Source organism: Mycobacteroides sp. H001, assembly GCF_001440005.1.
Lineage (GTDB): Bacteria > Actinomycetota > Actinomycetes > Mycobacteriales > Mycobacteriaceae > Mycobacterium > Mycobacterium gwanakae.
The window spans coordinates 173,014-230,684 of sequence record NZ_LJYH01000035.1 but is presented as its reverse complement, the minus strand read 5'-3'; the positions used below and the strand labels follow the sequence as shown (position 1 = coordinate 230,684).

Genomic DNA, 57,671 nt, shown 5'->3' with positions numbered 1-57,671 from the left:
GGTTCACCAGGACGGCCGACGCCTCCTCGGATTCGTGGTCGCTACTTGCGGGTTCGGTTCTGCCCCTTTCTGATTCGGTGCACACCGTGCAGCTGATCTCCTCCGCGTCCACCCCGACGCGGGTCGCCATCACTCCCGGCATCGGATACCTGGTGCAGCCCGGCGGTGGCGGTGGGTACCAGTGGATATCCGATACCGGTGTGCGTTACGGCATCGATACCGAGGCCGAGGGCGACAAGACCCTCGAGGCACTCGGCCTGCACAAGCCCGCACTCACCATCCCCTCGTCGATTCTGGATCTGTTCGCCTCCGGGCCATCGCTCTCACGTGCCGATGCCCTGCTCGCGCACGACAGCCTGGCCCCGACCGATCGGCCGGCCACGCGCATCCAGACCGACAACCCATCTGCTCAGGCACAGGAGTCCCGTTGAGCCGTCTCATTTTCGAACCCCATCGGCGTGTAGCGCCTCCCGCGATACCCGATGCCACGGTGACCGTAGAGGCACCACCACAACTGCCTCGGGTGATTCCTCCATCGTTCCTGCGCCGCGCCATGCCGGTTGTGATCGTGATCCTGATCGTCGGCATGGTGGTCGCACTGGTCGCCTCCGGGATCCGGCTCATCTCCCCGCAGACGCTGTTCTTCCCGTTCGTGCTCCTGCTGGCCGCGACCGCGTTGTACCGCGGAGGCGGTGACAAGGTCCGCACCGAGGAGGTCGACGCCGAGCGCGCCGACTACCTGCGGTACTTGTCGGTGATTCGTGAAAATCTGCGCACCCACGCCACACAGCAGCGCAAGGCGCTGGAATGGTCGCACCCGGATCCCGAAGAGCTCACCACTGTTCCCGGCACCCGGCGTCAGTGGGAACGCGACCCCGGCGATGACGACTACCTGGTAGTGCGCGCCGGACGTCATGATCTCCCCCTGGCCAGTCCGGTACGCGTCAAGGACATCGCCGACGAGATCGATCTGGAGCCGGTGAGCCACAGCGCGTTACGCGGACTGCTGGATACCCAGCGCACGGTGCGCAGCGCACCGCTGGGCATCGACCTGAACAAGGTTTCGCGCATCACGGTGCTCGGCGATGACGACATCGTCCGCGCCTCGATCCGATCATGGGTGACCCAGGCAGCCACTTTCCATGATCCGACGCTGCTGACCGTGGCGATGGCCGGCCCGGGTGTGGAGGACAGCGACTGGTCGTGGCTCAAATGGCTTCCCCACGTGGACATCAGCGGTGAGGTCGACGGCGTTGGCCCGGCACGCTACCTGCGCCGCACAGGTGCCGAGCTGTTCGAGGCACTGAAGCCGGTGCTGTCCGAGCGCGCGCTGTTCGGGGCCGAATCCGGCGCCCACAAGCATCTCCTGATCATCCTCGACGACCCGACCTACGATCTGAACGGCGTGAACTCGCCGATCCCGGCAACCGGACTGGACGGCGTCACCGTCATCCAGCGGGCGGACGGAAGTGACGGCGCCACCAAGCTTCCGGAGTACCTCAACCCGGAACGTCCTGTGCTGCAGGTCAATCGGAACGGCGTGAGCGCACGAATCACCCGGTGGAACGGCAACGACTGGCAGCCGTACATCGACGAGGCCGATCAGCTCACGCTCGGAACCGCATCGCACGTGTCCCGGCGGCTCTCCCGTTGGGATTCCAATCCGACGCATCCGGGCCTGCGATCGGCCGCCACCGGTGGTGCGACCTTTACGTCGCTGCTCGGTATCGAAGACGCGTCCCAGCTGGATGTGCCTGCCCTGTGGTCGCCGCGTACGCGTGACGAAGAGCTTCGCGTGCCGATCGGTGTGACCGCCTCCGGCGAGCCGCTGATGTTCGACCTGAAGGACGAGGCCGAGGGCGGCATGGGACCGCACGGACTGATGATCGGCATGACAGGCTCCGGTAAGTCCCAGAGCCTGATGTCGATTCTGTTGTCGCTGCTGACAACGCATTCGGCCGACCGCCTCATCGTGATCTACGCGGACTTCAAGGGTGAAGCGGGAGCCGACATCTTCCGCGACTTCCCACAAGTCGTCGCCGTGATCTCGAACATGGCCGAGAAGCGCTCTCTGGCGGATCGTTTCGCCGACACGTTGCGTGGCGAGGTTGCCCGGCGCGAGAACCTGCTCAAGCAGGCCGGCCGCGATGTACAGGGCAGTGCCTTCAACTCGGTCCGCGAATACGAGGATGCGATCGCGGCCGGTCACGACCTGCCACCCATTCCCACGCTGTTCGTGGTCGCCGACGAATTCACCCTGATGCTCCAGGATCATCCGGAGTACGCCGAACTGTTCGACTACGTCGCACGCAAGGGGCGCTCGTTCCGGATTCACATCCTGTTCGCGTCACAGACCCTCGACGTCGGCAAGATCAAGGACATCGACAAGAACACCTCGTACCGCATTGGTCTGAAGGTGGCCAGCCCCAGCGCATCTCGGCAGATCATCGGAACCGAGGACGCGTATCACATCGAATCGGGCAAGGACCACAAGGGCGTTGGTTTCCTGGTGCCCGCCCCCGGGGCGGTGCCCATCAAGTTCCGCAGCACCTATGTCGACGGCGTTTACGAGCCGCCGTCCAGGACCACGACCATCGAGATCCACGCCACTCCGCAGCCCAAGCCGTTCACGGCGCTGCCGGTGGCCACCGATCCGACCACAGTGATCGTCAAGGGTGGATCCGACCAGCCACAACAACCGGCACGCAAGCTGATCTCCACCGTCGGCGCCCAGCTGGCCAAGGTGGGTCCGCGTGCACCCGAGCTGTGGCTGCCGCCGCTGGACACCGCGATCCCGTTGGCAAGTGTGTTGAGCCAGAACGGCATCCCGGCACGCCAGCTGCGCTGGCCGCTCGGCGAGATCGACAAGCCGTTCCAGATGCGTCGCGATCCGCTGATCTTCGACGCGACCTCGGCGGCCGGAAACGTGATCATTCACGGTGGCCCGAAGTCCGGGAAATCGACCGCCCTGCAGACGTTCATGCTGTCGGCGGCCGCGTCGCACTCCCCCCGCGATGTCACGTTCTACTGCATCGACTACGGCGGCGGGCAATTGCACGCGCTCGAAGGACTGGCACATGTCGGCAGCGTCGCCAGCGCCCTGGAGCCCGAGCGCATCCGGCGCACCTTCGGTGAGCTGGAGCAGCTTCTGGCCTATCGCCAGCGTCTGTTCCGCGACCGCGGCATCGCCTCGGTGAGTCAGCTGCGCACACTGCGTGACAGCGATCGCACACTGGACGACGGGTACGGCGAGACGTTCCTGATCGTGGACAACCTGTACGCGTTCAGCCGCGACAACACCGATCAGTTCAACACCCGGAATCCGCTGCTGGCCCGCCTTACCGAGCTGGCCAACGCCGGGCTGTCATACGGCATCCACGTCGTGATCACGACACCGAACTGGATCGAAGTGCCGCTCGCGATGCGCGATGCTCTCGGGCTACGTCTGGAACTCAAGCTGCACGACTCGGCAGACAGCAACGTGCGGGTACCCGGTGCGCTGCGCCGCCCCGCCGAGAGCGTGCCGCACGATCAGCCGGGACGCGGCCTGACCATGCAGGCTGAGCATTTCCTGTTCGCGGCGTCCGACGCCAAGGACGTGGAATCGGTCAACGCCAACTACCCCGGCGCCAAGGCTCCTGCAGTCCGCCTGCTGCCGGCAGACCTGGCACCGGACGCCATCGGTCCGCTGTACCCGGGGCGCGAGCAGGTGGTCATCGGTCAGCGCGAGCAGGATCTGGCGCCAGTGGCTCTCGACTTCGCCCACAACCCGCTCCTGATGGTGCTGGGCGATACCGGATCGGGCAAGACGACGCTGTTGCGGCACATCATCCGTACGGTCCGCGAGCACTCGACACCCGACGAGGTGGCATTCACCGTCCTGGACCGGCGTCTGCATCTCGTCGATGAGCCGCTGTTCCCCGACAACGAGTACACCCCCAACATCGACCGGATCACCCCCGCGATGATGGGCCTGGGTGCCCTCCTGGAGAAGCGCCGGCCACCGGCCGGACTGTCCCCCGAGGAACTGCACAACTGGGTGTCACGCGGAGTGACCGCACAGCGGCACTACCTCATCATCGATGACGTCGACCAGATTCCCGATGCGCCCGCCGTCAGCGGTCCCTACATCGGGCAGCGTCCCTGGAACCCGATCACGGGCCTGCTCGCCGAGGCTCGCGAGCTCGGCCTGCGAGTGATCATCACCGCGCGTGCCACCGGTTCCGGGCACATACTGATGACCAACCCCATGTTGCGCCGTTTCCACGAACTGCAGGCCAACACCCTGATGTTCAGCGGTAGCCCGCAAGACGGTGGCCGTATCCGTGGACATCGCTTCGAGCGTCTGCCTGCGGGCCGCGGCGTTCTGTTGTCAGATAACGATGTCCCGACATATGTACAGACCGTTAATCCATTCGTCAGTGAGCACGCTGCTCAAGGAAGGGAGTACCCACGATGAATCTGAATGTCATTCCGGAAGGTCTGCTTGCCACCAGTGCTGCGGTGGAGGCGCTGACCGCGCGTCTGGCCGCCGCACATGCTGCTGCCGCGCCGGTGATCGGTGCGGTGGTACCGCCGGCGGCCGATCCGGTGTCGTTGGAGACCGCGGCCGGTTTCAGTGCCCGCGGTGTCGAACACACCGGGGTGGCCGCGCTGGCTGTTGAGGAGCTGGGCCGGGCCGGACTGGGTGTTTCGGAGTCCGCGGCCAGCTACACCACCGGGGATATGCAGGCCGCGGCAACGTACATGATCGCGCGGGGCTAGATTCCGTGTCCGCCCCCATCTGGATGGCTTTCCCGCCCGAGGTCCACTCGGCGCTACTGAGCGCTGGACCCGGGCCGGGAGCTCTGTTGGCGGCAGCCGCGCAATGGCAAGCACTCTCGGTGCAATACACCACTGCCGCAACGGAGTTGACGCAGCTGCTCGCTGCCACCAACGCCGGTCCCTGGCAGGGGCCCAGCGCCACCCAGTACGTCGTCAGCCACGCACCGTATCTGGCTTGGCTGACGCAGCAGAGCGCGCTGAGCGCCACCAATGCCGTGCTGCACGAAACCAGTGCCGCCGCATACACGACGGCTCTGGCCGCGATGCCGACGCTGGCCGAGCTGGCGGCCAATCACATGATTCATGGCGTGCTATTGGCCACCAATTTCCTTGGTATCAACACCATTCCGATCGCGCTCAATGAGGCAGACTACATCCGGATGTGGGTTCAGGCCGCCACCACCATGGGCGTCTACCAAGGGGTTTCCACGGCCGCTGTGGCTTCGGTCGCGCCGACGACACCCGCGCCGATGATCATGGCTCCGGGCGGCGAGGTGACGTCACGGATGGCCGACATGTCGGGCCTGGCCGCGCAGGCGCAGGCTGCCGAATCCGGCACCGCGCTGGACGACAGCGAGAGCTTCTTCGAGAAGCTGATGCGGCAGATTCAGGAGTTCTTCACCGACCCGCTCGGCACCTTGCAGAGGATCTTGCAGGACTTCCTGCGCAACCCACTCGAAGCGCTCGTGGCGTGGGGTCCGCTGTTGTTCTTCATCGCGTACGAGGCGTTCTTCATCCCCTTCGGGTTCACCTTCTGGGGCGTCATGCTCTCGGCTCCGCTGTGGCTTCCCCTGCTCCTGATCGGACTGGCGCAGTTGATCAACCCGGTTCCGGTCGACGCCGACGTACCCGGGGAGGAACCCGCGCCGCAACCAGCCCAGGTCGCGCGCAACTCACCTCAGCAGCAGCCGTTTGCGATGGGCGGGATGCCCGGAAGCGGCGGCACGGCAATTACCAGCGGTACGGGTGCACCGTCCGCCCCCGCGACACCGGCTTCGCCCGCTGTCGCGGCGGTGACTCCTGCCTACATGGTGTACGCGGCACAGGAGGATCCGCCGGCGGCGCGGTTTGGGCCGACATTGAATGAAGGTGCAGGTGCCAAGGCGCCGGCAGCGGGAATCTCCGCGGCGGCCGCCGCGGCCGCGTCGGCGCGTTCACGTGCCCGCCGCAAGCGCGGTGCGCGTATCAAGGATCCGGCCCCGCAGTTCATGGACATGAATTCCACCGTGGACCCGGACTTTTCGGAACCGGCAGCGCGGCAGCCCGCTGGTGTCGGGGCTTCTTCTCGCGGCACGGGCCAGCTCGGCTTTTCCGGGACGGTATCCAGGAGTACCTCGAGCACCAGCGCGGCCGGTCTGATCGAACGCGAAACATCGGCCGAGGCCATCGACGGTTCGCGTACCGCCCCAATGCTGCCCACCACCTGGGGCACCGACGCGAACGTGGATCCCCAGGACAGCGCCGAAGGGGGGCCTCACAGCTGAGCGGCCACGAACAACCAGAAATCACCGACAACACAACACGATTGAGGAGATGAATATGAGTTTGCTTGATGCACACATTCCGGCGCTGATCGCCGCGGAGGGCACTTTCGGGGCCAAGACCGCTTTGATGCGTTCGACGATCTCGCAGGCCGAGCAGGCCGCGATGTCGGCCCAGGCCTTCCACGTCGGAGAGTCTTCGGTGGCCTTCCAGGCCGCACACGCCCGGTTCGTGGAAGTCGCCGCAAAGGTCAACGCCCTGCTCGATATCGCCCAGCTCAACCTCGGCGATGCCGCAGCCACCTACGTGGCCGAGGACGCCGCCGCCGCCAGCCGCTACATCGGCGTCTAACCCACACACGCACAAGGAAGGGAACACAGCAGATGTCGCAGATCACTTTCAACTACCCCGCCATGCTGGCCCACGCCGGCGAGATGAACACCTACTCCGGTGTACTGACCGCCCTGGGAGCAGACCTGGCCGCCCAGCAGGCCTCCCTGCAGGCAGCCTGGCACGGTGATACCTCCATGAGCCAGGCCGCCTGGCAGGCTCAGTGGAACACCGCCATGGAAGAACTCATCCGCGCCTACCGCGCCATGGGCACCACCCACGAAACCAACACCCTGTCCATGAACGCCCGCGACATGGCAGAAGGAGCCAAATGGGGCGCATAAACGCCCTTGGTGCTCCAGCACCTGATCGTGCGATGAACCAGGCCACCCGGTCGCCGGACGCCGTCGAGCTGACGGTCGACCAGGCCTGGTTCCTCGCAGACACCTTGAGCGCCGGCACCTTTCCCTGGGTGCTGGCGATCACGGTCCCCTTCCGGGATGAGGCACAGCGCGCCGGCTTCAATGCTCAGCGCGTCCAGGAACTCACCCGTGCCGGTGTGCTCAGCGCCGACGGTGCGGTGGATCCTGCCGTGGCGGGATGGATCCGCACCGTGTGCCGCCCCGACCGTTGGCTCGAACTGCGTTATGTCGCGGCAGGTTCGGAGAATCCGGACGTGATGCGCGGCATCATCGCGCACAAACAATCACAGGGTCGTGCGCAGACCGTGGTGTCACTGCGCAATGCCCACCTGATCACCTTCACGGCGGTCGACGCCGACGACCCTTCGGCGCTTGTCCCCAGTGTGGTCGCCGGACTGCGCTGGCGCGCACCCGCGCGGTTCCCCGAATTCACACTGCCCACCCACGTGGGCGCCAAGGCCGATGAGCAGCTGCGTTCCGGCGCCTCACTGGCCGATGTCATGGGATACCTGGGCGTCCCTCCCACCGCACAGGCTGTGGTGGAATCAGCGTTCATCGGAAACCGCAACTATGTTGAAGTAGTTGCTGGACAACGTGATAACGCAACCCAGCAGACTTCCGAGGTGGGTATCAGCGTGGTCGACACCAGCGCTGGACGCATCCTCGTCAGCCCGCACCGCGCGGGCGACGGCACCTGGCTGTCGACCTTCGCACCCGGAACCCCATTCGCGATCGCGGTAGCCGTCGAGCAATTGATGGCCACGCTCCCGGACGGGCATTGGTTCCCGGACGCGAGATTGACCCGAGACTTCGACTGATGCTTTCCCTCTATTAGTTCCCTAGTGTGCTCCACCCCCCTATCGAGAGAGTCAAACGAAACACCATGTCTGACAACGCCGTGATGCCCATCGTCCGGGTAGCCGTGCTCGGTGAAGAAAAGCTGACCGAGGTCGCCTTGCCGACCCAGCTGCCGATGCGCGACATCATTCCCGCAGTTCACCGGTTGGTGGCCCCAGACGCCACCGAGGCCACCCCTCAGCAGCTGAGCCTGGCCCCGGTGAATGGCGCGCCGTTCAGTGCCGACGCGACCCTGGACACCGTGGGAGTCGTCGACGGTGACCTGCTGACGCTGCGTCCGACTCCCGTGGGACCCGCTGCACCCGGCATTGTCGAGGACATCGCGGATGCGGCCGTCATCTTCTCCGAATCGCGTAAGCGCCCGTGGGGTGCCGAGCACATTGCCCGTGTCACCCGCGTGGGCGTCCTCGGATTAATCGTCGCGGCAACGGTTCTGGCGATCGTTCACAACATTCGCACCGGTTCCACGTTGAGCCTTGCCGGCCTGGCGGTGGTGGCGGTCGCCACCGCGATCGGGGCGCTGGTGGCACACATCCGATCGCCTCGCCTGGGCGCGGAGCTGGCCATCACCGCCCTGGCTCCCATCGCCGGTGCGCTCGCCCTTGCCATCCCCGGAGATGCCCTGGCGCCGCGCGCCCTCCTGGGCGCCGCCGGGGTCGCCGCGTGGTCGCTGATCTACCTGATCGTGGCGCGCCAGCAGATCGCCTTCTTCACCGCCACCACGGTGCTGTCCATCGGTATCGCCGGTGCCGCTGGCGCCCAAATCCTGTGGCACCCGTCGCTTCTCACGGTGGGCTGCGGTCTGATCGTGGTGGGGCTGCTGGTCACCGTGCGTGCCGCACAGCTGTCGGCCTTCGCCGCCCGCTTCCCCCTGCCCACCATTCCCGCACCCGGTGACCCGACTCCCTCCGCTCCGGCGATGGCGGTACTCAAGGACCTCCCGCGACGCGTTCAGCTGAGTGACTCACATCAGAGCGGATTCATCGCGGGCGCTTCACTTCTGGCCATCCTGGGATCACTGGCTCTGGTCGGCGGTTCGGCGCAGGCGAGCCCGTGGACCTGGTACCTGGTGGTCGCGGTGAGCGCCGGGGCAGCACTGCGCGCACGCGTCTGGGATTCGGCGGTGTGCAAGGCCTGGCTGCTGGCGGTGCCCTTCGTGGTGACCTCCGCACTACTGGTGATCTTCGCCCTGGCGGGCCGTTATACCGGCGCACTGGCTGCGCTTGGGGTGCTGGCGTTCTTGGTCGCCGCGCTCACTGTCGTGGTGTTCAACCCGAAGATCGCTGAGGCAGAAAGCTACTCGCTGCCCAGCCGGCGGCTCCTGGGATTCCTCGCCTCGGGCATCGATGCCTCACTGCTGCCGGTCATCGCATACCTCACCGGACTGTTCAGCTGGATCCTCAACCGATGATCCGTTTCATGTCTGTGGGCGCCGTCGCCGCGATGCTGCTGGCGCTGTCTCCTATGACAGCACCGGCCGCGTACGCGGTGACACGTCCGGAGGCGGATCCCGCCGCCCTACCTCGAGATTCGGCCCCCAGCGCAACAGCCGGTATGCAGTCCGCCGCGTGCACCACCACCGTGTTGACGCCGGGTACGGGCACCAGCGGAAAACCGTCCCCGGAATTCGAGGAGGCGTGGCGCTTCTCTCGCGGTGAGGGCCAGAGCGTCGCCATCATTGACACCGGCGTACAACCCAGCGCGCGGCTGCGTGTCGAAGGTGGAGGCGACTACGTTCAGTCGACCAACGGGCTGACCGACTGCGACGGACACGGAACCATGGTCGCGGGAATCATCGGCGGCCAGCCCGGCCCAGATGGATTCTCGGGCATCGCGCCGGCATCCAAGCTGATCTCGATTCGCCAGGATTCCTCCAAGTTCTCTCCGCGAATCACCGGCGGCGATCCCAGCACGAACGGCGCCACCCACTTTGTCAGCACTCTGGCGCGGTCCATCGTGCATGCCGCGAACCTCGGCGCACGCATCATCAACATTTCCTCGGTCGTCTGCGTTCCGGCCGCCAAGCCCATCGACCAGGCCGCACTCGGCGCGGCGTTGCGTTACGCCGTCGAGGAGAAGGACGCTGTCGTGATCGCAGCGGCCGGTAACACCAGCGGCGGGGGCGCCAACTGCCAGCCGAATCCACTCAGCGGTTCGGGTACCGATCCGAGGAATTGGACTGGGGTGGAATCTGTCTCGGTTCCCTCCTGGTGGCAGCCATATGTACTGTCCGTCGGGTCGGTGTCCGCCGACGGCGCACCCTCGAAGTTCACGATGCCCGGCCCCTGGGTCGGCATCGCGGCAAATGGCGAGAACGTGACGTCGCTGTCCAACGACGAGGAAGGCGGTTTGGCCAACGGAATGGTCGGCCAGGACGGCAAGGCGCACCCCCTCTTCGGAACCAGTTATGCGACGGCCTATGTCTCGGGTGTCGCGGCGCTGGTGCGCAGCCGGTTCCCGGAACTCACCGCGAACCAGGTTGTCTCGCGGCTGCAACGGACCGCTCGTGACGCGGGCCGTTCTCCCTCCAACCTTGTGGGAGCGGGAACCGTCGATCCGGTAGCCGCGCTCACCTGGGACGTACCCGCAGACGGAACTGCTCCCGCAGGCCCCAGCGTCCGCGCCGTCGTTCCGCCGCCCCCACCCACCCCGGAAAATCCCCTTCCCCGGCAGCTCGCCTTCCTGGGCGCCGGTGTATGTCTGATCGCGGTGATCGTCGTCGCCGGGCTCAGTGCACGTCGCAGACAGGAGAGCACGAGTGAGTAAGAACGTGAAGCTATATCGCCCCCCGGTGCCGTGCACGCTGCGGTTGACCCTGGTGGCGACGCTGGTCGCAGCGGGTGCGTTCGCCCTCTACCGCCGGGACCCCGCCGACCGCTGGATCGCCATCACCGCCGGAGTGCTGGCACTGGTGCTGCTGGTGTGGTGGCGTGGCACCTTCCTCACCGACATTCTCGGACGATTCACGAAGCTGCTGACCCGCAGAATCTCTGGGAGGCCCTCCGCGAACACCCCTCAGATTGTCGCAGCGGGCGTCGATGCGCGCACCACGGTGGCACTCGAGCTCTCAGCACCCGCATCGGATGAGGAGGTCCCGCTCGGGCTCCTGTCCGGATACCTGGATCGCTACGGCGTACGGTGCTCATCAATCCGGGTCACGACCGCCGGGATAGCCGGCACCGAGAACAAGACCTGGGTGAGCCTGACCCTGAGCGCGGCAGACAACCTTGCGGCATTGCAGGCACGTTCTTCCCGAATCCCCTTGCGTGAGACCGCCGATATCGTGGGACGCCGACTCTCCGATCACCTACGCGAACTGGGGTGGCAGATCAATGCCGCAGAGAACCCCGGCACGCCGCTGCCGGAGGAAGTCAAGGAGGGCTCCCGCGCCGTCACTGACGATCACGGATACCTGGCCGCCTACCGCGCCACGGTGAACGACGATCTGCCGAACACTCTCGGAAGCATCTGGAGTGCCCCACTACCGGAGCGCTGGACGGTCCTCGAGCTCACCGGCACCACCGATGCTCCGCTGCTGACCGTGGTGTGCGCCTTGCGCACAGACGAGAAGCCAGAGTCACGCGCGCCATGGGGCGGGCTGACGCTGTGCTGGGGCGAGCACCTGCCTGTCCTGCAGGCGATGAACCCGCTGTCGCCCAACTCCTTCGGCGTAGCCGGGACCCCGGTCACCGTAGAGTTCCTCGACAACCTCGCGCCGCATAACGAGGCACAGGCACTGGTCTGAGAGCATGTGGGCTAACGCGCTCCTGGGTGCGTTAGCCCACTGCGGCGTTGGCAGATGCCGGGAAGAACGACCCGGCCTCGGTACCCTTTCGGGGTGATCGCAGGTTCGGCCAGACGTCTGGGAATGCTCGCCGCCACGCTGAGTCTCGTTCTCACAGGCTGCGGCCACGAGAACCCCGGCTCTGCATCCTGGCCACCTGCTGGTGGGCGAGGCCCCTGCGCGGTGGCAAAAAAAGTCGATGTACCGGCCACCATGCGCGACGGCACCGTACTGCGTGCCGATGTCTACCGCCCTAAGCTCAAGGACCCCGTGCCGGTCATCCTGATGCGCACCCAATACGGCAAAGGCAGCGCGCAGATCAAACCGTCGCGGTTCCAGACACCCGACTGGTTCGCCTCACACTGCTACCTCGTGGTGGTGCAAGACGTTCGGGGGCAGGGCGCATCGGATGGGATATTCACCGAATTCGGCAATGACGGTAGCGACGGATACGACACCGTCGAATGGGCGGCCGGATTACCCGGCTCCACCGGCAAGGTCGGAATGTACGGGTCCTCCTATGTCGGCGCGACGCAATGGCTCGCCGCCACGACAACTCCCCCGCACCTGACAACCATCGTCCCGTCCAACACCGCATCCGACTACTACGACGGCTGGACCTACGAGGGCGGCGCGTTCCGGCTCGGCTTCGTATTGCCATGGGCGATCGAGACAATCGCCACCACCGCGGCGAAGAACCGCGGCGACGACGCGACCGCCCGAGAGCTGGAAGCCGCCGCCACGGAGCCGGAGCGCTGGCTCAAGTTTCTTCCGTACCAGGATGTTCCACCGATGCAGCCGGGCAATCCACACGTTGCGCCCTGGTACTTCGACTGGATCCGCCATTCGACCCGCGACGACTACTGGAAGCGGTGGAGCATCCGGGATCGGTACGAGAACGTGAAGGTCCCCGTCCTGCATTTCGAAGGCTGGTACGACGCGTTCCTGCGCGGAGGCCTGGAGAACTTCGCCGGCATGTCCTCGCGCGGCGGCTCAGCGGAGGCGCGCCAGCATCAGCGCATCGTCATCGGCCCGTGGGATCACCTCGCCTGGGGCCGCGAAACATCGAGTCCCTCGCCACTGCTGAAAGGCCTGGGGACCGGAGCCAGTAGCCCCGTGAACGAGCTGCAATTGGCGTGGTTCGATCACTTTCTCAAGGGGACCGACAACGGTGTCTCCGCCGACTCACCCCGCGTCGACTACTACCTGATGGGCGCCAACCGATGGAAGAGCGCCACTGCCTGGCCGCTGCCACAGACGCAATGGACCGTCTACCACCTCGGCGGTCCCGGCGCGAAACACCATGGAACGCTGGGTAACTCGACCACACCTGAGGATCCACCCGACAGCTACCGCTACGACCCTGCCAATCCGGTGCCGAGCGCCGGCGGGCACTCGTGCTGTGCCGCGGATTCCGCGCCGGAAGGCCGATACGACCAGAACACCATCGAAGAGCGCCCCGACGTGCTGACGTACACCGGCGAGCCACTCACCGCCGATACCGAAGTCACCGGGCCGATCACCGTCGACCTGTGGGCTTCGTCCTCGGCGCCGGACACCGATTTCACCGCGAAACTCGTTGTCGTGCAATCCGATGGCACCGCCGTCAACCTCAACAACGGAATTGTCCGAACCTCGCTGGCACAATCCTTATCCGAGCGCCGGCCCATCCCCGCCGGCCAGCCACACAGATACCGCATCGACATATGGCCGGTGAGCTACCAGTTCCGTGCCGGCGAGCGCATCCGGCTGGAAATCTCCAGCAGCGACTTCCCGCAGTACGCGCCCAACCCAAATACGAGTGCGGCGTTCGGGCAGAACGATGAACTCCGCTCCGCCACACAGACAATCCTGCACGATGCCGCGCACCCGTCAGTGCTGACGCTTCCCGTCATACCCGCAGGCAGCCCGGGAACAGAGCAGTTCCCGCTACCCAGGTAGTCAACGGGGAACGCTAACCCCAGTTCTCCGGGCCGCCCAGGTCCGCCGAGAGCCAGTGCTCCGGGGAGACATAGACCGCGATCTGCTCGCCATACCCCTCCGAGTATTTGAGATACCCGTCGAGCAACTCCTCCGGGATATACCGGGCGGCCACCTGCCGGTGCTGGTCATGTTCGAGCGGCACGATCTTGGTCACCGGCCCCTCCACGCTCACATACCGGACCGTCGGCTGCTCACGATCGACCATGAGCGTGAGCCGACCTGCCGCCTCGATCAGCTGATGCTTGCGCGAACCCTTGCCCGTCGGAATCCAGAGATCGCCACCCGGGGTGTAGAAGTACCAGATCGGCACGGTAAGCGGAGCGCGGTCCGCACCGGCACTCACCGAGATTGCAGCCACGTGGGGCTCGGCCAGAAATGCCTGTCGTTCTTCCAAACTCAATCCCATGGCATCACCCTACGAGCCCGCACCGACAAGCGCACCGGACTCGGGTCATGGTTCACTGAACCCAACACTGCGGAAACGAAAGGGCGTGGTGCCATAAGCAAAACGCGTGTCATGCATCGTCGCCCTGCGCCGCTCACGGACAAACAGACATTTGAGACAAATGTCGAGGTGCTCGAGCAATTCGGTCTGCGCCGCGCGCTTTCCATCCTGACAGCGATTTGTACCGTGGCCATCGGCGCCGCCGCGATGACCTTGGCGTTCGAGGGCTTTTCGACCATTCCTGCGTTGTGCGTCGTCATCGCATTACCCACCCTCGGATGGGGCATTCGGTATGCGCGGCGCAAACCCATTACTTACGCCGAGTCGTTGGCTTGGCTCATCTATTGCGATATCGCCATCATGGTGGGTGTTTGTGTGGCGACAAGCTCCGGAATCGCCTTCGTCAAGTTGGCGTGGCTCGTCGCCGTCAACGCCTACGCGTGTGTCATCCACGGCCGTTCGGTACTGCTCATCCAGACCGCGGTAGCCGCCGTTGGGACCCTGGTCGCCATCATCGGTTCCCTACTTCGCGCTGACCTGGCGATACCCATCGTGACCATCCTGCTCGTCACGATCACGCTCGCGCATGTCATCGCCGCATGGGTGGTCCACGTGACACGAGAGCAGATCACGCGCTACCTCGCCAGCTGGGAACACGTGGTGCATCACGACCATCTGACCGGGCTGCTCAATCGGCACGGCCTGGAGATGGCGTGCAACAGCTGGCCCAGCCCCACCGCGGACAAGGTGATCGTGGTCGCCACGATCGATATCAACAATTTCAAATCTGTCAACGACACCCACGGCCATCACGTGGGCGATGAGGTGCTCAGACGTACCGCACGGCGACTACAGCAAATCGCCGGCCTCGATACGCTACTGGCCCGACTAGGTGGGGATGAATTCGCGCTGGTCTCCATCGTGTACCCGCCGCTGCATCTCGGATATCCGCGCCTCATCGAGCAGGCACTCGCCCCATTGCCCAGTGACTTTCCCGAGGCAACGGCCAGCATGGGAGGCGTGCACGCGAATCTGACGGATCTGGTCACACATTCCGGTGAATCACTGGCCAAGACGGTCACGAAATTGCTGGTGCAGGCCGATGCCGAAATGTATATGGCGAGAAGACAAGCCGCGAAGAAGGCCGCGCGCGTTTCCCATTGATGCCACGGTATCGCGTGATTCACTTGAGCGATGGCACGACCCATCGATCTCGCCCGTCGCTTCTACGACCGGTTTGAACCCATCCACGGCATCACCTACTTCTCACCCGAGGCGCGCGCCGCGGCCGACGAGCTCGGCTACCGCGGATTCTGGCGCGGATACTTTGCCACCCGTTCGGCACCCCTGGGCATGGTGTGCCCCCGGCTCGTCGAGGCCGTGTTCTACAACTTCGCCTCCTTCCGTGTCGTCAAGTCACTCGAAGGCGCCTGGGAAACCGTCAGCCCGCAACAGGCACTGTCCGCCCGGCAGGCCGGTGCTGTCGCGGCGTTACGGCGCTATGGCCTGACCGATGACGAAAATCTTCGCGCCGCAGCGGAACTGCTGGGTAGGGCGGCCCGCAACGCCTCGCCCGCGGGGCGTCCCCTCTACGCCGCGTTGACCGCCGTGCCCTGGCCCGACGAACCCCTGGCGACGCTGTGGCACGCCGCCACCCTGCTACGCGAACAGCGTGGCGATGCCCACGTCGCGGCACTGGTCGCGGCGGGCATCGATGGCCGTGAATCGAACGTGTTTCATGTTGCGGCGGGCCGGGCCACCAAAGCCGACATCATGCGCAGCCGCGACTACGACGAGTCAGAATGGACCGCACTCGAAGAGGGCTTGACTCGGCGCGGCCTACTCGACGACGGTGCCCAGCTGACGTCGGAGGGACACGCGCTCAAGACCGATATCGAGAACCGGACCGACCGGGTATCGCTGCCGGTATTCGACATTCTCAGCGATACCGAGGTGGAGGCGCTCTTTCACGCGCTCACCCCCATCACCCGGCAGGTCATCGCGGGCGGCGACCTACCGGCGTCGACACCAATGGGGTTGCGGCGCAACGATCTCGATAACGAAAGTGCGAATCTGACCTAGGCCGCCAGCGCTCCCCGCTTCTTGAGCAGAGGGAGCACACCCTCGGCGAACCAGTAGGCCTCCTCAAGGTGCGGGTATCCGGACAAGATGAACTCGTCGAACCCGAGCGCGTGGTACTCGGAGATCAGATTCGCGACCTCTTCATGACTGCCCACCAGCGCCGTACCCGCACCACCGCGCACCAACCCGACACCGGCCCACAGGTTCGGGTAGATCTCCAACTTGTCGAGCCGACCGCCGTGCAGCGCCGTCATGCGCCGCTGGCCTTCGGATTCGGACTTCGAATGCAACGCGGTGGCCGTCGCCACCTGCTCCGGGGTCAACTCCGCCACGAGCGAATCGGCGACGGCCCAGGCCGCCTCTGAGGTATCCCGCGTGATCGTGTGCAGCCGGATGCCGAATCGAAGGCTGCGCCCGCGTTCCTTCGCCAGGGCACGCACCGTCTCGATCTTCGCCGCGGCCGCGGCGGGCGGCTCGCCCCATGTCAGGTACACGTCCACATGATCGGCCGCGATGGGCAACGCGGCCGGAGACGAGCCTCCGAAATACAGCTGCGGCAACGGTGTTGGCGGCTCCGAGACCCGCGCATCGGTCACGGTGTAGTGCTTGCCCGAATAGTCGACGGGATCACCCTTCCAGATCTCCCGCACGATCTGCAGGAACTCCCCGGTCCGCTCATAACGCTCGTCGTGGGTGAGCCAATCGCCGAAGCGGCGCTGTTCGGTGTCGTCGCCGCCGCTGACGACGTTCAGCAGCAGGCGCCCTTCGGAGAACCGCTGGAAGGTGGCAGCCTGCTGTGCGGCGAGTGTGGGTGGCACCAGACCGGGCCGGAAGGCGACCAGGAACTTCAGACGTTCGGTCTGCTCCAGAAGCGCCGATGCCGTCAGCCACGCATCCTCGCACCAGGTGCCGGTCGGCGTCAGCACACCCTCGAAGCCCAAACGGTCCGCAGCGCGGGCTATCTCGCCGAGATAGCGCAGGCTCGGCTCGCGGTAACCCACCGGGATGGTGTGATGCGAGGACGCGTGCGAGGCGCCCACAATGGAACGGCTGTCGCCATTGGTGGGCAGGAACCAGAAGAACTTGGCGGCCACGGGAATTGGTCTCCTTGTGGGTTATTGGGACTTGGTGAAGTACTGCTTGAGTGCATCGTTGTACCGGTTATCAACGAAATCAGAGAACGTCGGCTTGCCCTGAATCTGGCCCGACTGCGCGAACAGGTCGGTCAGCGTCTGCTCCGAGGCCGTCACCTCGTCGGTCAGCGGTATTGGTTGTCGCAGGCTGCGTGACTGTGCCAGCTCAGCTGCGGCGGGGTCGATTCCGATTGCGGCGGCATACTTTCCATACCACTCCTGTGGATGGGCTTGGGCCCATGCGCTGGCACGCGCGATGCGCTGCACCAGGTCCGACAGTGCGGTATTGCGTTGAGCATCACGCAGTGCCACCTGCGAAGCGACGCCGAATCCGTATCCGTTCGCGACGCCGGTAGCGGTCACCAGGGTACGAACCTTCAGCTGTTTGTCGGCCAGTGCCGTGTAAGGGTCCCAGATCGCCCAGGCGTCGGCCTGCCCCTGACTCAGTGCGGTAAACGCGTCGGCGGGCTGCAGAAACACCGGCTGGATGTCCTTGATGGTGAGATTGGCCTTCTGCAGCTGAAGTAGCAGATGACCGTTCGCCGAACTCCCCTTCCCGACAGCGACTTTCTTCCCCCGCAGATCTGCCACGGATCGGATTGGGGATGTGTCGGAAACCAGGATCTGGTCACCGGAGGCGTCATTCGTGTAACCAGACACCACTTTGATTCTCGCCTTGGACGCAGCCCCGAAGATCGGGGGTGTGTTGCCGGTGACGGCAAAGTCGATCTTGCCCGCGGTCAGCGCCTCGATCTGAGGCGGGCCAAAAGTGAAGGTGGAGAATTCGACCTTGTACGGCGCGTTTTCCAGTTCCCCTGCCGCCCGTAGCAGCGATTCGGTGCCGCCCTTCTGATCGCCCACGCGCAGCGTGAGATTCGACAGCTCCGAGAGCGGGACGAACTTGGGCACCGCGGAATCGCCCTTATCGTCGCGGCCGGAGGTGCAGGCCGTCAATGACAGCAGGATCGCGGTCGCACTGACGATGGACTTAAACACCAAGCTGCGCAAGAAGCTCTCCTCGATAGTTCTCGGTTTCGGTGTCGTGCTTGCCCTGCGGTTTACGCGGATTGCGAATGCGCAATGTGTGCACCAACCGCCCCTCGTCCAGCACCAGGATGGTGTCGGCCAGTGATATCGCCTCGTCCACATCGTGGGTTACCAGCAGCACCCCGAACTCGTGCTCTCGCCATAGGTTCAGCAACAGTCGGTGCATCGAGAGTCGTGTCAGCGCATCGAGTGCCCCGAAGGGCTCGTCGAGCAACAGCAGCTGCGGCTCCGCGACGAGTGCACGCGCCAGCGAAACGCGTTGTGCCTGACCACCCGAGAGCGTCAGCGGCCAGGCCTGCGCCTTGTCGGCAAGCCCCACCTCATCAAGGGCCCGGTCAACGCGAGAGAGCGCCTCCGCCTTGGACAACTTGGTGCGGGTGAGTCCGTACAGTACGTTATCGCGCACCGAGCGCCACGGGAAAAGTCGCGGCTCCTGGAAGGCCACGGCGGGAGCGCCCAACACCACGCGCTCACCGTCGTGGTCACCGGCCAGCCCGGACAGCACCCTGAGCACCGTCGACTTACCCGAGCCGCTGCGGCCCACCAGGGCGACGATCTCGCCACGGTCGACCCGCAGCGAGATGTCGTCGAGAACGCGATTACGCCCGTACCACTTGGTGACCGACGTCAACTCCGCCGCCGGCGTGGCGGACTGGCGCGACAAGTCTGCGAGCTCGAAAACCGCTGTCATGATTTGCCTTTCATGATCGGTACCGCAGTGCGCGCCGTTCCAGCACTCGCACAATGGCATCCGTGACTATGCCCAGCAGCGCGTAGACCACCAGCCCGAAGATGATGACGTCGATGCGCAGGAAATCGCGCGCATTGTTGATGAGGAATCCCACCCCGGCGTCGGCGTTGATCTGTTCGGCGACGATGAGCGTCAGCCAGGACAGCGCCAGAGACTGCCGTAACCCGACAAGCACCTGCGGTGTCGCACTGGGGACGACGATGACACGCAAACGCTGCCAGAACGAAAACCCAAGCACCTGTGCGGTTTCGAAAAGTTTGGGGTCTACCTGCCGGATCGCGGAGGTGGTGTTGAGGTACAGCGGGAAAGCCGCTCCGAGAGCCACCATCAGCACCTTGGGCAGCTCGCCGATGCCGAACCACAGGATGAACAACGGGATGAGACCGAGGTGTGGCAGCGCCCGGATCATCTGCATGGTCGGGTCCACCACGGCGTCGGCAAGGCGCGACAAGCCCACCGCCGCCCCCAGTACCACGCCGACCAGACCGCCTAGCAGCAGTCCTTCGGCGGCGCGGAGGCCGGATACCCGCAGTGCGGCGGCAAGCTGTCCGTTGCCGATCAATTCGATTCCGGCGTGGGCGATTGTCGACGGGGCAGGCAATATCTCCGGGTCGATCAGCCCCCAGGCGCTGGCCGCCTGCCAGATGAGCAGTACCGCGAACGGTGAGAGAAATCGAACGATCTCCCACCGCCGATTGAGTACCCACTCCCGCCGGGACCGGGTGGCAAAGGGGGCATCTGTGTCAGTCGCCGCAGTGGCCACCAACGTATTACGGGTGGTCATGAAAAGCTCAGGAATCCTCACGGGTCGGCGGCTGCGTATCGACAGTGTTGACACACTATGGGCGCGTTCGGATTCGGTGAAGAATTAATATCGCGCTGATTCGACGGGTATCCGTATCCCGGGAAAACAAAAGAAATCAGCGCCAGCCGTCTGCCGCCTTGGCGGCGCGCAGCAGTTCCTCGCACAGCTCACGCAGCTCATCGTGGGTCGCACCTTCTTCGACCGCGGTGGCAACATCCTCGGCCGCGCACCGCGCCTGATACACCCGGTCGGCCAGGTCCGTCGCCTCATCGGCCGTAAGCACCACGGCATCGGCGGGCACCGAGGTGCCCTTGACGGCGGCACGCTGCTCATAAGCGCGCTGACGGCAGGATTGTCGGCAGTACTGGCGTCGCCGGCCCAGTTCCGCGTCGTCGACTTCACGCCCGCACCATTTGCAGGGTTGAGCGTGTTTGCGACGTGCCACGTCTTGGAAGCGTAGCGGTGGCTCGCGACGCCAGGCGCGCAAGGTCCGCTCGGTACCAGCGAACCGCCTGACCGTTGGCGGATGTGAGAAATCGGCATCACCAAAACGGACTACATGACTGGTGAGAGCTGGTGCGACACGACTGACGCCACGTCGCGCAAAGCGATCGAGCGCAATTAGCACAATTGCAAGGAAAACGGATAATTGTGCGCTAATCTTGCCCAATCACAGCGGCATCCAACGTCGGAGGTTGTGCGATGAACAAGATCATCAAGCTTGGGCAGGCCGTGCTAGCAGCGGGTGTTATCGCCGCTCCGGTCGCTGTCATCAACGCGGGCCTGGCGTCGGCACAGCCGAGCCCCGCCCCCGCGGATGTGTGCTTCAACGGACCGTATCCCTCACCCCCGCCCCCTTGGGGACCGGGAACCATGGAGGGCTGTGTCAACCCCGACAGCTGGTTCAGCCAGTGGGGTTGGCGGTATGCAGGACCCAACTGGCGCGGCGAAGGCGGACAACTGCCGCCTCCGGCCCCGAACTGGAAGTACGTAGGCCCGGGCTGCGAGTACTCGAGCAACCCGAACTGGCAGTACACCGGCCCGGACTGCCAACGCGAAACCCCGTAGTACGACGGCGGCCCCGGCGGCTAGTAGGAGTACGAGCCGCCGAGGGCCAGCTCGGCCTCGTGCGTCAAAATGGTCGCCAAGGCTTGTGGGTTCGACCAATAGAAGTAGTGCCCGCCGGTCACGAGGATGCTTGTGAACTCCCCCTTCGTGTACGGGGCCCATCGGCGCGGTGGCGCAAACTTCGGGATCACCTCGTCATCCTTTGCGCTCACCTCGGTGATCGCCGTCTTGATACGGCGGCGCGAGATCGATTGCAGGCCAAGACTGAAATCGATCACCGCATGCAGCCGCGCCTGCTCCAGCAATGACTCGTCCGCTATCTTCTTCGGCGGCCACGCCCCGCGCTGCTCGTCATTGGTGAGCCTCCAGAGCGCGTGCTGTTTCGGGTTGTGGCCCCGGGTCTTGGCGTAGAGAGCATCCATTCGCCACAAGGACGGATGCCCACTCACCACCGGGACAAACCGGCCCACGGCGAAGTCCCGCGACTCCAATGCCTGACAGACCGTATAACCGAACAGGCCGCCGAAACTCTTTCCCGCGAGAACCGGCCGACGGCAACCGAGCCCGACGATCGCCGCCGCACAGTCCTCCGACAGTGCACGCAGGTTCTCCGGGGAGGGCTCGGTGGACCGGGTGCTGCGCCCCGGCATCCGCCACACCCCGAAGTTCACCCCTGCCAGATGCGGGACCAGGTGCTGCTCGCCGGCGTGATTGGCCCCGGCGCCCGGGAAAAACAGCACGGTGGGCAGGGACGGCTGATATGCCCTTGGCCACCACCAACATTCGAGCGGAGTCGCAACAGTCACGCCGATCCTCTATATCGCGTCATGCTCGGGATCGCCGACCCCTTGCGCAATGAGTAGTGCGACGCGGGCACCGACGGCCTCAAGGGTGAGATCCGGGGTGAACTGGAACGCACTGATCTGGATGTTCAACTGCTTACCGGCCCGTGCGGCGAACTCCACCGCCATCAGGGAATCGATACCCAGATCGGCGATAGGCCCGGTGGGATCGATGCTGTCCACGTCAACCTTGAGGACATTGGCGAGTTCCTTGGCCAGTTCCTTGGTGACCATCGGGCCGCGTTCCTCCTCGGGCAGGGCCAGCACCGCCGCACGGAAGGCGGCCTGTTCGTTCGACACCGCAGCAGCTTCCGCGGAGAGATGAGCAAAACGTGTGCTCTTGGCTGTCGAGGGCAACGGAGTGCGCAAGACTCCCCAGTCAACGCCCGCGATAGCGACATGCGGAAGCTGGAATCGGGAGCACTCGTGCATGAGCGTCGCCCCGAGATCCATGTTGAGGCGGCGTAACCCGACGGAGTCGAGGAACTTCACGATGGCCTCCACCTCCGCCATCCCACCCCCACTCATCGCGCCCCAGCTCACCGACAGGGCGGGCAGCCCGGCCGCGTGCCGTGCCTGAGCGAGCCCGTCCAGCACGCTGTTCGCGGCCGCATACGTCACCTGCGGAACAATGCCGATGAGACCACTGATCGAGGAGTACAGCACGAAGTGGTCGAGCGGTACATCGTGCTCGCGCGTGGCCTTATCCAGATTCAGGGCACCATCGACCTTCGGCGCGAAGACCTTGTACAGCGACTCCGCGCTGATATCCGCCAGCACCTCATCATGGGCCACCGCGGCGGCGTGGAAGACTCCGCGCAGCGGATGTCCCGACGCTTCAACCTTCGCGACCAGATCCGAGACCTGGTCGTAGTCGCTGATATCGATCCGCTCTTCCCACACGTCGACATCGGCGGCGCGCAACGCCTCGATCTGCGCCCGCGCCACCTCGGTGGTGGCGCCGCTGCGACCCGCGAGGATCAGGTGGGTGGCGCCGGCTCTGGCCAACGAGCGTGCGGTGGCCAACCCGAACCCGCCGAACCCACCGCTGATGAGGTAGGAGTGGCCGGGGCGCACCGGGGCGGTATCCGGCTTGCGCGGCAGTAGCTTTGGAGTCTGATCCCGCAGATCCAGCACGATCCGGCCCATGTGCGCCGCCCGGAACACCGCTTCGAACGCTCCCACCACATCTTCGATCGGGAATCTCGTGAACGGCAGCGGGGTGAGCTTGCCCGAGGTGAGCATCTCGGTGCATTCACGCCGGAGCTCGCGGAAGGTCTCGGGCCGCAGCCGCAGCATGCGGTCCATGTCGATCGCGTGGAACGACAAGTTCCCGCTGAAGGCCTTGAGATCCACTGCGCCGCCGAAGTAGATATCCGCCTTCCCGATTTCGATGATCCGGCAGAACTCCCCGGCGACCGCGAAGTTCTGGGCGATCATCTCGCCGGGCAGCGAGTTGTAGATGACGTCGACACCGCGGCCTTCGGTGACGCGCAGTATGTCGTCGACAAACCCGACCGAGCGCGAGTCGAAGGCCGCGGTTGCACCTAGCTCGAGCGCCGCGCGACGGCGCTCCTCACTACCGGCAGTCGCATAGACAACCGCGCCCATGTTGACCGCGATCTGCACCGCGCCCATACCCATGCCGCCCGCCGCACCGTGGATAAGGACGGTTTCACCGGGCTGCAGATCGGCGAGTTTGTAGAAGGCGTAACCCGCCGTGAAGAACGGGACGCCCGAGCCCACCGCGAGCGGATCGAAATCCTCACGCTGCAGGTGCTCTTCGTCGATCCGTTCCCATGCCGCACCGCCATCGAGATCGAACGTCAGATAGCGTCGCAGCAGCCCACGCTCTGCCACCGCGATGCTCTCTCCGACTCTGAGCTCGTTGACCGCGGAGCCGACACGTGTGACGACACCGAATCCCTCCATCCCGGGCTCCAGCTTGAAATATGTTTCGCCGAGCTCGCGCTCCGTCAGGATTCCCAGGACCTTCAGCGGGTCCTTGTAGTTGAGTCCCAAGGTTTCGACGCGGACCTCGACCTGCCGGGGTCCCGGTTCGATGCGATCGCATGCGCGCAGCGCGATGTCCTTGAGCGTGCGCGTGTCCGGGATCTGTACCTCGTAGGCCACCTCCGGGTCTGTGGGCTCGAATGGTTCTTCCCACGGCGCAACGAGTTCGGACAGCGACCGGCGCATCCGCTGGGTCCACCGCTCACCCGCACGCACCGCGACTTCTTCGGCTCGATTCATCGCACCGATCTCCGCGGCCACCTCGTCCGGCGTGGCCGAATCGGGCAGATCCACAAGAGACCATTTGGCGGGGTGTTGCTCGTTGGCCAACACCCGGCGCGCTCCCACCAGCGCGGTCTGATCAAGGTCCAGGCCACTGTCGCCCGGTGCCAGGAAGGCGCGCGTGCTCACGACGACCACCTGCACATCCGGGCTCACGACACCGCGTTCGGTCTCGGCTTCCAGAACTACCCGCAACGCCTGAGCGATCGTGACGAGTTGATGCAGGTTCTCCACCAACGTCTTTCCGGCACCGACAGTCGCCAGGACACGTAGGTACGTGTCCGCGTGCAACGCTGCCGCGAAAGCGCCGGCGAGATCTGCTCCCGGGTCGGCTTTCAGGAGCACGGCACCGGCGCTGGCCGCACGGCGGGCGCCTTCTGCGAAAGCGGCCGCCGCATCGCCGATCTCGACGATCACATTCGCGGCCCGGGCGGCGGTGCTTCTGGAGGCGGCAGGTGCGGCGGGCTGCCCCTCGGCTTCCTCCTCCAAAGGCTCCCAACGAGGCTCGTAGAAGTACTGATCAAGCTCGGACAGCGGGTCCAGCGCTGATCCCACGGGCCGCAGCGTCACTCCGGTCAAGGCCAAGGCGACTTCACCGTCTTGCGAAGCGAGATAGGCGTTCGCGCGCAGCGGCTGCGTGCTGGTGATCTCGACGAACGCTATCGGGTCCTGGGGCACCTCGTGGTACAGACGTACCCGGTCCACCGAGGCCGGGATATGCGCCGTCGGAGGCACATCCAGCTCTGGACGTGCCGCCAACAGAACCGCGATGCACTGCAGGGCGGCATCGGCGAGCGCGGGATGAACGGCGTGGCGCAGTGCCGACCCCGACGCGTCTACCGCTTCCGGAGTCGTCAGCTGCGCAACACAGCCGGCCGACCCGATGCGCACGCTCTGGATTCGCTGAAAGGCAGGACCGTAGGAGAGCCCGACCGCGGCCAATCCTTTGTAGACGTCTTCGCCGTCAAAGATCCTGTCGAACTCGGACTGTGCCGGAACCTCGATCCGCAAGGCCCCCAGATTCGCCTCGACCAGCCTGCCATTGGCATGTGCCGTCCACAGTTGGGTATGCGCGGAGCGGCCGTTGACGGTGAACCGCTTGGTGGGCTCGTCCACGGTGAGACGGGTGATCGGCGCGTCATGTTCGGCGACCACCAAAGGCACCGCGAAGACCACCGAGTCCAAGCCCGCCTGGCCCCGGCCGGAGCGTTGCCGCACTGCCGATAGCGCGGCATCGAGGTACGCGGTTCCCGGTAGGACAATCGAGCCAAGGACCGTGTGGTCGGGCAGCCAGGGCAGATTCGCGGCAGCCAGGGTGACCTCCCACTGTGGCGTCAGCGCCTCCGCCCGGTCCCCCAGGAGCGCGAAGCGATCAGCGTCGCCGTAGCGCGCACGCAACGTCAGGGCGTCCTCTTCCCACAGTTCTTCTTGCGACCACGGGTATTTCGGCAGGTCCATGTGCGGGACCGAACCGTTCTCGTAGAGACCGGCCTCGCCGGGCGCGTCGATGGCGCCCACCGCATACAGGTCCGTGACGGCTTGCAGCACCGACTGCTCATCATTCTGGTCACGGTGCAAGGTCTGGACCGCGGCACCGGAGACACTGTGGCGCACAAAGCTTTCTCGAATATTCCCGAGCAGGACCGGATGCGGTCCGAGCTCCAGGAACACCCGGTACCGATCCTCGATGAGGGTGTCGATGGCCTTCGCGAACAGGACGCTTTCGCGCACGTTCTTGAGCCAGTAGTCCGGGTCTGCGAATGCCGCGCTGTCGATCTTCTCACCGGTGACGGTCGAGTAGACCGGCACGTCTGCCTGCCGGGGGGCAAGGCCGGCCAGCGAGGTCGCGAGTTCCCCGAGAATCGGGTCCATGAGCTGGCTGTGATACGGAACCTCGACGTGCAGCATCCGGGCAAAGACCCCGTCTTCTGCGAGCTCATCGTGCAGTGTCTGCAGGGCCTTGGAGTCACCGGACAATGTGGTTGCCGAGGCGCTGTTGATCGCCGCGACGCACACTGCCGTTCCAAAACGCGCGGCCCGGCGCTGGGCTTCCTCGGCATCCAGACCGACCGCGAGCATGCCGCCCGAGCCCGCTGTCTTGGCCTGCAGCCGGGAGCGATGGAAGGACACCGTAGCGGCGTCGCGCAAGGACAACGCGCCGCTCACGTACGCCGCGGCGACCTCACCAACGCTGTGTCCTACTACCGCGGTGGGCCGGATCCCGAACTGCCGCAAATGCTCTGCCAGCGCCGACTGGACCAAGAAATTCGCCGGCTGGGCGATCTCGGTGCTGCTGACGCGAGAGTCCCCTTCGGGCCGCAGCAGCTCGGCGATCACCGACCAGCCCGAGATCTCCTGGAACACCGCGTCGATCTCGGCGGCGGTGTCACGGAAGACACCAGGGGTCTGCAACAGTCCGCGCGCCATCCCCCACCACTGCGGGCCCATCCCACTGAAGACGAACACGGGATCGGAGATGCCCTCGACGAGAGCACGCGCCGGGGCCGCTTCCTCGCTTTCCGCATAGGAGTTCAGCTGCGCGAGAAGGTCGTCGGCATCGCGATAGATGAAGCCCTTACGCAGATAATGCTGTGCCCGGCGGCCGGTGGCCGCGGTCTTCAGTCGCTGCGCACCCTCCTCCGAGAGATCTGAGCCCAACAGCTCGGCGTACCCTCCGGCGACCTCATGCAACGCTGCCCCACTGCGGGCGGAGACCGGGAAGATCCGAATGCTGTCACGTGCAGGAGCCTGCGGCTCGGCGGCCGCGGGCGGCGCCTGCACGATGACATGCGCGTTGGTGCCGCCGTAGCCGAAGCTGTTCACCGCCGCGTACGCGGGAGCTCCGAAGTCCGGGTACGGCTCGACCTCGGTCGGGATGCGGATCTGCAACTCGTCGAACGGGATTTCGGGGTTGAGTTTGTCGAGGACGACCTGCGGCGCGATGGTCCGCCGCTGCACGGTGAGCGCGGCCTTGATCAAACCCGCGACACCCGCCGCGGCCTCGGTATGGCCGAAGTTGTTCTTCACCGAGCCGATCACCAGCGGCTGCGTGCGACCGGGAACCTTGCCGTACGAGTGCCCCAGTGCCTGCGCCTCCAGCGGATCGCCCACGCTGGTACCGGTGCCATGCGCCTCGATGTATCCCACCAAGGCCGGGTCGATGCCCGCCTCCTTGATCACGCGATCCGCAAGCCGCTGCTGCGACACCGGATTTGGCACGGGCAGCGCTATCGTCCTGCCGTCCTGATTGACCCCGCTGCCGCGAATCACCGCATATATATGGTCACCGTCGCGCTGTGCCTGCTCGAGGTTCTTGAGCACCACGATTCCGACGCCCTCGCCACGGCCGTAACCGTCTGCTGCCGCGTCGAACGACTTGCTGCGGCCGTCGGCCGCGAGGAATCTGCCCTTACACATGGTGATGAACGTTTCCGGCTGGAACATCACGTTCACTCCGCCGGCAAGCGCCACATCGCACTCACCGTCGGCGACCGCCCGTACCGCCAGGTGCGTGGTGACCAGAGAGGACGAACATGCCGTGTCCACGGTCATGCTCGGCCCCCAGAAGTCGAGCGCGTGGGCGATTCGGTTGGACAACAACGTCTGAGACGCGCTGAAGGCGGCGAAGTTGTTGATCTTCTCGAGGTTTCGGGCCAGGCCCCGGCTGATCATGTTGTCGTTCATGAAACCGCCGATGAAGGTACCCACGTTCCCGCCCAGCGCCTGTCCGGCGATGCCCGCGTCGTCGAGGGCTTCCCAGGTGGTTTCAAGAAGAAGCCTCTGCTGCGGGTCCAGGACGGCAGCCTCACGGTGCGAGATCCCGAAGAAATCCGCATCGAACCGTCGGAAACTCTGGGTCAGGAAGCTGCCTCGCCGCGTGTACATCCGGCCGGGCGTATCGGGGTCGGGGTCGTAGTACTTATCCGCGTCCCAGCGATCCTTCGGAATATCAACGACGGCGTCGCCTTTGCGTAACACAAAGTTCCAGAAACTCTCCGGATCACCAATTCCTCCGGGGAATTTACATCCGATGCCAATGATAGCCACTGCAACCAATGCTCGGCCCTCTCCTAGTTGTTGAACTATCGGGAGACGATGGAACTTTTTCCGAAATAGCGAGACAGTTCGAGCTCATCTGGAATCATCTTGACCACTAACGATGCTGTGCCTGCCGTGTCATTCCGTGGAGTTCGGACTGTACCCGTCTGATTGGCAACACGAAGGGTGTTTCAGATGACTTTGTTGATCCCCCCGAAAGTAGCTCCATGAGAAACGCCTGGGTGTATCTCGTTGTGCTGGCGGTGCTTACCGTCGCGGCCTTGTTCATCCTCAAACTGCGCTCAAGCGAGATCCCGGATGAGGCAGCAGGGACGGTGAGCCGTCTCCCCACGTTGGGCACGCTCTCCGAACGGACGATCCAGTACGAGGCCGTCGGGCCCGATGGAACCCCGGCGACGGTGTCCTATCTCGACGACGAGGGCCACAACCAGAACGTCAACACCGTCCTGCCATGGCAAGAAGCACTGCGCACCGTGGAACCTTCGCTGGTGACGAGCATGGTCGTGCAGTCCAACAGCTCTGGCGTTGGATGCCGGATCACCGTCAACGGCAAGGTCCGCGATGAACAAGTCGCAACCGCCAGCGGCGGGATCGCAAGCTGCAAGGTGCAAGTCGCATGAAAAAAGACGAGAGCGAAGCGGTTACGGGGCCCATACCTGCGCCCGCCGACGGCAACGGGTTCTCCGATCGATCACGGGCATTCGGCAAGCGGCTACGCAACGAATTCTCCGTGCCGTTCCGCCGAGAGACCTACGCCAGCACCGACACCGGACAGCACAGACCGCTGTACGCCCGGCTGCTGTACGGACTGTCCATCCCGATCGTCGTGCTGTGGGTGCTGCTCGCCTGCGGCCTCAATGCCGCTGGGCCCCAACTCGAGAAGGTGATCGAGGGACACGCGTTGTCCTTCCTGCCCGACGAGGCCTCCTCGGTGCAGGCGCTCTCCAACATGGGCAAGTACTTCGGAAACGGCGGCACCAACAACTTCGTCGCCGTGCTGGCCGAGGGAGACAAGCCGTTCGGCGCGGAGATGCACGGCTACTACGCCGATCTGATGGAGAAGTTCAAGGCCGACAAGAAGCACGTCGTCACAACGATCGATCTGTGGTCCGACCCGTCATTCGCCCCGGCATTCGAAAGCCAGGACCGGAAGGCCTCTTTCAGTTATCTCAACCTCGCCGGAAACATGGGCACGGCGCTGGCCATGGAATCCACCCAAGCGGTGCGCGACATCGTCAAGGCCTACCCGCCCCCAGCCGGGGTCAAGATCTACGTGACCGGACCTTCCGCGGTCGTGAACGACGAACTACTCGCGATCAACCGCTCGATCCTGCCGATCATCATCGCGTGCGCCATCTGCATCACCATCATCATGTCGCTGACCTACCGTTCGCTGTTCACGGCGGCGATGCCGCTACTGGTCGTGGCGGTCGCTCTGGTGACCGCCCGTCCGATCGTCGCCCTGCTCGGTGAACGCGGGATCATCGGCATCTCCATATTTGCGTCAAGTCTGTTGGCCGGCATCGTCCTTGGCGCGGGAACGGACTACGGCATCTTCCTGCTCGGCAGGTATCAAGAAGCACGACGGGCGGGCCAGGACCCGACCACCGCCTACTTCACCGCCCTGTCGAGTGTGCAGCGCATCATCTTTGCCTCCGGGCTGACAGTGGCGGGCGCGACCGCCTGCATGACACTCACCCGACTCGCGGCGTTCTCCACGTCCGGCCTGCCCTGCACCATCGGCATCCTCACCGCCCTTGCCGCGGCGTTGACCCTCGGCCCCGCACTGCTGGCGATCGGGTGCAGGCTCGGACTGTATGAGCCGCGAGGAGATCGGGCCATCCGCCGCTGGCGGCGCATCGCCACGCACGTGGTCCGTTGGCCCGGCCCCGTACTCGCGGGCAGCCTCGCCGTACTCGCACTCGCGATTCTCGTCCTACCGACGTATGTCATCAGCTACAACGAACGGGCGGCACAACCGGCCAATACCGAGGCGAATCTGGGCCTGGACGCCGCGGATCGGCACCTGCCGCCGAACATGCTGAACCCGAACCTGCTGTTCGTCGAATCCGATCACGACATGCGCAACTCTGCCGACCTGATCGCGCTCGCCAAGCTGACCAATGCCGTCTACGGCGTGGAAGGCGTGCAAGCGGTGCAGGGCATCACCCGCCCCCTCATATCGCCACTGCCCCAGGGAACCCTGACCTATCAAGGTGGGTACATCGGCGAACGCATGTCCCAGATCGCCGAAATGGTCAGCACGCAGCTCAACGGCATCGCCAGAATCACCGGCCAGATCGATCAGCTCTCGGTCGGCGTCAAGGTGGTCCTCAAGGACCTCCGAGTCACCCAACGGGCCGTCGATCTTCCCGGCGGCGGGGGCCAGGCCACCCGGGCGCGCCTCATCGACCTGTTGAAGATGGCGAAGGGCATCCACAATGAGATGCAGCCCATGCTCGCCGCCGGCATCGACACGGCGGGACAACTGGTGGATATGGTCCCGGACTGTAAGCAGCTGCTGCCCTGCAATACCGCGCTCACCGGCCTGGCCGTTCTCGACGGACTCAATCAGGCCGGGGGGCGAAAGTTCGAGGATCTCGTGGACGCCTCCCGTGTGGCCTCGGAGTCATTGCCGAACCTGGTGGCACAAGTTCAGCTGCTGGACCGTTTCCTCAGCGACGCACAACGAACGCTGACCCCCATCCGCGGCATGGCGGACTCGCTGCTCGTACAGATGAACGAGGTCACCCAATTCCTGCGTGAGATCGCCGACACCTATATGAAGGGAGACCCGAGCGGGTACTTCTTCCTTCCGAGCCAGGCCTTCGAATCCCCGTTGTTCCAGTCCGCACTCTCCGTCTTCTTCTCACCGGACGGCAAGATCACCCGAATGCTCGTCATGGGCGATGTGAACTCGTTCAGCAGAGAGAGCATGGACTACAGCGCGAAGATCATCCCCGCGGCGCAATCAGCACTCAAAGGCACCTCGCTCGGCGGGAGCCAGGTGAGCATCGGCGGCGCCGGCGGCACGCTGCTCAACATCGCCGCCTTCGCCAGGGAGGACTTCATCACCAGTGCCGTGGCGGCCTTCGCATTCGTGTTCTGCGTGGTCCTGCTGCTGCTACGCAGCTTCGTCGCCGCGATCGCCGTCGTTGGCACCGTGGGGCTGTCGTTTCTGTCCGCGTGGGGTCTGAGTGTCGCCATCTGGCAACACGGTGTCGGTCTGCCCTTGCACTGGGCGGTGGCGCCATGCTCCTTCATATTTCTTGTCGCGGTCGGCGCCGATTACAACCTGCTGCTCGTCGCCCGATTCAAAGAAGAGCTCCGCGCCGGAATCAAGACCGGCATCATCCGCTCCATGGTGGGCACCGGCAGCGTAGTCACCACAGCGGGCCTGATTTTCGGTTTCACGATGTTCGCGCTGATCGCCGGCTACTCGAGCACACTCGCGCAGATCGGCACGACCGTCGGCGTCGGACTCCTGCTCGACACACTCATCGTCCGTTCACTCGTCATCCCCTCCATCGCGACCATTCTGGGCCGCTGGTTCTGGTGGCCCATGCGTGTGCCGTGCCGCGCATTGCGGGAAACGGATCCGGCATTGGTCGGCCCAAGGCACAGCGCGAGCCAGGCATAAAAAGGAAATCCGTGTACAGAAATTGCAGAATTGGTAATTGCCGTCCACCAGATTTGGAAGACCGGGTATGAGTGCGAATAGTCGCCGTCTTGATCGCCGGGCGAGTTTTACCGCGCAATCTTGCGCCGCGCAACGCGCGGCCGAGACGATGCAATCACCCCGCCGACGTCTCCTCAACGATCCCTACTCACGCTATTTCATCCGTAGCCCGCTATTACGTGCCTGTTTGATTCATCCGCTGGTGGCCCGCGGATTTATCGGTGTACTCAAATCGGTATTCGGCGCCGCAGGTCACTTCTTTTTGGTATTGCGGGTGCGCTATACCGATGACGTCCTCAAGAAGGCCATCGATGATGGCGTTGATCAACTCGTGCTCCTGGGCGCGGGGTTCGACACCACTACCTTGCGCCGCGTCGCGCACGGCCCGATCAAGATCTTCGAGGTCGACGCACCGACTACCCAGGCGGACAAACGAGCCGTCATGGAACGGCTCCAACTAGCCGACAGCAACGATGAAATCGTCTGGGTTCCTTGCGATTTCGAACACGACATACTCCGTGAAAGGCTCCTCGCCAGCGGATTCGATCCCACCCGGCCAAGCCTGTTCGTCTGGCTCGGCGTGACTGCCTACCTCACCCAAGACGCGCTCGACGCGACACTTGCCGACCTCGCGACGGTCTGCGCGCCCGGAAGCCTGCTGGTTTTCGACTACCTGGACACCAGTGTCGTCGCGGGCGGAGACAACAAGTCGGTGCGTGCCCGGCTATGGACCGAAGCGGCGGCACGGTTCGGCGAGCCGTACCTCACCGGTCTCACCGCGGCAGACGCCGACGCGCTGCTGGCCTCGCACGGATTCCAGTGCCGCCAGCACCTGACCACGCTCGAATTGCTGCGGCATTACGCACCGGCATACGCCAGTCGATCACCTGCCGACGGCCGGGCGGCGATCACCACAGCGCAGCGCACCTGACGGTGGGCTCGCCACATATCCGCGATGCGAGCGGTGACGGCCGCAACGGCGTTCACCAGCTATAATGAGGGCCACAACCTGCATGAACAGGGAACTAATGCCCCGGGTACGGCGTTGAGTTAGACAGCCACCAGCAATTTGAGCGCGGGATCCGAGTGCATAGACCCGCAGTGAAGAGGAGAAGTACACATGGCAGATCGTGTTCTACGAGGCAGCCGACTCGGTGCCGTCAGCTACGAAACCGATCGTGACCACGACCTGGCGCCTCGCCGCATGGCTCGCTACCGCACCGAGAACGGTGAAGAGTTCGACGTTCCCTTCGCCCACGACGCCGAGATCCCGGCGAACTGGGCATGCCGCAATGGCCTGGAGGGCACCCTGCTCGACGGCGACGTGCCCGAGCCCAAGAAGGTCAAGCCCCCGCGCACGCACTGGGACATGCTCCTGGAGCGCCGCAGCGTTGAGGAGCTCGACGAGCTGCTCAAAGAGCGTCTGGAACTGATCAAGGGCCGTCGCCGGGGCTAGAACCACCCGCCCTGATGAGCGCCCCCGGCAGGTCCGTCTCGGGTTCCGCCGTGCTGATCACCGGTGCCGCCAGCGGCATGGGAAAGGCCACGGCCCGGATTTTCGCCGAAGACGGCGCGTTTGTCGCGGTCACCGATCTTCGGCTGGAGGATGCGCAGGCGGTCGCCGCCGAGATCGGCGAGTCCGCCGTGCCGTGGGCGCTGGATGTCACCGACGAGGCACAGATCATCGAGGTCGTCGCGGCGGTTGCCGAACGGTTCGGCCGGCTGGACATTGTGGTGAATAACGCGGGTTTCGCGGCGTTCAGATCACTTGATGACCCCGACTACGGCAGCACCTGGGATCGCTCACTTGCCGTGCATCTGAGCGCACCCCAACGGATCGTCCGTGCGGCGCTACCGTTTCTGCGCGACTCCCCCGCTCCGCGCGTGGTGAACATCGCCTCCACGGAGGCTCTCGGCGCCACGCCGTACGACAGCCCGTACGCTGCGGCCAAAGCTGGTCTGGCCGGCCTGACCAGGAGCTTGGCGGTCGACCTGGGGCGGGAGGGAATCACCGTGAACTGCATCTGCCCGGGTCCCATCGACACCGCGATGACAGCAGCGATCTCGGCTGAGGACAAGGACACCTATGCGCGCAGGCGCACCGCACTGCGCCGCTACGGCCGCGCCGAAGAGGTCGCCCACATGACGCTGAGCGTGTGCCTACCGGCCGCCTCGTACCTGACCGGCACGGTCATCCCCGTCGACGGCGGCCTGATGGCCCGCAATGCGTGAGGACTGACTCCCTCAGCGATTGATGCCGCGGGCCCGGTCCAGACGGCTTTGGACGCCCCATTTGGTCACCTTGACCAGGGCTTCGTTGATGATGGACCCACTCATCTTGGATTCGCCGATCGCGCGTTCGGTGAAGGTGATCGGCACCTCGGCAACCTCGAAGCCATGCGCGATGGTGCGCAGGGTGAGGTCGATCTGGAAGCAGTACCCGTGCGATTCCACCGCCGCCAGATCCAGCTTCTCGAGCACCTCACGCCGGTAGGCCCGATAGCCCGCGGTGATGTCGTGCGGCTTCACACCCAGCACCAGCCGGGCATACACGTTCGCACTCCGGGACAGCACCAGTCGCCGCCACGGCCAGTTGACGACGGTACCGCCGGGTACGTAGCGAGATCCGATCGCCAGATCGGCCCCGGCGTCGACGGCGTCAAGCAGCCGGGACAGCTGTTCGGGTGCGTGGCTGCCGTCGGCGTCCATCTCGACCAGCACCGAGTACTGGCGCGCCAGGCCCCAGCCGAAGCCCGCGATGTAGGCCGCACCGAGGCCACCCTTTTCCTTGCGGTGCATGACATGTACGCGGTCGGGGTCGGCGAGCGCCGCCTCGTCGGCCAGTTCGCCGGTGCCGTCCGGGCTACCGTCGTCAACGATCAGCACGTGCACATCGGGTTGCGCCTTGTGCAACCGACCAAGGATCAGCGGGAGATTCTCCCGCTCGTTGTACGTCGGAATGATCACCAGGGTCCGGGCGCTCGGACGTTCGGTCACGGGATCCACTCCGGTCAGGTCTCCTTAATCGGTGAGGCCGGTTCTACCTCATGTTTGGGCCTCTTCAGCCCTCCATTGTGCAGTATCGCCAGGCCAGCCGAGGCCAGGACGGCAAGTCCGGCGATCAGAGCCAGCGCCCACTCCACCCACGGACCCCATTGCGTGGCCGGTGTCACGTCGTTGTGCAGCCGCACCTGCATGTCGATGTAGGCCGGTTCGAAGAACTTGGTGCGCCCCGCGTCGACGCCGTCGGGAGAGATAAACGCGCTGATCCCGGTGGTGCCGACGACGATGACTTCCCGATCGTGCTCGACGGCCCGCACCTTGGAGATGGCCAGTTGCTGTTCACTCATCGCCGTACCGAACAGGGCGTTATTACTCGGCACGGTGAGTATCTCGGCACCGTTCAGGGTGGACTGCCGCAGCGCCCGATCGAACAGAACCTCCCAGCAGGTGGCAACGCCGATCTTCACGCCGCCCGCCGTGACGACGCCGTTGCCGTCTCCGGGGACGAAGTATCCGGCCCGGTCCGCGTACTTGGAGAAGTGCGCGAAGAAGCTCCGCCACGGTAAATACTCACCGAATGGCTGCACGATCTGCTTGTCGTGACGCTCGCCGGGGCCGCTGTCGGGATCCCAGACGATCACCGAATTGATCGATTTGGGCTGTTCGGGGGTGGAATCTGGATGCCGCAGCACGCCGCCTACCAGGATGGGAACGCCGATGGCCTGGGCCGCCTCGGTGATTGCCTCGGCTGCGTCGGCGTTGCGGATCGGATCGATGTCCGAGGAGTTCTCCGGCCACACCACGAACTGCGGCGCCGGGGCCTTGCCCGCCTTCACGTCCGCGGCCAGCAAGAGCGTTTCCTTGACGTGATAGTCGAGCACGGCGCGCCGCTGTGCGTTGAAATCGAGCCCCAGCCGGGGCACGTTCCCTTGCACCGCGGCGACGGTGACACTGCGGCCATCGGTGGCGCCGTGGCTGGCGTGTCGAACCTGCTGCCAGCTCACCGCCATGGCGAAGAGGACGAGGCAGACGCACGCCCCAGGCAGCAGCACCGAGGGCACCGGACGCGCACCGCCTGGTCCCACCGAGGGGCTGCGCCACCAGCGGTACATCTCAATGCCGAGCGCGGTCACCGCGAACGCGCCCAGGGCCACCGTGAAGGACACCAATGGGGCGCCCCCGTACCGAGCCAGGCTCAGCATCGGACCATCGCCCTGACCGAAAGCGACTCGACCCCATGGGAATCCGCCAAATGGAACACTTGCCTTACCCCATTCGGCAGCAGACCACGCGGCGGCGAACCACAGCGGCCAGCCCGGCAGCCGGCGCACGGCGACGGCCAGCACGCCGAACAGGGCGACCCAGGTCGCGCACAGCAACGACAGCGCCAGCCACGGGACGACGCCCACCAGCTGGCCCGTCCACGGCAGCAGCGGAACGTAGAAGGCGAGACCGAATAGCAGCCCGTACCCCAGCCCACCGCGCAGCCTGGTGTTCGACGACCACAGCACCAAACCCAGGATGGACAGTGCCGGGAAGGCCGCCCACCAGAAACCCCAGGGCGGGAAGCTCGCGCACAACAGGAGACCGCCGATCACTGCCGCACCCTGGCGGGGCACCGCGCGCAGCCAGGCCCGGCCGAACGCGATACCGCGGGCACGCACCGCCGCCGCGAAGACCGCGCCACGTGAAGGCCCGGTTTTCGCCGGAGCCTCCGGCTCCTCGTCGGCCGGAACGTCGGTGGCCTCGGCCAGATCGGTCACGTCCTGGCCGACAATCTCCTCAACGGACTCGTCGACAGTTTCGTCAGCCATGAATCACCGTGCCACGGTGCACAGTTCGTAGACACTTGGGAAGCACAGCGGCGGCGTCCGATAAGTCCGGCAGGGCGGGGACACGCGAGCGTGGGTCGGTGGACCACCGCTGTACACCCGGTTGGCTGGTGTTGATGGTCAACTCCCCCGTCTCCCAAATCGCATAGCTGGCAAGTGCTCCCGGGATCAGCGTGCCCGTGGCACCGTCATGAACTCCCTGGGCGCGCCAGCCACCTCGGGTGGCGGCGCCGAACGCCGCGCGGACCGAGACGGAACTGGTTGGGGTGCGGTGATGGGCTGCCGCCCGCACCGTCATCCACGGATCCAGGGGCGTGACAGGGGCGTCAGAACCGAACGCGAGGGGCACGCCTTGGGATGCTAACAGCGCCAGCGGGTTTAGCTGAGTACCTCGATCCACGCCGAGTCGTTCCGCGTACATACCGTCGGGGCCGCCCCAGAGGGCGTCAAAGGCCGGTTGCACACTGGCGATCACCCCAAGGCGACCGAGCTGCTCCGCCTGTGCCGCCGAGATCATTTCCAGGTGCTCAAGGCGGTGCCCGCACCTAGCCACGGCCGGTATGCCGTGCCGGGTGGCGACGCGGTCCAGCGCGTCGATCACCTGAGTGACGGCAGCGTCACCGATCACGTGGAATCCCGCGGTAATACCGGCCCGTGTGCACGAGTCCAGGTGCGTCTCAACGGTTTCGGCATCCAGATGCATGGTGCCGCAGGTGTGTGGCGCGTCGTGGTAGGGCTCCTGCAGCCAGGCCGTGTGCGATCCCAACGCACCGTCGACGAAGAGGTCTCCGGCCAGACCGGCGGCCCCCGTCAACGCGATGAGCTCGCGCGCGTGCTCGGCGTCGCGCGCCGGCTCGCCCCAGTATCCGGTGACCTGCACGCCATGCTCGGTGGCCAACAGCTCGCGGAAATCGTCCAAACCACTGATCTCCGGCCCGCCGCACTCGTGCACCGACACCAGACCCAGCGATGCCGCACTGTCCAGCGCCGCGCGCCGCGCTGTCGCACGCCCATTGACGGAGAGCGCGCCGCGCGCATGTGCCCGTAACAGGTGGTGAGCCGCACCGGCCACCGGATGTTCGGGATGAAATCCTGTGGCCCCGGCAAGCCCGGGTACCTGCTGCCGCAGCGCGGTCGACGCCGCAGCCGAATGCACATCGATCCGGCTGAGGTAGACGGCCCGGCCAGGCGCGGCCTCGTCGAGATCGGCAGTGGTCAGCGGCTGCCGCTCGGGCCATCGCGATTCGTCCCAGCCATGCCCCCAGATCACCTCATCGGAGTGTTCGCCGGCGTACGCGGTCAGTCGGGCCAGGCACTGCTCCCGCGAAGACATCCCGGACAAGTCGAGCCCGATGAGGGACAGTCCGATGGCGGTGAGATGAACATGGGCGTCGACGAACGCGGGCGCGACGAAGGCACCCTCGAGGTCGACGATGTCGGCGTTCGGGAACTCGGCACGACCGAGGTCGTCCTCGCCGATCCAGCTGATGACATCGCCGGTTACGGCCATCGCGGTCGCCGCCGGATGCGACGGGCTATGCACGCGCGCATTGACGAGCAGTTGAGTCTGCACTCGCTAATTCTGCCGGGTTCGGGCGGTGTCTACGCAGGCAGGTCGTGGCCGGGACGGTATCGCCGAGACGGTCCGGCTTGCTCGTCACTCACGTCGATGACCTCACCGTCGATGTAATCGACGGTGCTCGCCCGTGTTTGAGCCCCCTGAAAGGCACCGTATCCGGTGGGTATGACGGTGATGAGGGGCGCACGCCTACTCAGCTGGCGGGCCGCGACCAGGGTCAGGACCGGCCGCAGGACCGCACGGGTCGGGGGCAGCAGCATCAGCAGTCCGATGACCGAGGAGACCAGCCCGGGAATCACCACCGCAATAGTTCCCAGCGCGATGAGCGCGCCGTCCGCGACGGCCCCTCCCGGGGATCTGACTCCACGTCGCAGCTGATCAACGGCGCGTCGAGCCTGAGAGCCGGCAAGTATGAGACCGGCCACGAAGGCGGCAAGGACGGCGATGATGGTCCAGCCGATACCCACCGCCGAGGTCAACGCCACCAGGGCGGACACCTCCACGATCACGTACAGCAGAAACAGACCAGGCCACATATCCGGTCAACGAGCCGACCCGTCGCCGGGTTCCCGACTCACGCCGCGGTTCAGGCGGTGACGGCCAAGCCGATGGTGCCGCTGCTGCCGCGACGCACGATGCTCGCCTTGACCAGCACCCAGCCCAACAGGCCGTACTTGCGGGTGATGGCCGCGCGGGCTCGCTGCGTGCCCTCGGTATCCAGGACGCGCGCGATGCCCTCGATCTCGCCGCTGCGGACCTTGCCGCGCACATCGCAGATGGCTAGCGAGACCCGCGGGGTGTTTCGGATCCGGCGCACCTTCCAGGACGTCGTCTCGGTCCACACGAGAAGTTCACCGTCCTCGGGCGCCGCCCAGACCGCGGCAGGTTTGGCCCGGCCATCCTTGGTGTAGGTGGTCAGCAGGACATACTTGGCAGCACAGACTTCGTCGAATGTCGGCACCGGGAGGTTCGCACCCATGCCGACCAGTCTAGAAACCTCAGAGCGCTTCCGGCGCGCCGAGCGTCACTGAAATCCCAACCCTGGCGCCGTTACGCCGGTCCAGCCAGGCGGTCACGATCCGGCTGGCCAGCCCGTATCGGCTGACCACCGCCGACCGAATACGCGCCACGGACGCCGGATCCTCGACGATCACCGCGGTAGCGTCGGCGGACGGGCTGATCACCCTGCCGCGCTGAGTACAGACGGCCACCCGCACCTTCCTGTTGCGCCGGATCCTTCCGACCTTCCAGGTGTTGGCACTTGTGGTCAGCAGAAGCTCGTCGCCCTCTGCCACGAAGCCCATCGGAGTTGGCTTGGGCACACCGTCTTTGGTGAATGTGGTCAACAAGATGTAGCGGCCCGCCGCCACCGTGCCGATGTTCAAGCCGATATCCCGGGCCATGCTCCGATGCTACGACTCCAACTCGCCCTCGGTTTCCAGGAACACCGAACGCAAATCATCCAAAACTTGCTGATCGGGTTCTTGCCAGAGACCCCGGCTGGCTGCCTCCAACAATCTCTCGGCAATCCCGTGAAGAGCCCACGGGTTCGATTGCTGCATGAACTTGCGATTCTGCTCGTCGAGCACATAGCTGTTGGTGAGCTGCTCGTACATCCAGTCGGCCATCACGTTCGCGGTGGCGTCGTATCCGAACAGGTAGTCGACGGTGGCGGCCATCTCGAATGCACCCTTGTAACCGTGCCGGCGCATCGCCTCCAACCACCGCGGATTCACCACGCGCGCACGGAAAACCCTTGTGGTTTCTTCAGATAACGTGCGGGTATGCACCGCGTCGGGCCGGGTGTTGTCGCCGACGTATGCCGCTGGCGCCTTGCCGGTGAGCGCTCGCACCGCGGCGACCATGCCACCGTGATACTGGAAATAGTCGTCCGAGTCGGCAATATCGTGTTCACGGGTGTCGGTGTTCTTGGCCGCCACCGCGATCCGGCGATACTGATGACGCATATCCTCGCTGGCAGCCGCACCGTCCAGTCCGCGGCCGTAGGCGAATCCGCCCCACGCTGTGTAGACCTGTTCCAAATCCGAGTCGTTGCGCCAGTTTTGACTATCGATCAGCTGAAGCAGTCCCGCCCCGTAGGTGCCGGGCTTGGAGCCGAAGATGCGCATGGTGGCACGGCGCCAGTCTCCGTGTTCGGCACGATCAGCCTCGGCGTGCGCCCGCAGATAGTTCTCCTCGGCAGATTCGTCGAGTCCGGCCGCAAGGGCGACGGCGTCGTCGAGCATGGTCACCACGTGCGGGAAGGCGTCGCGGAAGAATCCGGAGATGCGCACCGTGACGTCGATGCGGGGGCGCCCGAGCTCCGACAAGGAGATCGCCTCGAGGCTCACCACGCGCCGGGAGGCGTCATCCCATACCGGCCGAACTCCCAGGAGGGCAAGGACTTCGGCAATATCGTCGCCAGAGGTCCGCATCGCCGAGGTACCCCAGATCGAAAGCCCGACGGACCGCGGCCAGTCGCCATAGTCGGTGCGGTATCGCTGCAGGAGCGAGTCCGCCATGGCCTGCCCGGTCTCCCAGGCCAACTTCGACGGAACCGCCTTGGGGTCCACCGAGTAGAAGTTGCGTCCGGTGGGCAACACGTTGACGAGTCCGCGCAGCGGCGAGCCAGAGGGCCCGGCCTCGATGAATCGGCCATCAAGAGCGCGAAGCACCGCGTCGATCTCACCGTTGGTGCCGTCCAGCCGTGGCACCACCTCCGTCGCCGCGAACCGCAGGATCGATGCGACCTGCGGGTCGTCGGTAAGTTGACCGACCGCATCCGGGTTCCAGCCTGTGCCCTGCAACGCGGCTAGCAACGAATGTGCTTGCTGATCAATCTCATCCACCCGCGCACGGTCGTCGGTGCCGTCCTCGGCCAGGCCGAGCGCCTGCCGCAACCCCGGCACCGACTGTTCGCCGGCCCACATCTGCCGGGCGCGCAGGATCGAGAGCACCAGATCAACCTGAGCGGCACCCGTGGGCGCACTGCCCAGGATGTGCAGGCCGTCACGGATCTGCACATCCTTGATCTCGCAGAGCCATCCGTCGACGTGCAGCAGCATGTCGTCGAAGACGTCCTCGTCGGGGCGCTCTTCGAGTCCCAGGTCGTGGTCCATCTTCGCTGCACGCATCAGCGTCCAGATCTGCTGGCGGATCGCCGGCAGTTTGGCTGGATCCAGCGCCGAGATGTTCGCGTGCTCATCGAGAAGCTGCTCCAAACGCGCGATATCCCCGTAGGTCTCGGCGCGCGCCATGGGTGGGATCAGGTGATCGACCAGGGTCGCGTGTGCGCGCCGCTTGGCCTGGGTGCCCTCGCCCGGATCGTTCACCAGGAACGGGTAGATGAGTGGCAGGTCACCGATCGCGGCGTCGGTAGCGCAATCTGCCGACAGGCCAACGGTTTTCCCGGGCAACCACTCCAGGTTGCCATGCTTGCCCAGGTGCACCAGCGCATCGGCGCCAAACCCACCCTCCTCGCGCGGGGCCGACAGCCAGCGATACGCGGCCAGATAATGGTGGCTCGGAGGCAGATCGGGATCGTGATAGATGGCCACCGGGTTCTCGCCGAACCCGCGAGGCGGCTGCACCAGCAGCAGGGTATTGCCGGCTTGCAGGGCGGCGATCACGATATCGCCGTCCGGGTTGACGCTGGTGTCCACGAACAGATCGCCCGGCGGCGGTCCCCAGTGTTCGACGACCTGCTCGGCAAGACCGGGTGCCAGCCGGGAGAACCACTCCCGGTACTGGCGCGCCGGAACACGAATCGGGTTGCCCGCCAGCTGGTCTGCGGTAAGCCAGTCCGGATCTTGGCCACCCCGCTCGATGAGCGCATGCACCAGGGTGTCCCCGTCCCCGTCCGTGGCGGGGCGACCGGTGGCGGGCAGTCCGGGGATGTCGCCGTCGGCGCCCACGTCGTAGCCGGCCTCCCGCATCGCGGTCAGCAATGCCACCGCACTGGCCGGAGTGTCCAGTCCCACCGCGTTCCCGATCCTGGCGTGCTTGGTGGGGTATGCGGAGAACACGACGGCAATCCGGCGTTCACCGGCGGGGATGGATCGAAGTTTCGCGTGCCGCAGCGCGATACCTGCCACCCGGGCGCAGCGCTCCGGGTCGGGAACATAGGTGATGAGGCCGTCACTGTCGATCTCCTTGAACGAGAACGGCACGGTGATGATGCGCCCGTCGAATTCGGGCACCGCGACCTGAGTGGCGACGTCCAATGGACTCATGCCGTCGTCGTTGGCCTCCCAATCATCTCGGGGGCTGGTCAGGCACAGCCCCTGCAGGATCGGGATATCAAGTGCGGCAAGATGGGTGACATTCCACTCGTCGTCAGCCCCTCCGGCTCCCACAGCCGCCGGGGTGGCGCCGCCCGCGGCCAGCACGGTGACCACCATCGCGTCAGCGGCGGCGAGCGTCTCCAGGAGTTCCGCCGGCGCGGTGCGTAGCGAGGCGCAGTACACCGGAAGCGCCCGCCCTCCGAGGTTTTCAATGGCGGTGCAGAGAGCCTCTATGTATGCGGTGTTCCCGGCCAGCTGCTGAGCGCGGTAGTACAGCACCGCGACGGTGGGACCATCGACACTCCCGGTCGCACGCTCCAGCACTCCCCAGGCCGGGTTTGTCGTCGGCGGTTCGAAGCCGATACCCGTCATCAGGACGGTGTCGGACAAGAAGGCGTGCAGCTGCTGCAGATTGGCCGTCCCGCCCTCGGCCAGGTACCGGTGCACCTGCAGGGCGACGCCGCCCGGAACGGTCGAGCATTCCATGAGTTCGGCATCGGGAGCCTGTTCACCGGAGACCACCACGGCCGGCACTCCTGAGGCAATGACGGCGTCGATGCCCTCCTCCCAGCCGCGACGTCCGCCCAGAAGCCGGACAACTACCAACCCCATCCCCTCCAGCAGGCCCGGGACGTCGTCGACGTGGATACGAGAGGGGTTGGCCCATCGATAGTTCGCACCGCTGGCGCGCGCGCTCAGCAGGTCGGTATCCGATGTCGACAGAATCAGGATCGGGGCATTGCTCACAGGACATTCGTACCGTAGTCCTACGGTGAGTAGGTGACCCGCTCCTCAGCCGACGACGCGTGCCCCGGTGCGCTGCGGTTACATGAGGCGGCCGACGGAGCACTGGCACGCATCCGGCTGCCCGGCGGAATGCTCTCGTCGGCGCAGTTGGCCGCGTTGGCCACAGCAGCAGGCAGCCATGGCGCACCCGTTTTGGAGCTGACCTCCCGCGGCAACATTCAGCTGCGATCGATCCGGGATGCGGACGCGGTGGGCACCCTGTTATCGGACGCCGGGCTGCTGCCGTCGCCCAGCCACGAACGAGTGCGCAACATCGTGGCCTCGCCGCTCTCGGGCCGGGCCGGTGACTTCCCCGATGTGCGGCCGCTGGTCCTCGCGCTCGACCATGGGCTGATCTCAGCTTCCGTGCTCGCCGGCCTGCCCGGCCGCTTCCTGTTTAGCCTCGATGACGGACGCGCCGACATGGCCACCATGGGTGCGGACATCGGGCTCGGCCATGGGCCGGGCGGCTGGCGTGTTCTCCTCGATGGTCATGGCACCTCTACGTGTGTCGCCGACCCGGACGCCGCCGTCGACCATGTGCTCGCGGCGGCGCAGACCTTCGTAGAGATTCGGGGAAACGCATGGCGCGTCCGGGAGCTGCCGGACGGCGCCAAGACCCTGGCCGCGGCGATCGGCGCAACACTGATCGCGGGGCCGGGCGAGGCAGGGCCCGCGCCGCACGCGCCCGTGGGATGGATCGAGCAGTATCCCGACCACGAGTTGGTGACGCTGGGGGCCGCCGTTCCGTTGGGCCAGCTGCCGGCTCGGGTGGCAGCACTGCTGGCCGCCGCCGAAAGACCGGTCGTCATTACCCCATGGCGGTCGGTGCTGCTGTGCGATCTGCCCCACGAGGACGCCGACGCGGTACTGCGGGTGCTGGCACCTCTGGGCCTGGTCTTCGACGAGCGCTCCCCATGGCTCAATGCCAGCTCGTGCACCGGGCTGCCGGGATGCGGACGCTCCCGAACCGATGTCCACGCCGACGTTCGGCTCGAAGTCGCCGAAGAGATCGCCAGCGGTATTCATTCGCCGGTACATCGGCACTGGGTCGGGTGTCCACGGGCCTGCGGCTCCCCCACCACAGGGCAGGTGCTGGTGGCGACGGAGCTGGGTTATCGACCGCTCGAGCGGCACCCGTAGGGTTAGCGCGTGCTGGACTACGTGCGAGACGGAGCCGAGATCTATCGGCAATCGTTCGCGACCATCAGGGCCGAGGCAGATTTGTCGGCCTTCCCCGATGACGTCGCGCGTGTGGTGGTCCGGCTCATTCACACCTGTGGGCAGGTGGATTTGCCCGGCGAAATCGCCTTCACCCCCGATGTGGTGACACGCACGCGAGCGGCATTGGATGCGGGTGCCCCCATCCTGTGTGATTCGTCGATGGTCGCGGCCGGGATCACCCGTCTGCGCCTGCCCGCGGACAACGAAGTGGTGTCCTTGGTGGCCGATCCGCGCGCCGCCGATTTGGCCCAGCGCACCGGGACTACGAGATCTGCTGCTGCGGTGGATCTTTGGGCCGATCGACTACCGGGATCGGTAGCCGCGATCGGAAATGCCCCCACGGCGCTATTCCGCATACTCGAACTCATCGACGAAGGTGTGGCGCCCCCGGTGGCCGTCCTGGGCGGCCCGGTCGGTTTCGTCGGTTCGGCACAGTCCAAGCAGGAGCTGATCGACCGTCCCCGCGGCATGGACTACCTGTTGGTGCGAGGGCGGCGCGGTGGCAGCGCGATGGCCGCCGCTGCCGTGAATGCGATTGCGAGCGAGAAGGAATGAGCAGAGGAACGCTCTGGGGTGTGGGCCTGGGCCCCGGTGATCCCGAACTAGTGACCGTGAAGGCGGCCCGCGTGATCGGCGAAGCCGATGTGGTGGCATTCCACAGCGCACGGCACGGCCGCAGCATCGCCCGCTCGATTGCGCAGCCGTATCTGCGGCCCGGCCAGATCGAGGAGCACCTGGTCTACCCGGTGACCACCGAGACCACCGATCACCCGGGCGGGTACCGCGGTGCGATCGATGATTTCTACGAGGAGTCTGCGAATCGGATTGCCGCCCATTTGGATTCGGGCCGAAATGTGGCGCTGCTCGCCGAAGGTGATCCGCTGTTCTACAGCTCGTACATGCATATGCACCGCCGCCTGACCGACAGGTTCGACGCGGTCATCATCCCCGGTGTGACGTCGGTCAGCGCCGCATCAGCCGCAACGGGTACGCCCTTGGTCGAGGGCGACGAGATCCTGACGGTCATTCCCGGCACCTTGCCCGCCGACGAGATCGCCCGCAGGCTCAGCGATTCGGATGCGGCAGTCATCATGAAACTGGGACGCTCTTACGGCGCCGTCCGACAGGCGTTGGACACCGCCGGCGTGCTGGACCGTGCCTACTACGTGGAACGGGCCAGCACCACGCAGCAGCGGGTCCTGTCCGCCGCCGATGTCGATCCGTCTTCGGTGCCCTATTTCTCACTGGTCCTTGTTCCCGGAGCGCAACCCCTCGGCGACACCGCGCAGGACGGAATGGTGACGGTGGTCGGTTTGGGCCCCGGCCATCATGATTGGACCACCACCGAGGTACGGCACGAACTGGCGCTCGCCACCGATCTCATCGGATACGGGCCATATCTGGATCGTATCCCCGCTCGCGACGGTCAAGTCCGTCATGCCAGCGACAACCGTGACGAGCCCGCACGCGCCGAACTATCCTTCAAGCTCGCTGCGGGTGGCCGCCGGGTGGCCGTGGTGTCCTCGGGGGACCCGGGTGTGTTCGCGATGGCGGCGGCGGTGATGGAAGAGGCCCGAGCGTGGCCCGATGTCACAGTGCGGGTGCTTCCGGCGATGACGGCGGCGCAGGCCGTCGCCAGCCGGGTCGGGGCACCCCTCGGGCATGACTATGCGGTGATCTCGCTGTCCGATCGCCTCAAGCCATGGCAGGTCATCGAGTCCCGGCTACGCGCCGCAGCCGCGGCCGACCTGGTGCTGGCCGTGTACAACCCGGCCTCGAAGTCGCGCACCTGGCAAGTGGCCTCCATGCGCGACGTGCTGCTGGAACACCGCGACCCGGCGACTCCGGTCGTACTGGGACGCGATGTCGGCGGCGCGGGAGAGTCCGTGCGGGTGACCACCCTGGGTGACCTCGACCCGTCAGCGGTGGACATGCGCACCCTGCTGATCATCGGGTCCTCACAGACCCAGTGGCAGGACACCGATTCGGGACCTCAGGTGTTCACGCCTCGGCGGTATCCCGCTCAGTGACCCAGTGCTGTGCCTCGTCCACGGTGGACACGGTGCGCACCTTCTCCGGCAGGGCCGGCCTGTCGATCATCACCACGGGAATGCCCAGGGCCGCAGCGGCTTCCAACTTCGCCGAAGTCATCGTGCCGCCGCTGTTCTTGGTGACCAGCACCTCGATCTCGTACTGGCGCATGAGATCGGTCTCTTCCTCGAGTGAATAGGGCCCACGCGACAACAACAGATGGTGCCGCTCTGGCAGTTCGTCGGCGGGCACCGGCTCCACCACACGGATCAGGAACCAGGCGTCCGAGAACAGAAACGCCCCGATGCTGGAGCGTCCCGAGGTCAGGAACACCCGTGAAAAGCCCTGTGCCACCACCGTGTCCTTGGCCTCGGCGGCCGAGCACACCACGGTGGCATCTCCTGCCGGCCAGGGTGGACGGCGCAGGATGAGGTGCGGGATACCCAGCCGGGCGCATGCCGCAGCGGCGTTCTCGGTAATCGTCGCCGCGAACGGATGCGTAGCGTCGACCACGGCGTCGATATTGTTATCCAACAACCATTTCCGTAGTCCGGCCTCTCCACCAAAGCCCCCGATGCGCAACTCGCCGGCCGGAACTGCCGGGTTACGCACCCGCCCCGCGAGCGAGGTGGTGACATCGAACCGGGATGCCAGCCGCTCCGCCAGCTCGCGCGCCTCCGCCGAGCCGCCGAGAATCAAGATCTTCATCTAATGTGTTGCCCCTCTGCGACGTCCGGCCGAGTACAGGTAGCTATCCGTGAACCCCTCTGCCGCAAGCACCTTTCCGACGAAGATGACCGCCGTCTTGGTCACGCCCGCTTGTTTCATCTGCGCGGCGATGTCCGCGAGAGTGCCACGAAGGATGGTCTCCGATGGCCAGCTGGCATATGCGACGACAGCAACCGGCGTGCCCGGCGGATACCCCCCGGCGACGAGATCAGCTACCACATTGTCGATTTGGGCCGCAGCCAGGTGTAACGCCAGCGTCGCCCCCGGCGCCGCCAGGGTGCGCAAATCCTCGCCGGCGGGCATCGCGGTGGACAGCGTCGAGACCCGGGTGATAGTCACGGTCTGCGCGACACCGGGAACGGTGAGCTCGGCGCCCAATGCCGCCGCGGCCGCGGCGAACGCAGGCACACCCGGCACGATCTCGTGGCCGATGCCGAGGGCATCCAGCCGGCGGCACTGCTCGGCCACCGCACTGTACAGCGAGGGGTCACCCGAGTGGAGCCTGGCGACATCCAATCCCTGTGCGTCAGCGCTGGATATCTCCTCGATGATGGCATCCAAGGTCAGTGGGCCAGTGTCGATGATTCGGGCGTCGGGCGGGCACACCGCCAGAAGGTCGGGCGGCATGATCGATCCGGCGTACAGGCACACCATGCACCGCTGCAGAATCCGCTGACCGCGCACCGTGATGAGGTCGGCGGCGCCCGGTCCCGCGCCGATGAAGTAGACGGTCATGGCTTTTCCCCGGTCCATTGAGCCACGGGCAGCCGGGATCTCCAGCTGGTGAAGGCTCCGAGCGGAGCCGCGTCCTCCACGCGGTACCGGTGCAGCTCTCCCCCATGGCGGGAATACCAATGCAATAGCAGCGCTTCGGACTCCGCGGTCACCGCGTTGACGACAATCCTGCCTCCGCTCGGCAGCCGTTCCCAGCACGCCTCCAGCAGACCGGCATTGGTCACGCCACCGCCGACAAAGATCGCGTCCGGCGGGCAGGCCCTGTCGAAATCGCCAGGTGCCGCGGCGAAACACTCGACGTCTACGCCGAATTTCGTCGCGTTGGCCACGATCGCGGCCCGCCGCGATGGCTTGATCTCGAAGGCCGAGGCGCTGCAGCCGGTGCCACTGCGAGACCATTCGATCGCGATGCTGCCCGACCCTGCGCCCACATCCCAAAGGCGCTGACCCGCTCGCGGCGCGAGTGATGCCAGCGTGACCGCCCGGATCTCGCGCTTGGTTATCTGCCCATCGTGTTCAAAGGCGTCCTCGGACAACCCCGCGACCAGTGGCAGCACCGCCTCTCCCGCTGCCGTCGGAACATATTCCACGGCAACGACATTCAATGCATGACCAGGAGAATGGCCCCAATCGCGAGCGACCCCTTCCAGGCTTTTCTCTGCCGCTCCACCCAGCTGCTCCCACACCGTCAGCCGTGAGTCACCCAGCCCGGAATCGGTCAGGGTCTGCGCCAGCTCAGCCGGACTGTCCGCGTTGCGGCTGAGCACGATCGCCCGACCGCCGAACCGCAGTGCGGAGGTCGCTGGCGCATTGACCAGGCTGATGATCTCCACATCGTTCACCGCCCATCCCATTCGTGCGCAGGCCAACGACACACTGGATACGTGCGGTAACACATGCACCCGATCCGCTCCGAAGAGCCGGATCAGCGTGGTGCCGATGCCATGCAGCATCGGGTCACCGCTGGCCAGCACGTGGACATTACCGAGACCATCGAACATGGTGGGCAACGCGGGCAACAGGGGCGAAGGCCATACCCGGCACTCGGCCGCCAGGGATTCTTCGGCCAGCAGTTCCAGCTGGCGTAGCGAACCGAATATCACTGAGGCGTGCTGCAATTCGCGGCGGGAATGCATGGATAGCCCGTCGACACCGTCCGCACCTATCCCGATCACGGTGATCACCGCGGCATCCTGCGCCATAGAGATGACGGTACCCAGCGCATGATGAATGCGAGCGTTCCCAGCGCACGCGGAATCCACACGGTGCGCTTCCCGCTGCGCAGGGCGCGCACGGTCGCCTCCGCCACCTGGGGCGGTGTGCTCGCCAATGGTGCCGGTGACATACCCGCCGCCATCCGCCCGATCACGAAGCCGGGGCGCGCTATCAACAGGTGCACGCCCGAACCGTGCAGGGCGTCGGCGAGCCCGCTCGCGAAACCGTCGAGCCCCGCCTTGGCCGATCCGTACACGTAATTGGCACGCCGCACTCGCCATCCGGCGATCGAGGAGAACACCACCAGCGCACCGCGCCCGGCACCGCGCATGCGCACGGCCAGCTGGGTCAACAACGCCACCTGCGCCACGTAGTCGATGTGCACGATCGCCGCCGCATGGCCGGCATCGGTTTCCGCCCGCTCCTGGTCACCCAGCAGTCCAAACGCGAGCACCGCCACGTCGATGGCTCCATGCCGCTCGGTAAGGGCGGCCAGCACCGATTCGTGGGTGTCGAGCCGGTCGGCGTCGAACTCGACGCAATCGACCGCAACGGCCCCGGCGTCGCGGACGCGCCGTTCCTCGTCCTGCAGGTCACCGGCCCGGCGCGCCGCGAGGACCACCGTGTTTCCGGCGGCGAGACGCGTGGCCACCTCAAGTCCGATTTCGCTGCGTCCGCCGAATATCACCACCGTCGACGGTCTTCCCGCACGCGGATCATCCCCAAGCTGGCCGGAGTGTCGCACCGTGTCGGTCACGTCAGCGATTATGTCCTGCGCTAGCGTGAGAGTTGATGCCGAACACCCCTACAACTCGACTTACCGATGATGCGCTGGCGTTCTTGTCCGAGCGCCATCTCGCGATGCTGACCACTCTGCGGCAGGACAACAGCCCGCACGTGGTGGCTGTCGGCTTCACTTTTGACCCGGTCACGCACATCGCGCGGGTCATCACCACCGGCGGGTCGCAGAAAGCGGTCAACGCCGAGCGTGGAGGCCTCGCGGTACTGAGTCAGGTGGACGGCGCCCGCTGGCTTTCCCTGGAGGGCTCGGCCACCGTCGTCACCGACAAAGAGGCGGTACGCGACGCCGAGCTGCGTTATGCGCAGCGCTACCGCACACCGCGGGTGAACCCGCAGCGGGTGGTCATCGAGGTCAAGATCGAACGGGTACTGGGCTCCTCGGATCTGCTGAACCGCGGCGACGCTCCTACCGAGTAGGCACCACCGTCAGGCCGTGCGGCCGTGAATTCACCGATTCGCAACCATTTTCGGTGACGACGACGATGTCCTCGATTCGCGCGCCCCACTGCCCCGGGAAGTACACACCAGGCTCGATGCTGAAGGCCATTCCCGGCTCCAGGATCAGATCGTTGCCCTCCACGATGTACGGCTCCTCGTGTACCGACAATCCGATGCCGTGTCCGGTGCGATGCACGAATGCTTCACCCATCCCCGCCTCGACGAGAACGCGGCGCGCGGCGGCATCCACCGACTGGGCGCTCACGCCGGGCCGGGCCGCCCGTACCGCCGCCTGCTGCGCCTGCTCCAGAATTGAAATCCGGTGAGCCACATCGGAGTCAGGCTCACCAATGCTGTAGGTACGCGTGCTGTCGGAGTGGTAACCGGGCTCGTAGCTGCCGCCGATGTCCACCACGACGATGTCCCCGGTCTGCAGCTCGCGGTCGGAGCATTCGTGGTGCGGGTCGGCCCCATGCGGACCGGACCCGACGATGATGAAGGCGACTTCCGAATGCCCCTCGGCCACAATCGCTTCAGCGATGTCGGCGGCCACCTGCGCCTCCGTGCGGCCCGGCACCAGCAGTTCGGGCACCAGCGCGTGGACGCGATCGATGGCCGCCCCGGCCTTGCGCAGGGCATCGATCTCGGAGGCGTCCTTGACCATGCGCAGTCGGCGCAGCACCCCGGTGGCCAGTATCGGCACGGTCCCGATCAATTCGGTCAGCGGGAGTAGATGCAGCGCGGGCATGGACTCGGTGACGGCAATGGTGCCCGACAACGCACCATCCGGGGAACCCAACGCCGCCCGTACCAGCTCATAGGGATTCTCCCCGTCCACCCAATCGCTGATCGGGATGCCGAGGTCGCCGATCGCCGAATCCTGCAGCGCCGCAAGCTCCATCCGCGGCGCGATCACGGTGGGCGTTCCCGAGGCAGGCACCACCAACGCGGTGAGCCGCTCGAATGTCTGCGCGCGTGAGCCGGTCAGATATCTCAGGTCGTATCCGGGTGTGACCACCAAGCCCGCCACCCCGGCCGTCGCGGCCTCCTGAGCGGCACGTTGCAGACGGTTGGCGTACACATCGGATTCAAAACGCTGGGGTGCCATACGGTCCAGGCTATCTGGCATAGGTTGAGTGCCGTGTCAGAAGACCTCCACCGACCCGTCCTGCTCCTCGATGGAGCCAGCCTGTGGTTCCGTTCATACTTCGGCGTCCCGGATTCCATCAAGTCCCCTGATGGCAGGCCCGTCAATGCGGTCCGCGGCTTCCTCGACACCATCTCCCAGCTCATCACGCTGCATCGGCCGCATCGGCTTGTGGTGTGCCTGGATCTGGACTGGCGGCCCGCCTGGCGGGTTGCCGCGATTCCGTCGTACAAGGCGCATCGTGTGGTCACGGAGGAGCCCGACGGCGCCGTCGATGTCGAAGAGGTGCCCGACGACCTGACACCCCAGGTCGACATGATCGCCGAAATGCTGGATGCGTTCGGCATCGCGTCCGCCGGGGCCCCGGGATTCGAAGCCGACGACGTACTGGGCACCCTCGCGGCCGCTGAACGGCGCGACCCGGTGATCGTGGTCAGCGGGGACCGAGACCTACTGCAGGTGGTCACCGATGCCCCGGTACCTGTTCGCGTCTTCTACATGGGGCGCGGGTTCGCCAAGGCCACATTGTTCGGACCGGTGGAGGTATCCGAGCAGTACGGCGTGCCCGTCGAGCGCGCCGGCGCGGCGTACGCCGAGCTGGCCCTGCTACGCGGCGACCCGTCCGACGGTCTGCCCGGTGTTGCCGGGGTGGGCGAGAAAACCGCCGCCAAACTTCTGGCCGAGCACCACTCGCTGACCAGCATTCTCGCGGCGGCCGATGATCCAAAATCAGGGCTGGCCAAGGCCGTTCGCGCCAAGTTGCAGGCCTCGGTCGACTACATCGCGGCTGCCGAGCCGGTGGTGCGGGTGGCCGTGGATGCGCCGGTCACCATCGATCGGGACAGCGATGCGCTACCGCTGGCCGCCCGAGATCCGCGGCGAGTCGCCGAACTCGGTGCCGAGCTGGGCATCGGTTCGGCGATCACGCGCCTCCAGAAGGCATTGGACACGCTGCCGCAGCCTTAAGCCGAGAACGCAAAACGCCGAGCGCGTCACTGCATGCGCTCGGCGTTCTGGCGGAACTCGTTACTTGGGGCGGCCGACCTCGTAGGTGCCCTTGTCGTTCTGGAAGGTCACGGTGACCTGTCGCTTGGTGCCGTCGATGCTGACATCGCAGTTGAAGGTGGCGCCCTTCTTCACCTCGGGGTTCTGGCCATCGTTGCACTTGACGTCCTTGACGTTCTTGGCGCCGTAGCCATTGGTTTCGTCGGTGAGAACCTTGGTCACACCCTCCTGCGCCTTGTTGACGTCCAGGGTTGTGGTCATGGCCCAGCCAGGTGCCAGGAAGGCCGTAATCAGCACCACGATCAGGATCACCGCGGCCGCGACGATACCGCCGATGATCGCGATGGTCTTGGTGGAACGCTGCGGCTTTCCGGCGCCGAACTGCGGGAACGGCTGTCCCTGCTGCTGTCCGTACTGGCCCGGGTATCCACCCTGCTGTCCGTACTGTCCCGGCTGGCCGTAGGCGCCGGGCTGACCGAACTGGCTCGGCTCGCCGAACCCCGGCTGACTGGGCTGCTGGCCGAACTGGCTCGGATCCCCAAATCCACCGCCCGGGAAACCCGGCTGCTGGTACTGCGGATACTGCTGGCCCTGGCCATAGGCGGGCTGCTGCCAACTCGGTTCACCCTGCTGCGCCGGATCTGAGGATTGCGGTGTCTGCCACGGCTCTTGGCCTTGCCCAGGTTGGGGCGCCCACTGTCCGCCAGGTTCGGTTCCCTGTGGACCGCTCATCGTTCCTCCCGTGTCGCGACTTTGTTACTTACCGGTGTGTAAGAGGGTGCTGACGCTCCACCTTAGCGTTTGCTCGTCGTTATGTGCCATCAACGGCAACGACGCCACGCCGCACGTCGGCGACCGCGGCCCTCGCCACCGAGCGCACCCCGGCGTCCGGCGCTGCCTTGTTGATCTGGTCGAGCAGATCAACCACTTGCCGGCACCACCGCACGAAATCGCCTGCCGGTAGCGCGGTGCCCGTATCACCGGCCGCCTCCAACGACGCCGCCAGATCACCGGTGGTCGCCCAGCGGTACACCGCCGCGACGAAGCCCTCATCGACCTCGCGGGTGGGCGCGAGCTGATGCCGCTGTTCGTCGTGACGCAACCGTGCCAGTGCCCGGTGGGTTTCGGCGAGCGCCGCGCGCAGCGCCCCAGTCGGTGCCTCCCCCGTCACCGATACCGCATCACCACGCGACTCGTACAGCACGGCCGAGGCCACGGCCGCCAGTTCCGCGGGTTTGAGCCCCGCCCACAGTCCGCGCCGCAGACATTCGGCCACCAGCAGATCGCTCTCGCTGTAAATACGCGCCAGCAGCATGCCGTCCTCGGTCACCTTCTTGCCGAGTTCGGAACTGTCCTGGACGTATCCGCGTTCGGTCAGCAGCGTCAGGATGCGGTCAAAAGTGCGCGCGAGTGAGTTGGTGGCGGCCGACACCTTCTTCTGCAGTTGTGCGTTATCGCGTTCGATGCGCAGATAGCGCTCGGCCGTCCGCGCCAGTTCCTCACGGTTGGGAGCGTGGTGCGCCGGATGTTCCCGGATTTCGCGGCGCAGCCGTTCGACCTCGACGCCGAGATCTGAACCATCAGTGCCCGAATCGTTCTTGCGCCCCTTCACGGGTTGCGGCCTGCGCACCCGGCCCTCGTCCAGTGCCGATCGCAGGGCTGACGCCACGTCACGGCGCACCTTGGGCTGGCGGTGCTCGACACGCTTGGGCAGGCTGATGGATCCGAGCGGTTCCGCGGTTCCTGAGTAGTCCGCCGATGAAATCCTTCCGGCCCAACGATGTTCGGTTAACACCAACGGGCGCGGGTCATCGTCGTCGTGGGCCGGCTCCAGCACGACGGCCACGCCATTGCGGCGGCCGTGAGGTATCGCGATGACATCGCCGCGCTTGAGCGCCGCCAGGGCATCGTTGGCCGCACCGCGACGTTCCAGCCGCGAGGTGCGCGCCGCGGCCCGCTCGCGCTCGGAGAGCCTGCCGCGCAACCGGACGTATTCCAGGACGGACCCGTCGTGCCCGTCAATCTCCTTGGCGATGTCGTCCAGCATCTTCTTGCCGCGTTCGATACCGCGGACCAGTCCCACCACCGAGCGGTCGGCCTGGAACTGCGCGAAGGAGCGCTCCAGTAGTTCGCGCGCCGGATCCGGGCCCATGCGGTGCACCAGATTGATCGTCATGTTGTAGGACGGCGCAAATGAGCTGCGCAGCGGGAAGGTACGCGTGGACGCCAGACCTGCGATCTCGCTGGGTTCCACCTCGGGCGTCCACAACACGACGGCGTGTCCCTCGACGTCGATTCCGCGCCGGCCCGCGCGCCCGGTCAATTGGGTGTACTCCCCCGGAGTCAACGCCGCGTGCTGCTCGCCGTTGAACTTCACCAACCGCTCCAGCACCACCGTGCGCGCGGGCATGTTGATACCCAATGCCAGTGTCTCGGTGGCAAATACCGCCTTCACGAGCCCCCTGGTGAACAGTTCCTCGACGGTGTGCCGGAAGACCGGCAGCATGCCGGCATGGTGGGCGGCGATACCGCGCAGCAGCCCCTCACGCCACTGCCAGTAGCCGAGCACGTCCAGGTCTGCCTCGGGCAGCCCCTCGGTGCGGCGGTCGATGATGGCAACGATCTCCCGCCGGTCCTCCTCGGTGGTGAGGCGCAACCGGGATCGAAGGCATTGCGCCACAGCGCCATCGCAGCCCGCACGAGAAAATATGAACGTAATCGCCGGAAGCAGGCCGTCCTCGTCGAGCCTGGTGATGACCTCGGGTCGCGATGGCGGGCGATAGAGCGTGGGGGGACGCCCGCCACGATCGTGTGGCCCCCGTCGGCGTGGGCGGTCGAAGTCTGCGAAGCGATCGGCCTGGCGCCGCTGGGCTATGTAGCGGGTGAGCTCCGGGTCGACATCGGTTTTCTTGCCGTCGTAATCAAAGAGGTCGAAGAGCCGCCGCCCGACCATGACGTGCTGCCACAACGGGACCGGCCTGGTCTCGTCGACCACGACGGCAGTGTCTCCGCGGACTGTCTTGATCCATCCGCCGAATTCCTCGGCGTTGCTTACCGTGGCCGACAGGCTGGCCAGGGCCACCTCTTCGGGCAGGTGCAAGATGACTTCTTCCCAGACCGCACCGCGGAATCGGTCGGCCAGGAAATGCACCTCGTCCATGACCACATACGAAAGACCATGCAGTGCTGGCGAATCCGCATACAGCATGTTCCGCAGCACCTCGGTGGTCATCACAACCACCGGGGCATCGGAGTTGATCGAGGAATCTCCGGTAAGCAGGCCGACCTTCTCCGGTCCGTACACCGACACCAGGTCGTTGTGTTTCTGGTTGCTCAGCGCTTTGATCGGGGTGGTGTAGAAGCACTTGCGTCCGGCCGCCAGCGCCAGGTGGACCGCGAATTCTCCGACGATGGTCTTACCCGCGCCGGTGGGTGCACAGACCAGCACGCCGTGGCCGTTTTCCAGCGCTGTGCACGCGCGGACCTGAAAGGGATCGAGAGCAAAACTCAGCCCTTGGGAGAACGCACTGAGTTGGGTTCCGATGCTGGTCACTTGCCCATGTTGTCAAACCGCTCGGGAGGACCGATCGGTTCGGGCGCGGCAATGGCCTCGGGAGCATCCAAAGCCGAGGCCTCGTCATCACTGAGCTCCTGCGCGGCCTCGCGCTTGGCCTTGCGTTTGTCGTGTACCCGCGCGATCTGGATGGAGAACTCCAGCAGCAGCGTCAGCGCGAGGCCCAGCGCGGTCATCGAGAACGGATCGGATCCCGGTGTCGCGAAGGCCGCGAACACGAACAGGCCGAAGATCATGCCGCGACGCCAGTTCTTGAGCTTGTCGTAGGACAGGATTCCCACGAAATTCAGCATGACGAGGAGCAGCGGGAACTCGAAGCTGACACCGAAGACCAGCAGCAGGTTAATCAGGAAGCTGAAGTACTCGTCACCCTTGAGCCCGGTCTGCTGAATGCCGCCACCAACTGTCAGCAGGAAATAGAGCGCCTTGGTGAGAACAACGTAGGCAAGCGCCGTCCCGGCGAGGAACAACCCAGCAGCGCAGACCGCAAAGATAACGGCAAATCTGCGTTCGTTGCGGTACAGACCCGGAGTGATGAATTTCCAGAGTTGGTAGAACCACACCGGGCAGGCCAGCACCACACCTGCCGTGAGACCGACCTTGAGACGCAGCATGAACTGCTCGAAGGGTGCCGTGGCCAAGAGCCGGCAGGCTCCGTCCGGGCTGAAGGTGGCACGATCTTTAGCCGGTATGGAGCAGTAGGGGTCTATGAGCAGCTGCCCTAAACCGGGTAGCCCGAAAAGCGCATGCTCGTACCAGATAAACCCAAACGCGGTGGTCAGCAGGACCGCGGCCACCGAGATAAGCAGGCGGGTACGCAGCTCCTGCAGATGTTCGACGAGCGACATGGTGCCGTCGGAATTCTTGGGCCGTCTGGACTTTCGCTGCAGCCCAAGAGCACCCAGGACCTTATTCATGAACGCATGACCTATCCGGCCGGCCTATCGCGGCGGAACGCGGCTAGGCAGTGGGCTTGTGACCGGGAGTCGATTCGATCGGCGGTGCTTCCACCGCGGTAGCGGGTGGCACTTGCTGCTGCTCCACCGCTGGTGGGGCGTCGGCCGCCTTCGCAGAATTTCCCTCGTTTTGCAGTTCCTTGACTTCGGATTTGAAGATCCGCAGCGACTTACCCAGCGAACGCGCGAGGTCGGGCAGCTTCTTGGCACCGAAGAGCAGCGCGAATACGACAATTACGATCACCCAGTGCATGGGTTGTAGACCGCCCAATGTGGTCACCTCCTCTGGCGTCGTGTCTGCCTTGATGCTACCCCAGGGCTGATCGCGGTCAGCTGGCCTGATACGCCGCCAGCGCCGCCGCCGCGTCGGTACGGACCCGTCGCGCCAGGGATTCCGGCGCCAGCACCCGGATCGCCGAACCGAAACCGAGGATCAGCCGCGCC

Annotated in this window: 49 protein-coding genes (2 of these 49 only partly in view); 24 read left to right on the top strand and 25 right to left on the bottom strand. The window is 65.6% G+C overall.

Features of this window, described 5'->3' with window-relative positions; translation table 11 throughout:
* The 11 genes from eccB to AOT83_RS18215 form a co-directional block, all read left to right on the top strand.
* Nucleotides 1–431, top strand: the end of a protein-coding gene (gene eccB, locus AOT83_RS18265) for a type VII secretion protein EccB (protein WP_057965292.1). 1,120 nt of this gene lie to the left of the window's left edge; only the last 431 of its 1,551 coding nucleotides appear in the window; the start codon falls outside the window, past its left edge; its stop codon occupies nt 429–431.
* Entirely contained in the window at nt 428–4,459 is a 4,032-nt protein-coding gene (gene eccCa / locus AOT83_RS18260; protein WP_057965291.1) for a type VII secretion protein EccCa, read from the top strand. Before eccB ends, eccCa begins: the two co-directional genes overlap by 4 nt.
* The gene (locus AOT83_RS18255; RefSeq protein ID WP_030095676.1) at nt 4,456–4,764 is read left to right on the top strand and encodes a PE family protein; all 309 of its coding nucleotides are present in this window, start codon (nt 4,456–4,458) and stop codon (nt 4,762–4,764) included. Before eccCa ends, AOT83_RS18255 begins: the two co-directional genes overlap by 4 nt.
* 5 nt (nt 4,765–4,769) lie before the next feature.
* On the top strand, nt 4,770–6,308 hold the full coding sequence (locus tag AOT83_RS18250) for a PPE family protein (protein ID WP_030095675.1): 1,539 nt from the start codon (nt 4,770–4,772) through the stop codon (nt 6,306–6,308).
* 55 nt (nt 6,309–6,363) lie between these two features.
* Nucleotides 6,364–6,657, top strand: a complete 294-nt coding sequence (locus AOT83_RS18245; RefSeq protein ID WP_030095674.1) for a hypothetical protein — start codon at nt 6,364–6,366, stop codon at nt 6,655–6,657.
* A gap of 32 nt (nt 6,658–6,689) precedes the next feature.
* On the top strand, nt 6,690–6,980 hold the full coding sequence (locus AOT83_RS18240; protein WP_030095673.1) for a WXG100 family type VII secretion target: 291 nt from the start codon (nt 6,690–6,692) through the stop codon (nt 6,978–6,980).
* A gap of 32 nt (nt 6,981–7,012) precedes the next feature.
* A complete protein-coding gene (locus tag AOT83_RS18235; protein WP_030095672.1) occupies nt 7,013–7,876 on the top strand; it encodes an ESX secretion-associated protein EspG in 864 nt (287 codons plus the stop codon).
* A gap of 65 nt (nt 7,877–7,941) precedes the next feature.
* Nucleotides 7,942–9,327 (top strand): type VII secretion integral membrane protein EccD, encoded by a 1,386-nt coding sequence (gene eccD / locus AOT83_RS18230; protein ID WP_057965290.1) that lies wholly within the window; start codon nt 7,942–7,944, stop codon nt 9,325–9,327.
* Nucleotides 9,324–10,682 carry a type VII secretion-associated serine protease mycosin gene (gene mycP, locus AOT83_RS18225; protein ID WP_057980036.1) on the top strand — a complete coding sequence of 453 codons (1,359 nt, stop codon included), beginning with the start codon at nt 9,324–9,326 and terminating at the stop codon, nt 10,680–10,682. The genes eccD and mycP overlap by 4 nt, the downstream gene beginning before the upstream one ends.
* 25 nt (nt 10,683–10,707) lie before the next feature.
* Nucleotides 10,708–11,661, top strand: a complete 954-nt coding sequence (eccE, locus tag AOT83_RS18220; RefSeq protein WP_057964748.1) for a type VII secretion protein EccE — start codon at nt 10,708–10,710, stop codon at nt 11,659–11,661.
* Between the two features lie 123 nt (nt 11,662–11,784).
* Nucleotides 11,785–13,641, top strand: a complete 1,857-nt coding sequence (locus AOT83_RS18215; RefSeq protein ID WP_057964747.1) for a CocE/NonD family hydrolase — start codon at nt 11,785–11,787, stop codon at nt 13,639–13,641.
* Nucleotides 13,642–13,654: 13 nt separating this feature from the next.
* Here AOT83_RS18215 and AOT83_RS18210 read toward each other — a convergent pair whose 3' ends face one another.
* Nucleotides 13,655–14,089, bottom strand: coding sequence for a pyridoxamine 5'-phosphate oxidase family protein (locus tag AOT83_RS18210; RefSeq protein ID WP_030095662.1), 435 nt, complete (start codon nt 14,087–14,089; stop codon nt 13,655–13,657).
* A 111-nt stretch (nt 14,090–14,200) separates the two neighbouring features.
* Between AOT83_RS18210 and AOT83_RS18205 the strand changes: the two genes are divergently transcribed.
* On the top strand, nt 14,201–15,292 hold the full coding sequence (locus tag AOT83_RS18205) for a GGDEF domain-containing protein (protein ID WP_057964746.1): 1,092 nt from the start codon (nt 14,201–14,203) through the stop codon (nt 15,290–15,292).
* 30 nt (nt 15,293–15,322) lie between these two features.
* Nucleotides 15,323–16,210: a hypothetical protein gene (locus AOT83_RS18200; protein ID WP_030095660.1), complete on the top strand. Its 888-nt coding sequence runs from the start codon at nt 15,323–15,325 to the stop codon at nt 16,208–16,210.
* Here the strand turns inward: AOT83_RS18200 and AOT83_RS18195 are convergent.
* From AOT83_RS18195 to AOT83_RS18175, 5 genes are all read right to left on the bottom strand, one after another.
* Nucleotides 16,207–17,304, bottom strand: coding sequence for an LLM class flavin-dependent oxidoreductase (locus AOT83_RS18195; RefSeq protein ID WP_030095659.1), 1,098 nt, complete (start codon nt 17,302–17,304; stop codon nt 16,207–16,209). The two genes, AOT83_RS18200 and AOT83_RS18195, sit on opposite strands and share 4 nt — an antisense overlap.
* Nucleotides 17,305–17,325: 21 nt before the next feature.
* Nucleotides 17,326–18,351 (bottom strand): ABC transporter substrate-binding protein, encoded by a 1,026-nt coding sequence (locus AOT83_RS18190; protein ID WP_057964745.1) that lies wholly within the window; start codon nt 18,349–18,351, stop codon nt 17,326–17,328.
* Nucleotides 18,332–19,081 (bottom strand): ABC transporter ATP-binding protein, encoded by a 750-nt coding sequence (locus AOT83_RS18185; RefSeq protein ID WP_030095657.1) that lies wholly within the window; start codon nt 19,079–19,081, stop codon nt 18,332–18,334. The genes AOT83_RS18190 and AOT83_RS18185 overlap by 20 nt, the downstream gene beginning before the upstream one ends.
* A gap of 10 nt (nt 19,082–19,091) precedes the next feature.
* Nucleotides 19,092–19,925 carry an ABC transporter permease gene (locus AOT83_RS18180; RefSeq protein WP_057964744.1) on the bottom strand — a complete coding sequence of 278 codons (834 nt, stop codon included), beginning with the start codon at nt 19,923–19,925 and terminating at the stop codon, nt 19,092–19,094.
* A gap of 136 nt (nt 19,926–20,061) precedes the next feature.
* Complete coding sequence (locus tag AOT83_RS18175; protein WP_030095655.1) at nt 20,062–20,391, bottom strand: hypothetical protein; 330 nt, start codon at nt 20,389–20,391, stop codon at nt 20,062–20,064.
* 257 nt (nt 20,392–20,648) lie between these two features.
* On the opposite strand from AOT83_RS18175, the gene AOT83_RS18170 reads away from it, so the two are divergent.
* Nucleotides 20,649–21,014, top strand: a complete 366-nt coding sequence (locus AOT83_RS18170) for a hypothetical protein (protein WP_030095654.1) — start codon at nt 20,649–20,651, stop codon at nt 21,012–21,014.
* Between the two features lie 20 nt (nt 21,015–21,034).
* On the opposite strand, the gene AOT83_RS18165 is transcribed toward AOT83_RS18170, so the two are convergent.
* Both AOT83_RS18165 and AOT83_RS18160 read right to left on the bottom strand, forming a co-directional pair.
* On the bottom strand, nt 21,035–21,754 hold the full coding sequence (locus AOT83_RS18165; protein WP_030095653.1) for an alpha/beta fold hydrolase: 720 nt from the start codon (nt 21,752–21,754) through the stop codon (nt 21,035–21,037).
* A 75-nt stretch (nt 21,755–21,829) separates the two neighbouring features.
* Nucleotides 21,830–28,207 carry a type I polyketide synthase gene (locus AOT83_RS18160; protein ID WP_057964743.1) on the bottom strand — a complete coding sequence of 2,126 codons (6,378 nt, stop codon included), beginning with the start codon at nt 28,205–28,207 and terminating at the stop codon, nt 21,830–21,832.
* Nucleotides 28,208–28,431: 224 nt separating this feature from the next.
* Here AOT83_RS18160 and AOT83_RS18155 point away from each other — a divergent pair, with 224 nt between their 5' ends.
* The 5 genes from AOT83_RS18155 (at nt 28,432) to AOT83_RS18135 (ending at nt 34,121) form a co-directional block, all read left to right on the top strand.
* Nucleotides 28,432–28,830, top strand: coding sequence for an MmpS family transport accessory protein (locus tag AOT83_RS18155; RefSeq protein WP_052399513.1), 399 nt, complete (start codon nt 28,432–28,434; stop codon nt 28,828–28,830).
* On the top strand, nt 28,827–31,850 hold the full coding sequence (locus AOT83_RS18150; RefSeq protein WP_057964742.1) for an RND family transporter: 3,024 nt from the start codon (nt 28,827–28,829) through the stop codon (nt 31,848–31,850). Before AOT83_RS18155 ends, AOT83_RS18150 begins: the two co-directional genes overlap by 4 nt.
* A 67-nt stretch (nt 31,851–31,917) precedes the next feature.
* Entirely contained in the window at nt 31,918–32,820 is a 903-nt protein-coding gene (locus AOT83_RS18145) for a class I SAM-dependent methyltransferase (protein ID WP_070918027.1), read from the top strand.
* 189 nt (nt 32,821–33,009) lie between these two features.
* Nucleotides 33,010–33,345, top strand: coding sequence for an RNA polymerase-binding protein RbpA (locus tag AOT83_RS18140; RefSeq protein WP_005061379.1), 336 nt, complete (start codon nt 33,010–33,012; stop codon nt 33,343–33,345).
* A 77-nt stretch (nt 33,346–33,422) separates the two neighbouring features.
* A complete protein-coding gene (locus AOT83_RS18135) occupies nt 33,423–34,121 on the top strand; it encodes an SDR family oxidoreductase (RefSeq protein WP_232784603.1) in 699 nt (232 codons plus the stop codon).
* Nucleotides 34,122–34,133: 12 nt separating this feature from the next.
* On the opposite strand, the gene AOT83_RS18130 is transcribed toward AOT83_RS18135, so the two are convergent.
* From AOT83_RS18130 to cobN, 7 genes are all read right to left on the bottom strand, one after another.
* Complete coding sequence (locus AOT83_RS18130) at nt 34,134–34,895, bottom strand: polyprenol monophosphomannose synthase (RefSeq protein ID WP_044104481.1); 762 nt, start codon at nt 34,893–34,895, stop codon at nt 34,134–34,136.
* 5 nt (nt 34,896–34,900) lie between these two features.
* Complete coding sequence (gene lnt, locus AOT83_RS18125) at nt 34,901–36,706, bottom strand: apolipoprotein N-acyltransferase (RefSeq protein WP_057964739.1); 1,806 nt, start codon at nt 36,704–36,706, stop codon at nt 34,901–34,903.
* Nucleotides 36,699–38,234, bottom strand: a complete 1,536-nt coding sequence (locus AOT83_RS18120) for an amidohydrolase (RefSeq protein WP_044104705.1) — start codon at nt 38,232–38,234, stop codon at nt 36,699–36,701. Before AOT83_RS18120 ends, lnt begins: the two co-directional genes overlap by 8 nt.
* 92 nt (nt 38,235–38,326) lie before the next feature.
* Nucleotides 38,327–38,839, bottom strand: coding sequence for an FxsA family protein (locus AOT83_RS18115; RefSeq protein ID WP_030095644.1), 513 nt, complete (start codon nt 38,837–38,839; stop codon nt 38,327–38,329).
* Between the two features lie 50 nt (nt 38,840–38,889).
* Entirely contained in the window at nt 38,890–39,291 is a 402-nt protein-coding gene (locus AOT83_RS18110) for a PPOX class F420-dependent oxidoreductase (RefSeq protein ID WP_030095643.1), read from the bottom strand.
* 10 nt (nt 39,292–39,301) lie between these two features.
* Nucleotides 39,302–39,706 (bottom strand): PPOX class F420-dependent oxidoreductase, encoded by a 405-nt coding sequence (locus tag AOT83_RS18105; RefSeq protein ID WP_030095642.1) that lies wholly within the window; start codon nt 39,704–39,706, stop codon nt 39,302–39,304.
* 9 nt (nt 39,707–39,715) lie between these two features.
* Nucleotides 39,716–43,333 (bottom strand): cobaltochelatase subunit CobN, encoded by a 3,618-nt coding sequence (cobN, locus tag AOT83_RS18100; RefSeq protein WP_057964738.1) that lies wholly within the window; start codon nt 43,331–43,333, stop codon nt 39,716–39,718.
* A gap of 33 nt (nt 43,334–43,366) precedes the next feature.
* On the opposite strand from cobN, the gene cobG reads away from it, so the two are divergent.
* Genes cobG through AOT83_RS18085 form a run of 3 tightly spaced genes read left to right on the top strand, consistent with a single transcriptional unit; the run spans nt 43,367 to nt 46,626 of the window.
* Entirely contained in the window at nt 43,367–44,515 is a 1,149-nt protein-coding gene (gene cobG / locus AOT83_RS18095; protein WP_030095640.1) for a precorrin-3B synthase, read from the top strand.
* 9 nt (nt 44,516–44,524) lie between these two features.
* Nucleotides 44,525–45,151 (top strand): precorrin-8X methylmutase, encoded by a 627-nt coding sequence (locus AOT83_RS18090; RefSeq protein ID WP_057964737.1) that lies wholly within the window; start codon nt 44,525–44,527, stop codon nt 45,149–45,151.
* The gene (locus AOT83_RS18085; protein WP_057964736.1) at nt 45,148–46,626 is read left to right on the top strand and encodes a precorrin-2 C(20)-methyltransferase; all 1,479 of its coding nucleotides are present in this window, start codon (nt 45,148–45,150) and stop codon (nt 46,624–46,626) included. The genes AOT83_RS18090 and AOT83_RS18085 overlap by 4 nt, the downstream gene beginning before the upstream one ends.
* Here the strand turns inward: AOT83_RS18085 and AOT83_RS18080 are convergent.
* Genes AOT83_RS18080 through AOT83_RS18065 form a run of 4 tightly spaced genes read right to left on the bottom strand, consistent with a single transcriptional unit; the run spans nt 46,598 to nt 49,997 of the window.
* The gene (locus AOT83_RS18080) at nt 46,598–47,326 is read right to left on the bottom strand and encodes a cobalt-precorrin-6A reductase (RefSeq protein WP_078313514.1); all 729 of its coding nucleotides are present in this window, start codon (nt 47,324–47,326) and stop codon (nt 46,598–46,600) included. The two genes, AOT83_RS18085 and AOT83_RS18080, sit on opposite strands and share 29 nt — an antisense overlap.
* 9 nt (nt 47,327–47,335) lie before the next feature.
* A complete protein-coding gene (gene cobM, locus AOT83_RS18075) occupies nt 47,336–48,091 on the bottom strand; it encodes a precorrin-4 C(11)-methyltransferase (protein ID WP_030095636.1) in 756 nt (251 codons plus the stop codon).
* Nucleotides 48,088–49,293, bottom strand: a complete 1,206-nt coding sequence (locus AOT83_RS18070; protein ID WP_057964734.1) for a bifunctional cobalt-precorrin-7 (C(5))-methyltransferase/cobalt-precorrin-6B (C(15))-methyltransferase — start codon at nt 49,291–49,293, stop codon at nt 48,088–48,090. Before AOT83_RS18070 ends, cobM begins: the two co-directional genes overlap by 4 nt.
* A complete protein-coding gene (locus AOT83_RS18065) occupies nt 49,272–49,997 on the bottom strand; it encodes an SDR family NAD(P)-dependent oxidoreductase (RefSeq protein WP_030095634.1) in 726 nt (241 codons plus the stop codon). The genes AOT83_RS18070 and AOT83_RS18065 overlap by 22 nt, the downstream gene beginning before the upstream one ends.
* A gap of 101 nt (nt 49,998–50,098) precedes the next feature.
* On the opposite strand from AOT83_RS18065, the gene AOT83_RS18060 reads away from it, so the two are divergent.
* Nucleotides 50,099–50,524, top strand: coding sequence for a F420-dependent biliverdin reductase (locus tag AOT83_RS18060; protein ID WP_030095633.1), 426 nt, complete (start codon nt 50,099–50,101; stop codon nt 50,522–50,524).
* Here AOT83_RS18060 and AOT83_RS18055 read toward each other — a convergent pair.
* The gene (locus AOT83_RS18055; protein WP_057964733.1) at nt 50,514–51,653 is read right to left on the bottom strand and encodes a Xaa-Pro peptidase family protein; all 1,140 of its coding nucleotides are present in this window, start codon (nt 51,651–51,653) and stop codon (nt 50,514–50,516) included. The two genes, AOT83_RS18060 and AOT83_RS18055, sit on opposite strands and share 11 nt — an antisense overlap.
* Before the next feature lie 60 nt (nt 51,654–51,713).
* Here AOT83_RS18055 and AOT83_RS18050 point away from each other — a divergent pair, with 60 nt between their 5' ends.
* Nucleotides 51,714–52,658 carry a 5'-3' exonuclease gene (locus AOT83_RS18050; RefSeq protein ID WP_057964768.1) on the top strand — a complete coding sequence of 315 codons (945 nt, stop codon included), beginning with the start codon at nt 51,714–51,716 and terminating at the stop codon, nt 52,656–52,658.
* Nucleotides 52,659–52,718: 60 nt separating this feature from the next.
* Here the strand turns inward: AOT83_RS18050 and AOT83_RS18045 are convergent, their stop codons facing one another.
* From AOT83_RS18045 to AOT83_RS18025, 5 genes are all read right to left on the bottom strand, one after another.
* Complete coding sequence (locus AOT83_RS18045) at nt 52,719–53,429, bottom strand: DUF4333 domain-containing protein (RefSeq protein WP_057964732.1); 711 nt, start codon at nt 53,427–53,429, stop codon at nt 52,719–52,721.
* Between the two features lie 79 nt (nt 53,430–53,508).
* The gene (locus AOT83_RS18040; protein ID WP_057964731.1) at nt 53,509–56,250 is read right to left on the bottom strand and encodes an RNA helicase; all 2,742 of its coding nucleotides are present in this window, start codon (nt 56,248–56,250) and stop codon (nt 53,509–53,511) included.
* Nucleotides 56,247–57,119 carry a twin-arginine translocase subunit TatC gene (tatC, locus tag AOT83_RS18035; RefSeq protein ID WP_057964767.1) on the bottom strand — a complete coding sequence of 291 codons (873 nt, stop codon included), beginning with the start codon at nt 57,117–57,119 and terminating at the stop codon, nt 56,247–56,249. Before tatC ends, AOT83_RS18040 begins: the two co-directional genes overlap by 4 nt.
* Before the next feature lie 112 nt (nt 57,120–57,231).
* Nucleotides 57,232–57,498 (bottom strand): Sec-independent protein translocase subunit TatA, encoded by a 267-nt coding sequence (gene tatA / locus AOT83_RS18030; RefSeq protein WP_044104701.1) that lies wholly within the window; start codon nt 57,496–57,498, stop codon nt 57,232–57,234.
* A gap of 58 nt (nt 57,499–57,556) precedes the next feature.
* Nucleotides 57,557–57,671 carry the final stretch of a YafY family protein gene (locus AOT83_RS18025; protein WP_030095626.1) on the bottom strand. It continues 866 nt past the right edge of the window, so the window shows 115 of its 981 coding nt (coding positions 867–981); the start codon falls outside the window, past its right edge; the stop codon is at nt 57,557–57,559.

Coding starts and splice junctions, on each gene's coding strand:
- AOT83_RS18120 (WP_044104705.1), bottom strand. CDS start 38,234: ATGGCCGTAACCGGCGATGTCATCAGCTGGATCGGCGAGGACGACCTC.
- AOT83_RS18245 (WP_030095674.1), top strand. CDS start 6,364: ATGAGTTTGCTTGATGCACACATTCCGGCGCTGATCGCCGCGGAGGGC.
- AOT83_RS18170 (WP_030095654.1), top strand. CDS start 20,649: ATGAACAAGATCATCAAGCTTGGGCAGGCCGTGCTAGCAGCGGGTGTT.
- AOT83_RS18240 (WP_030095673.1), top strand. CDS start 6,690: ATGTCGCAGATCACTTTCAACTACCCCGCCATGCTGGCCCACGCCGGC.
- AOT83_RS18185 (WP_030095657.1), bottom strand. CDS start 19,081: ATGACAGCGGTTTTCGAGCTCGCAGACTTGTCGCGCCAGTCCGCCACG.
- AOT83_RS18140 (WP_005061379.1), top strand. CDS start 33,010: ATGGCAGATCGTGTTCTACGAGGCAGCCGACTCGGTGCCGTCAGCTAC.
- AOT83_RS18205 (WP_057964746.1), top strand. CDS start 14,201: ATGCATCGTCGCCCTGCGCCGCTCACGGACAAACAGACATTTGAGACA.
- AOT83_RS18150 (WP_057964742.1), top strand. CDS start 28,827: ATGAAAAAAGACGAGAGCGAAGCGGTTACGGGGCCCATACCTGCGCCC.
- AOT83_RS18060 (WP_030095633.1), top strand. CDS start 50,099: ATGCCGAACACCCCTACAACTCGACTTACCGATGATGCGCTGGCGTTC.
- AOT83_RS18145 (WP_070918027.1), top strand. CDS start 31,918: ATGAGTGCGAATAGTCGCCGTCTTGATCGCCGGGCGAGTTTTACCGCG.
- AOT83_RS18045 (WP_057964732.1), bottom strand. CDS start 53,429: ATGAGCGGTCCACAGGGAACCGAACCTGGCGGACAGTGGGCGCCCCAA.
- AOT83_RS18255 (WP_030095676.1), top strand. CDS start 4,456: ATGAATCTGAATGTCATTCCGGAAGGTCTGCTTGCCACCAGTGCTGCG.
- AOT83_RS18135 (WP_232784603.1), top strand. CDS start 33,423: ATGGGAAAGGCCACGGCCCGGATTTTCGCCGAAGACGGCGCGTTTGTC.
- AOT83_RS18070 (WP_057964734.1), bottom strand. CDS start 49,293: ATGGCGCAGGATGCCGCGGTGATCACCGTGATCGGGATAGGTGCGGAC.
- lnt (WP_057964739.1), bottom strand. CDS start 36,706: ATGGCTGACGAAACTGTCGACGAGTCCGTTGAGGAGATTGTCGGCCAG.
- AOT83_RS18235 (WP_030095672.1), top strand. CDS start 7,013: ATGAACCAGGCCACCCGGTCGCCGGACGCCGTCGAGCTGACGGTCGAC.
- AOT83_RS18085 (WP_057964736.1), top strand. CDS start 45,148: ATGAGCAGAGGAACGCTCTGGGGTGTGGGCCTGGGCCCCGGTGATCCC.
- cobM (WP_030095636.1), bottom strand. CDS start 48,091: ATGACCGTCTACTTCATCGGCGCGGGACCGGGCGCCGCCGACCTCATC.
- mycP (WP_057980036.1), top strand. CDS start 9,324: ATGATCCGTTTCATGTCTGTGGGCGCCGTCGCCGCGATGCTGCTGGCG.
- AOT83_RS18215 (WP_057964747.1), top strand. CDS start 11,785: ATGCTCGCCGCCACGCTGAGTCTCGTTCTCACAGGCTGCGGCCACGAG.
- AOT83_RS18115 (WP_030095644.1), bottom strand. CDS start 38,839: ATGTGGCCTGGTCTGTTTCTGCTGTACGTGATCGTGGAGGTGTCCGCC.
- AOT83_RS18180 (WP_057964744.1), bottom strand. CDS start 19,925: ATGACCACCCGTAATACGTTGGTGGCCACTGCGGCGACTGACACAGAT.
- eccD (WP_057965290.1), top strand. CDS start 7,942: ATGTCTGACAACGCCGTGATGCCCATCGTCCGGGTAGCCGTGCTCGGT.
- tatC (WP_057964767.1), bottom strand. CDS start 57,119: ATGTCGCTCGTCGAACATCTGCAGGAGCTGCGTACCCGCCTGCTTATC.
- AOT83_RS18210 (WP_030095662.1), bottom strand. CDS start 14,089: ATGGGATTGAGTTTGGAAGAACGACAGGCATTTCTGGCCGAGCCCCAC.
- AOT83_RS18200 (WP_030095660.1), top strand. CDS start 15,323: ATGGCACGACCCATCGATCTCGCCCGTCGCTTCTACGACCGGTTTGAA.
- AOT83_RS18105 (WP_030095642.1), bottom strand. CDS start 39,706: ATGGCCCGGGATATCGGCTTGAACATCGGCACGGTGGCGGCGGGCCGC.
- AOT83_RS18055 (WP_057964733.1), bottom strand. CDS start 51,653: ATGGCACCCCAGCGTTTTGAATCCGATGTGTACGCCAACCGTCTGCAA.